General features: G+C 73.0%; 51 protein-coding genes, 2 tRNA genes and 1 pseudogene. 35 read left to right on the forward strand and 19 right to left on the reverse strand.

Translation table 11 applies throughout. The features are described from left to right. Positions 1–316, reverse strand: a pseudogene (locus ACFSBI_RS13250) (hypothetical protein); the annotation flags it as partial. 70 nt (positions 317–386) lie between these two features. On the opposite strand from ACFSBI_RS13250, the gene msrA reads away from it, so the two are divergent. The 6 genes from msrA (at position 387) to pdxA (ending at position 5,923) form a co-directional block, all read left to right on the forward strand. Further along, positions 387–914: a peptide-methionine (S)-S-oxide reductase MsrA gene (gene msrA / locus ACFSBI_RS13255; RefSeq protein ID WP_377935690.1), complete on the forward strand. Its 528-nt coding sequence runs from the start codon at positions 387–389 to the stop codon at positions 912–914. Positions 915–1,084: 170 nt separating this feature from the next. Next, the gene (locus tag ACFSBI_RS13260) at positions 1,085–1,585 is read left to right on the forward strand and encodes a single-stranded DNA-binding protein (protein WP_377935692.1); all 501 of its coding nucleotides are present in this window, start codon (positions 1,085–1,087) and stop codon (positions 1,583–1,585) included. Between the two features lie 59 nt (positions 1,586–1,644). Continuing rightward, positions 1,645–3,327 carry an energy-dependent translational throttle protein EttA gene (gene ettA / locus ACFSBI_RS13265; RefSeq protein ID WP_377935694.1) on the forward strand — a complete coding sequence of 561 codons (1,683 nt, stop codon included), beginning with the start codon at positions 1,645–1,647 and terminating at the stop codon, positions 3,325–3,327. A gap of 19 nt (positions 3,328–3,346) precedes the next feature. Next, positions 3,347–3,844: an acyl-CoA thioesterase gene (locus tag ACFSBI_RS13270; RefSeq protein ID WP_377935696.1), complete on the forward strand. Its 498-nt coding sequence runs from the start codon at positions 3,347–3,349 to the stop codon at positions 3,842–3,844. Between the two features lie 4 nt (positions 3,845–3,848). Then, positions 3,849–4,904 (forward strand): four-carbon acid sugar kinase family protein, encoded by a 1,056-nt coding sequence (locus ACFSBI_RS13275; RefSeq protein WP_377935698.1) that lies wholly within the window; start codon positions 3,849–3,851, stop codon positions 4,902–4,904. Beyond that, positions 4,901–5,923 (forward strand): 4-hydroxythreonine-4-phosphate dehydrogenase PdxA, encoded by a 1,023-nt coding sequence (gene pdxA / locus ACFSBI_RS13280; RefSeq protein ID WP_377935700.1) that lies wholly within the window; start codon positions 4,901–4,903, stop codon positions 5,921–5,923. Before ACFSBI_RS13275 ends, pdxA begins: the two co-directional genes overlap by 4 nt. 7 nt (positions 5,924–5,930) lie before the next feature. Here pdxA and ACFSBI_RS13285 read toward each other — a convergent pair whose 3' ends face one another. Further along, positions 5,931–6,779 (reverse strand): acyl-CoA thioesterase, encoded by an 849-nt coding sequence (locus tag ACFSBI_RS13285; protein WP_377935783.1) that lies wholly within the window; start codon positions 6,777–6,779, stop codon positions 5,931–5,933. 62 nt (positions 6,780–6,841) lie between these two features. On the opposite strand from ACFSBI_RS13285, the gene ACFSBI_RS13290 reads away from it, so the two are divergent. The 3 genes from ACFSBI_RS13290 to ACFSBI_RS13300 are packed head-to-tail and all read left to right on the forward strand — an operon-like array spanning position 6,842 to position 8,179. Then, the gene (locus ACFSBI_RS13290; RefSeq protein WP_377935702.1) at positions 6,842–7,516 is read left to right on the forward strand and encodes a DUF8185 domain-containing protein; all 675 of its coding nucleotides are present in this window, start codon (positions 6,842–6,844) and stop codon (positions 7,514–7,516) included. 44 nt (positions 7,517–7,560) lie between these two features. Then, complete coding sequence (locus tag ACFSBI_RS13295) at positions 7,561–7,737, forward strand: hypothetical protein (protein ID WP_377935704.1); 177 nt, start codon at positions 7,561–7,563, stop codon at positions 7,735–7,737. Between the two features lie 34 nt (positions 7,738–7,771). Further along, entirely contained in the window at positions 7,772–8,179 is a 408-nt protein-coding gene (locus ACFSBI_RS13300; RefSeq protein ID WP_377935705.1) for a hypothetical protein, read from the forward strand. A gap of 8 nt (positions 8,180–8,187) precedes the next feature. On the opposite strand, the gene ACFSBI_RS13305 is transcribed toward ACFSBI_RS13300, so the two are convergent. The 3 genes from ACFSBI_RS13305 to pepN are packed head-to-tail and all read right to left on the reverse strand — an operon-like array spanning position 8,188 to position 12,269. Continuing rightward, the gene (locus ACFSBI_RS13305; RefSeq protein WP_377935707.1) at positions 8,188–8,580 is read right to left on the reverse strand and encodes a globin; all 393 of its coding nucleotides are present in this window, start codon (positions 8,578–8,580) and stop codon (positions 8,188–8,190) included. Then, positions 8,570–9,733: a mechanosensitive ion channel family protein gene (locus ACFSBI_RS13310; protein WP_377935709.1), complete on the reverse strand. Its 1,164-nt coding sequence runs from the start codon at positions 9,731–9,733 to the stop codon at positions 8,570–8,572. The genes ACFSBI_RS13305 and ACFSBI_RS13310 overlap by 11 nt, the downstream gene beginning before the upstream one ends. After that, complete coding sequence (pepN, locus tag ACFSBI_RS13315) at positions 9,720–12,269, reverse strand: aminopeptidase N (RefSeq protein ID WP_377935710.1); 2,550 nt, start codon at positions 12,267–12,269, stop codon at positions 9,720–9,722. The genes ACFSBI_RS13310 and pepN overlap by 14 nt, the downstream gene beginning before the upstream one ends. Before the next feature lie 94 nt (positions 12,270–12,363). Between pepN and ACFSBI_RS13320 the strand changes: the two genes are divergently transcribed. The 6 genes from ACFSBI_RS13320 to ACFSBI_RS13345 all read left to right on the forward strand — a co-directional run bounded on the left by ACFSBI_RS13320 (position 12,364) and on the right by ACFSBI_RS13345 (position 17,600). Next, complete coding sequence (locus ACFSBI_RS13320; protein WP_377935712.1) at positions 12,364–12,861, forward strand: ribose-5-phosphate isomerase; 498 nt, start codon at positions 12,364–12,366, stop codon at positions 12,859–12,861. Between the two features lie 3 nt (positions 12,862–12,864). Next, positions 12,865–13,953 (forward strand): Fpg/Nei family DNA glycosylase, encoded by a 1,089-nt coding sequence (locus tag ACFSBI_RS13325; RefSeq protein WP_377935714.1) that lies wholly within the window; start codon positions 12,865–12,867, stop codon positions 13,951–13,953. A 113-nt stretch (positions 13,954–14,066) separates the two neighbouring features. Further along, positions 14,067–15,377, forward strand: coding sequence for an amidohydrolase (locus ACFSBI_RS13330; RefSeq protein WP_377935716.1), 1,311 nt, complete (start codon positions 14,067–14,069; stop codon positions 15,375–15,377). A 73-nt stretch (positions 15,378–15,450) separates the two neighbouring features. Continuing rightward, positions 15,451–15,777, forward strand: coding sequence for a hypothetical protein (locus ACFSBI_RS13335; protein WP_377935718.1), 327 nt, complete (start codon positions 15,451–15,453; stop codon positions 15,775–15,777). A 181-nt stretch (positions 15,778–15,958) separates the two neighbouring features. After that, positions 15,959–16,029 (forward strand) — tRNA-Gly (locus ACFSBI_RS13340). A gap of 110 nt (positions 16,030–16,139) precedes the next feature. Next, positions 16,140–17,600, forward strand: a complete 1,461-nt coding sequence (locus tag ACFSBI_RS13345; protein ID WP_377935720.1) for an AlbA family DNA-binding domain-containing protein — start codon at positions 16,140–16,142, stop codon at positions 17,598–17,600. On the opposite strand, the gene ACFSBI_RS13350 is transcribed toward ACFSBI_RS13345, so the two are convergent. Continuing rightward, positions 17,597–18,733, reverse strand: coding sequence for a tyrosine-type recombinase/integrase (locus tag ACFSBI_RS13350; protein WP_377935721.1), 1,137 nt, complete (start codon positions 18,731–18,733; stop codon positions 17,597–17,599). The two genes, ACFSBI_RS13345 and ACFSBI_RS13350, sit on opposite strands and share 4 nt — an antisense overlap. Then, entirely contained in the window at positions 18,734–19,009 is a 276-nt protein-coding gene (locus tag ACFSBI_RS13355; RefSeq protein WP_377935723.1) for a hypothetical protein, read from the reverse strand. A 62-nt stretch (positions 19,010–19,071) separates the two neighbouring features. Between ACFSBI_RS13355 and ACFSBI_RS13360 the strand changes: the two genes are divergently transcribed. Further along, positions 19,072–19,245: a hypothetical protein gene (locus ACFSBI_RS13360; protein ID WP_377935725.1), complete on the forward strand. Its 174-nt coding sequence runs from the start codon at positions 19,072–19,074 to the stop codon at positions 19,243–19,245. A 27-nt stretch (positions 19,246–19,272) separates the two neighbouring features. Continuing rightward, a complete protein-coding gene (locus ACFSBI_RS13365) occupies positions 19,273–19,473 on the forward strand; it encodes a hypothetical protein (protein ID WP_377935727.1) in 201 nt (66 codons plus the stop codon). A 654-nt stretch (positions 19,474–20,127) separates the two neighbouring features. On the opposite strand, the gene ACFSBI_RS13370 is transcribed toward ACFSBI_RS13365, so the two are convergent. After that, the gene (locus ACFSBI_RS13370; protein WP_377935729.1) at positions 20,128–20,748 is read right to left on the reverse strand and encodes a cation efflux transmembrane domain-containing protein; all 621 of its coding nucleotides are present in this window, start codon (positions 20,746–20,748) and stop codon (positions 20,128–20,130) included. Positions 20,749–20,869: 121 nt separating this feature from the next. On the opposite strand from ACFSBI_RS13370, the gene ACFSBI_RS13375 reads away from it, so the two are divergent. Further along, entirely contained in the window at positions 20,870–21,163 is a 294-nt protein-coding gene (locus tag ACFSBI_RS13375; RefSeq protein ID WP_377935731.1) for an excalibur calcium-binding domain-containing protein, read from the forward strand. Positions 21,164–21,182: 19 nt separating this feature from the next. Here ACFSBI_RS13375 and ACFSBI_RS13380 read toward each other — a convergent pair whose 3' ends face one another. Further along, a complete protein-coding gene (locus ACFSBI_RS13380; RefSeq protein WP_377935733.1) occupies positions 21,183–21,578 on the reverse strand; it encodes an arsenate reductase ArsC in 396 nt (131 codons plus the stop codon). A 68-nt stretch (positions 21,579–21,646) separates the two neighbouring features. Here ACFSBI_RS13380 and ACFSBI_RS13385 point away from each other — a divergent pair, with 68 nt between their 5' ends. The 6 genes from ACFSBI_RS13385 (at position 21,647) to tig (ending at position 25,970) form a co-directional block, all read left to right on the forward strand. Continuing rightward, positions 21,647–22,240 (forward strand): PepSY domain-containing protein, encoded by a 594-nt coding sequence (locus ACFSBI_RS13385; RefSeq protein WP_377935735.1) that lies wholly within the window; start codon positions 21,647–21,649, stop codon positions 22,238–22,240. 13 nt (positions 22,241–22,253) lie between these two features. Then, positions 22,254–23,126 carry an LLM class flavin-dependent oxidoreductase gene (locus tag ACFSBI_RS13390; RefSeq protein WP_377935737.1) on the forward strand — a complete coding sequence of 291 codons (873 nt, stop codon included), beginning with the start codon at positions 22,254–22,256 and terminating at the stop codon, positions 23,124–23,126. 75 nt (positions 23,127–23,201) lie between these two features. Continuing rightward, positions 23,202–23,723 carry a DoxX family protein gene (locus ACFSBI_RS13395; protein ID WP_377935739.1) on the forward strand — a complete coding sequence of 174 codons (522 nt, stop codon included), beginning with the start codon at positions 23,202–23,204 and terminating at the stop codon, positions 23,721–23,723. 82 nt (positions 23,724–23,805) lie between these two features. Then, positions 23,806–24,318 carry a Dps family protein gene (locus ACFSBI_RS13400; RefSeq protein ID WP_377935741.1) on the forward strand — a complete coding sequence of 171 codons (513 nt, stop codon included), beginning with the start codon at positions 23,806–23,808 and terminating at the stop codon, positions 24,316–24,318. A gap of 138 nt (positions 24,319–24,456) precedes the next feature. Then, positions 24,457–24,530: transfer RNA gene (locus ACFSBI_RS13405), tRNA-Pro, on the forward strand. Between the two features lie 57 nt (positions 24,531–24,587). Then, positions 24,588–25,970: a trigger factor gene (gene tig / locus ACFSBI_RS13410; protein ID WP_377935742.1), complete on the forward strand. Its 1,383-nt coding sequence runs from the start codon at positions 24,588–24,590 to the stop codon at positions 25,968–25,970. Between the two features lie 103 nt (positions 25,971–26,073). On the opposite strand, the gene mnhG is transcribed toward tig, so the two are convergent. Genes mnhG through ACFSBI_RS13440 form a run of 6 tightly spaced genes read right to left on the reverse strand, consistent with a single transcriptional unit; the run spans position 26,074 to position 32,302 of the window. Next, positions 26,074–26,481, reverse strand: coding sequence for a monovalent cation/H(+) antiporter subunit G (gene mnhG / locus ACFSBI_RS13415; RefSeq protein WP_377935744.1), 408 nt, complete (start codon positions 26,479–26,481; stop codon positions 26,074–26,076). Continuing rightward, positions 26,478–26,891 (reverse strand): MrpF/PhaF family protein, encoded by a 414-nt coding sequence (locus ACFSBI_RS13420; RefSeq protein WP_377935746.1) that lies wholly within the window; start codon positions 26,889–26,891, stop codon positions 26,478–26,480. The genes mnhG and ACFSBI_RS13420 overlap by 4 nt, the downstream gene beginning before the upstream one ends. After that, a complete protein-coding gene (locus ACFSBI_RS13425) occupies positions 26,888–27,439 on the reverse strand; it encodes a Na+/H+ antiporter subunit E (protein ID WP_377935748.1) in 552 nt (183 codons plus the stop codon). The genes ACFSBI_RS13420 and ACFSBI_RS13425 overlap by 4 nt, the downstream gene beginning before the upstream one ends. Beyond that, entirely contained in the window at positions 27,436–28,986 is a 1,551-nt protein-coding gene (locus ACFSBI_RS13430; protein WP_377935750.1) for a Na+/H+ antiporter subunit D, read from the reverse strand. The genes ACFSBI_RS13425 and ACFSBI_RS13430 overlap by 4 nt, the downstream gene beginning before the upstream one ends. Continuing rightward, complete coding sequence (locus ACFSBI_RS13435; protein WP_377935752.1) at positions 28,983–29,429, reverse strand: Na(+)/H(+) antiporter subunit C; 447 nt, start codon at positions 29,427–29,429, stop codon at positions 28,983–28,985. Before ACFSBI_RS13435 ends, ACFSBI_RS13430 begins: the two co-directional genes overlap by 4 nt. Beyond that, entirely contained in the window at positions 29,426–32,302 is a 2,877-nt protein-coding gene (locus ACFSBI_RS13440) for a Na+/H+ antiporter subunit A (protein WP_377935754.1), read from the reverse strand. The genes ACFSBI_RS13435 and ACFSBI_RS13440 overlap by 4 nt, the downstream gene beginning before the upstream one ends. A gap of 246 nt (positions 32,303–32,548) precedes the next feature. On the opposite strand from ACFSBI_RS13440, the gene ACFSBI_RS13445 reads away from it, so the two are divergent. From ACFSBI_RS13445 to ACFSBI_RS13465, 5 genes are all read left to right on the forward strand, one after another. Next, positions 32,549–33,145 carry an ATP-dependent Clp protease proteolytic subunit gene (locus ACFSBI_RS13445; protein ID WP_377935756.1) on the forward strand — a complete coding sequence of 199 codons (597 nt, stop codon included), beginning with the start codon at positions 32,549–32,551 and terminating at the stop codon, positions 33,143–33,145. A gap of 28 nt (positions 33,146–33,173) precedes the next feature. After that, on the forward strand, positions 33,174–33,842 hold the full coding sequence (locus tag ACFSBI_RS13450; RefSeq protein WP_377935785.1) for an ATP-dependent Clp protease proteolytic subunit: 669 nt from the start codon (positions 33,174–33,176) through the stop codon (positions 33,840–33,842). A gap of 168 nt (positions 33,843–34,010) precedes the next feature. Then, the gene (clpX, locus tag ACFSBI_RS13455) at positions 34,011–35,291 is read left to right on the forward strand and encodes an ATP-dependent Clp protease ATP-binding subunit ClpX (protein WP_377935758.1); all 1,281 of its coding nucleotides are present in this window, start codon (positions 34,011–34,013) and stop codon (positions 35,289–35,291) included. Positions 35,292–35,430: 139 nt separating this feature from the next. Further along, a complete protein-coding gene (locus tag ACFSBI_RS13460) occupies positions 35,431–36,000 on the forward strand; it encodes an ArsR/SmtB family transcription factor (protein WP_377935760.1) in 570 nt (189 codons plus the stop codon). Positions 36,001–36,322: 322 nt separating this feature from the next. Then, entirely contained in the window at positions 36,323–36,574 is a 252-nt protein-coding gene (locus ACFSBI_RS13465) for a hypothetical protein (RefSeq protein WP_377935762.1), read from the forward strand. A 75-nt stretch (positions 36,575–36,649) separates the two neighbouring features. Here ACFSBI_RS13465 and ACFSBI_RS13470 read toward each other — a convergent pair whose 3' ends face one another. Genes ACFSBI_RS13470 through valS form a run of 3 tightly spaced genes read right to left on the reverse strand, consistent with a single transcriptional unit; the run spans position 36,650 to position 39,950 of the window. Beyond that, positions 36,650–36,904: a hypothetical protein gene (locus tag ACFSBI_RS13470; protein WP_377935764.1), complete on the reverse strand. Its 255-nt coding sequence runs from the start codon at positions 36,902–36,904 to the stop codon at positions 36,650–36,652. Further along, positions 36,904–37,350: a GNAT family N-acetyltransferase gene (locus ACFSBI_RS13475; protein WP_377935766.1), complete on the reverse strand. Its 447-nt coding sequence runs from the start codon at positions 37,348–37,350 to the stop codon at positions 36,904–36,906. The genes ACFSBI_RS13470 and ACFSBI_RS13475 overlap by 1 nt, the downstream gene beginning before the upstream one ends. Further along, positions 37,347–39,950: a valine--tRNA ligase gene (gene valS / locus ACFSBI_RS13480; protein ID WP_377935768.1), complete on the reverse strand. Its 2,604-nt coding sequence runs from the start codon at positions 39,948–39,950 to the stop codon at positions 37,347–37,349. The genes ACFSBI_RS13475 and valS overlap by 4 nt, the downstream gene beginning before the upstream one ends. Before the next feature lie 133 nt (positions 39,951–40,083). Here valS and ACFSBI_RS13485 point away from each other — a divergent pair, with 133 nt between their 5' ends. The 5 genes from ACFSBI_RS13485 (at position 40,084) to ndk (ending at position 47,165) form a co-directional block, all read left to right on the forward strand. After that, positions 40,084–41,271, forward strand: a complete 1,188-nt coding sequence (locus ACFSBI_RS13485; protein ID WP_377935770.1) for an MFS transporter — start codon at positions 40,084–40,086, stop codon at positions 41,269–41,271. 390 nt (positions 41,272–41,661) lie between these two features. Next, positions 41,662–45,006: an isoleucine--tRNA ligase gene (ileS, locus tag ACFSBI_RS13490; protein WP_377935772.1), complete on the forward strand. Its 3,345-nt coding sequence runs from the start codon at positions 41,662–41,664 to the stop codon at positions 45,004–45,006. Beyond that, positions 44,999–46,351 (forward strand): bifunctional folylpolyglutamate synthase/dihydrofolate synthase, encoded by a 1,353-nt coding sequence (locus ACFSBI_RS13495; RefSeq protein ID WP_377935774.1) that lies wholly within the window; start codon positions 44,999–45,001, stop codon positions 46,349–46,351. Before ileS ends, ACFSBI_RS13495 begins: the two co-directional genes overlap by 8 nt. Then, positions 46,348–46,719: a DUF4233 domain-containing protein gene (locus ACFSBI_RS13500; protein WP_377935776.1), complete on the forward strand. Its 372-nt coding sequence runs from the start codon at positions 46,348–46,350 to the stop codon at positions 46,717–46,719. The genes ACFSBI_RS13495 and ACFSBI_RS13500 overlap by 4 nt, the downstream gene beginning before the upstream one ends. Before the next feature lie 29 nt (positions 46,720–46,748). Beyond that, entirely contained in the window at positions 46,749–47,165 is a 417-nt protein-coding gene (ndk, locus tag ACFSBI_RS13505; protein WP_377935778.1) for a nucleoside-diphosphate kinase, read from the forward strand. A 250-nt stretch (positions 47,166–47,415) separates the two neighbouring features. Here ndk and ACFSBI_RS13510 read toward each other — a convergent pair whose 3' ends face one another. Next, entirely contained in the window at positions 47,416–48,015 is a 600-nt protein-coding gene (locus ACFSBI_RS13510; protein WP_377935780.1) for a vitamin K epoxide reductase family protein, read from the reverse strand. A 281-nt stretch (positions 48,016–48,296) separates the two neighbouring features. Between ACFSBI_RS13510 and ACFSBI_RS13515 the strand changes: the two genes are divergently transcribed. Continuing rightward, a partial coding sequence (locus ACFSBI_RS13515; protein WP_377935782.1) for an Rne/Rng family ribonuclease occupies positions 48,297–50,367 on the forward strand: 2,071 nt, incomplete at its 3' end.

The following is a 50,367-nucleotide window of genomic DNA, read 5'->3' on the forward strand; positions in this document are numbered from 1 at the left end:
CCGCGGCGCGGGTCCCACCCGGCAGCGGCAGCAGCCGGACGCGCACGTCGGCCTCGCTGCGGAGACGCGAGGCCCGCCGGCGGTCGCCGCGCGAGCCGTCGCCGTCAACGGTCGCCCGCGCGGCCTCGACCAGGCCGGCGACCGCGGTCGCCGCCTGCTCGCGATCCGCCTGCCGGATCGCCGCACCCACCGCGCGGCGCCCGATCAGCGCCGCCAGCACGCCCGCGACCAGGATCGCGAGCGCCGGCACGATCGCCGTCTGCAGCACCCGGGCGCCGCCGGGGGACTGGAACCACGCCGCGATGTCGGCCCACATGCGCGGCACAGTAACGCCCTCGGGCGACAGGCTCCGGAATGCGACCCGCCCGCGGGCGGTTGGGCCCGGCATGGAGACCTACACCCTCGCCGGCGGCTGCTTCTGGTGCCTGGACGCCGTGTACCGCTCCCTCGACGGCGTCGAGGACGTGGTGTCCGGCTACATCGGCGGCAGCCTCGGCCACCCGAGCTACGAGGCGGTCTGCACCGGGATGACCGGGCACGCGGAGGCCGTGCAGGTGACGTTCGACCCGGACGTGATCCCGCGCGACGTGATCCTCGACGTGTTCTTCACGCTGCACGACCCGCGCCAGCTGAACCGGCAGGGCAACGACGTCGGCACCCAGTACCGCAGCGCGATGTTCCCGGCGGACGACGAGCAGCGCTCGCGCTTCGAGGCCGCGATCGAGCGGGCCGCCGACGTGTGGGACGGGCGCGTCGTGACGACGATCGAGCCCCTCGGCCGCTTCTGGGTCGCCGAGGACTACCACCAGGACTTCTTCGCGAAGAACCCGAACCAGGGCTACTGCATGGCCGTCGCCCTGCCGAAGGTGAACAAGGTGCGCCGCTCGTACGCCCAGTACGTCAAGGCGGCCTGACTCCGCTCCTCCCCAGGCGCCGATCCGGCCCGATCCACGCATCCGAGCGGATCGGTGCTCTCGCGGACGCCTCGCCGGTCCACGCTCGTCGCAGCGGGGCCCGGAATCTTCATCCCCGGCACGGGTGACCGGGTCCCGCTCCCATGACGGCGAGCGACGAGGAGCGGGACATGGCGGAGACGATCACGATCACCGGACGGCTAGGCCGGGACCCGGCGGCGAAGTCGACGTCGAAGGGCGAGGTGGTCGAGTTCACCGTCGCCCGCACGAGCCGGGTGCTCGGCCCGGACGGGCGCTGGGGCGACGGGGGCACCACCTGGTACGAGGTGAGCGCCTGGGACCGGCTCGGCCGCAACGCGATGGCGTCCCTGCGCCGCGGTCAGCCGGTGATCGTGCAGGGGGTCGTGCGCCCCCACGAGTGGACGGGGCAGGACGGCGAGACGCACCGCGTGCTGCAGCTGCGCGCCTCGGCGATCGGGCACGACCTCAGCAGCGGCACCTCGTCGTTCCTGAAGGCCCCGCCGGCCGCGGCCTCGCGGCCGGCGCCGCCGCAGGAGCCGGCCGAGCCGATCAGGGAGCAGCGAGCAGCGGTGCCGGAGCCGTCCCCGGCCGGCACCGGCGAGACCGGGTGGTCGACGCTCGCGCAGGCGGAGGCCGACACCCCCTTCTGAACACCACGACGGCGGCCGCCGGAGAACCCGGCCGGGCCGCGGAAAGTAGGATCCACGGCATGGCGGAGTACATCTACCAGATGGTCCGCGCCCGCAAGGCGCACGGCGACAAGCTGATCCTCGACGACGTGACGATGTCGTTCTACCCCGGCGCGAAGATCGGCGTCGTCGGTCCGAACGGCGCCGGGAAGTCGACGATCCTCAAGATCATGGCCGGGCTCGACACCCCGTCCAACGGGGAGGCGAAGCTCACCCCGGGCTTCACAGTCGGCATCCTGATGCAGGAGCCCGAGCTCGACGAGTCGAAGACCGTGCTCGAGAACGTGCAGGACGGCGTCGCCGAGCTGCGGGCCAAGCTCGCGCGCTTCGACGCGATCGGCCTCGAGATGGGCGAGCCCGACGCCGACTACGAAAAGCTCGGCGACGAGATGGCGAAGCTGCAGGACGAGATCGACGCCGCGAACGGCTGGGACCTCGACGCGCAGCTGGAGCAGGCGATGGACGCGCTGCGCACCCCGCCGGGCGACGCGATGGTCGAGCACCTCTCCGGCGGCGAGAAGCGCCGCGTCGCGCTCTGCAAGCTGCTGCTCCAGGCGCCCGACCTGCTGCTGCTCGACGAGCCCACCAACCACCTCGACGCCGAGAGCGTGCTCTGGCTCGAGCAGCACCTGTCGAAGTACCCCGGCGCCGTGCTCGCCGTCACGCACGACCGGTACTTCCTCGACAACGTCGCGCAGTGGATCGCCGAGGTCGACCGCGGCCGCCTCTATCCCTACGAGGGCAACTACTCGACCTACCTCGAGAAGAAGCGCGAGCGCCTCACGGTGCAGGGCAAGAAGGACCAGAAGCTCGCGAAGCGGCTCTCCGACGAGCTCGAGTGGGTGCGCTCGAACACCAAGGGCCGGCAGGCGAAGTCGAAGGCGCGCCTCGCCCGCTACGAGGAGATGGTGGCGGAGGCGGAGCGCACGCGGAAGCTCGACTTCGAGGAGATCCAGATCCCGGTCGGCCCGCGCCTCGGGTCGCAGGTGATCGACGCGTCGAAGCTGCAGAAGGGCTTCGACGGCCGCGTGCTGATCGACGGGCTGTCCTTCACGCTGCCCCGCAACGGCATCGTCGGCGTCATCGGCCCGAACGGCGTCGGCAAGACGACGCTGTTCAAGTCGATCGTCGGCCTCGAGCCGCTCGACGGCGGCGACCTCACCGTCGGCTCGACCGTCGACATCTCCTACGTCGACCAGAACCGCGGCGGGATCGACCCGAAGAAGACCCTCTGGCAGGTCGTCTCCGACGGGCTCGACTACATCCACGTCGGCAACCAGGAGATCCCGTCCCGCGCCTACGTCTCGACGTTCGGGTTCAAGGGCCCGGACCAGCAGAAGCCCGCGGGCGTGCTGTCGGGCGGTGAGCGGAACCGGCTGAACCTCGCGCTGACGCTGAAGCAGGGCGGCAACCTGCTGCTGCTCGACGAGCCGACGAACGACCTGGACACCGAGACGCTCGGCAGCCTCGAGAACGCGCTGCTCGAGTTCCCCGGCTGCGCCGTGGTCATCACCCACGACCGCTGGTTCCTCGACCGCATCGCGACGCACATCCTCGCCTACGAGGGCACGCCGGAGCAGCCGGGCAACTGGTACTGGTTCGAGGGCAACTTCGAGGCGTACGAGCAGAACAAGGCCGAGCGGCTCGGGCCGGAGGCGCTGCGCACCGGCCGGGGCGTCTACCGCAAGCTGACCCGCGCCTAGTGGCCGGGCACGGCGCCTCATGAGACTGCACGTGCCGCTCCGGCTGCGCTGGAGCGACATCGACGCGTACGCGCACGTCAACAACGCGGCGATGCTCGGGCTGCTCGAGGAGGCGCGGATCCAGGCGTTCTGGGCGACCGCCGACACCGCGACGGGCTCGGAGGGTTCCGGCGCGGCGGGGGAGTCGTCCTCCGCCGTGCTGGACGGCCGGCCCGGTGCGGACACCCTGACCCTCGTCGCGCACCAGGAGGTCGAGTACCTGCGCCCGATCCCGTACGGCCGGCAGCCGCTCGACTGCGAGCTCTGGGTGCCGCGGGTCGGCGGCTCGAGCCTCGACGTGCACTACGAGGTGTGGTCGCCCAAGGGGCTCGAGCCGCGGGTGCTGACCACCCGGGCGGCGACGACCATCGTGCTGGTCGACGCGGCGACCCAGCGCCCGCGTCGGGTGACCGACGCCGAGCGGGCCGCCTGGGCGCCGTTCGCCGAGCCGCCCACCGCGTTCTCGCGCCGCCGCTGATCCCGTGCGCGACTGGCTGCTCGTCGCCGACTACGTGTCGGGCGCGCTCGACGGCGCGGTCGGGTTCGCCGGCCGCGGCGCGGTCGCCTACGCCGCCGGCCGCGACCCCGCGGTCGCCGACGTGCTCGCCGTGTCCACGGGGTCCCGGGCCGGCGCCGCGCCGCCGGCGACGGCGGACGAGGCGATCCGGCCCGCCGACGTCGAGCGGCTCTTCGTCAAGATCGACTCGACGCTGCGCGGCTGGCCCGTCGCCCACGTGCGGACCGCGCTGTCCGCCTGGCACCCCGGCGCCACCGCGGTGGTGTGCCCGGCCGCGCCGGCCCTTGGGCGGACCGTCCGGGGCGGACGGCTGCTCGTGCACGGGCAGCCTGCGGTCGCCTCGGCCGCCGGCGCCGACCCGGTGGCGCCCGCGACGGAGGACCGGCTGCCGGTGCTCTTCGACGCCCCGCTCGTCGCCGTGGACGACGTGCCCGGGCTGGTCGGCACCGGCCCCGCGCTGGTCGTCGATGCGGTCGACGAGGCCGACCTCGACCGGCTCGCGGCCGTCGTCGAGTCGTGCGGACCGCGGGCGGTGCCCGTCGGGGCGGTCGGCCTCGCCGCCGCCCTCGGTGCGCGGCGGGGCGCCCGTGCGCAGGAGCGCCCGCGCGCCACCGCGCCGGTCGTGCTGGTGACGTCCCTCCACCCCGTCGCGACGGCGCAGCTGGCGACGCTCGGCTACCTCGTGCCGGTCGTCCGGCCGCCCGCGACCCCGGACACCCGGCTCGACCACGCCGCCGCGACGGCCGCGGCGCGCGCCGCCGCCCGCGTCGCCGCCTCGCTCGTGACCACGCACGGCGCGGACGCGGTCGTCGTCATCGGCGGCGACGGCACCGACGCGCTGCTCGGCGCGCTCGGCGCCGACGGGGTCGAGGTGCGCGGGTCCGTGCTGCCCGGCACGCCCTGGGGGCGCGTCCGAGGCGGGGACGCCGACGGGCTGCTGCTCGTCAGCCGCTCCGGCGGCTTCGGCGGGCCCGACGACCTCCGGCGCCTCATCCGCATCCTGACCGAGGAGATCCGATGACCCGACCCACCCTGGCGCTCACCCTCGGCGACGTCGCCGGCATCGGCCCCGAGATCACCGCCAAGACGCTGCTCGACCACCCCGAGCTGCGCGAGCACGCGGTGCCCGTCGTCGTGGGCGATGCGGGCGCCATGCGCCGCGGCATGGCCGCGGTCGGCCACGACCCGGCCGCGCTCGTCGTCCTCGACGACCCGAGGGACGCGGAGAACGACCCCCGCACGATCGAGCTCGTGCAGGCCGGTCCCGCGCTGCCCGAGCTGCCCTGGGGGCGGCTCGACCCGGTCGCCGGCGACGGCGCCTACCGCTTCGTCGTGGAGGCGTGCTCGCTCGTCAAGCGCGGCCGGGCGGACGCGATCGTCACCGCGCCCCTCAACAAGGCCGCGATGCACGCCGCCGGCCATGGCTTCGCCGGCCACACCGAGCTGCTCGCCCACGAGTTCGGGGTGGAGGACTACAGCCTCGTGCTGTCGGCGGGCGACCTCTACGTCTTCCACCTGACCACCCACGTCTCGCTGCGGCAGGCCGTCGAGGACGTGACCCCCGACCGCACCCGCCAGGTGATCCGCCTCGCGCACGCGTTCGCGCGGGCGCTCGGCCGGCCGGACGAGCGGATCGGCCTCGCCGGCCTCAACCCGCACGCCGGCGAGCACCGCAGCTTCGGGGACGAGGACGCGGACGTGCTCGAGCCGGTGGTCGCCGAGTCGGTGGCGGCGGGCCTCCCGGTCGACGGGCCGATCCCGGCCGACGCGCTCTTCCCCGCCGCGATGCGGCGCGGGCGGTGGAAGATCCTGATCGCCTGCTACCACGACCAGGGCCACGCGCCGTTCAAGTCGGTCTACGGCGACGACGGCGTGAACATCACCGTCGGCCTGCCGGCCGTGCGCGTGTCGGTCGACCACGGCACGGCCTTCGACATCGCGGGCACCGGAGCCGCCGGCGAGGCGAGCATGCTGCTCGCCTGCGTCCGCGCCGCAGAGCTCGCACCCGGCTGGGGCGCGGTGACCGAGGCGCTGCGCTGAGCCCGCGTCAGCCCTCTGCGGGCACGCGGAGCATCCCCTCCTGCGCCACCGAGGCCACGAGCACGCCCTCCCGGGTGAAGATCCGGCCGTGGGAGAGGCCGCGGCCGCCGGTGGCGCTCGGGGAGTCCTGCACGTAGACGAGCCACTCGTCGACCCGCGCGGGGCGGTGCCACCACATCGCGTGGTCGAGGCTCGCCGCCCGCAGGCCCGGGGTCGACCAGGCGGCCCCGTGCCGCCGCAGCACGGGCTCGAGGATCGTGTAGTCGCTCGCGTAGGCGAGCGCGGCGCGGTGCACGACCGGGTCCTCCGGCAGCCGCCCGCGGGCGCGCAGCCAGACGGCCTGCTGCGCCGATCGCGACTCGGCCGGTCCGACGTACACGGGTGCCTCGACGTGCCGCAGGTCGAAGGGGCGGGCGCTCCAGAACCGGGCCATCGGATGCGGCAGGGCGCCGAGCAGCTCCCGCTCGTCCGGCAGCGACTCCGGATCGGGCAGGCCCTCCGGCATCGCCGCCTGGTGGTCGAGCCCGTCGTCCACCGTCTGGAACGACGCGATCATCGAGAAGATCGGCACGCCCCGCTGGTACGCCTGCGTGCGCCGGGTGGAGAAGGAACGGCCGTCGTGGATGCGGTCGACCGCGAAGGTGATCGGCACCTCGACGTCGCCGGCCCGCAGGAAGTACCCGTGCGTGGAGTGGATCGGCCGGTCGCGCGCGACCGTGCGGCTCGCGGCGACGACCGACTGCGCGAGGACCTGGCCGCCGAAGACGCGCCCGTTCGGGTTCCACTGCGACGGGCCGGTGAAGATGTCCTCGATTGTGCGGGCGCCGGTGTCGACCAGCCCGAGCGCCGCGAGCATCGCGGGCAGAGGTTCCACGCGGGCCTCCTCGTCGTGCGGGAACCGGTAGTTTACGAAGCCCGATGGACCGCTTCCTCACGCTGCCGGACGAGACCGCGCTGACCGATCTCGTCACCTACCTGTCCCGGGCCGACCGCGTCGACCGCGCGAGCGTGCGGCTGATCGCCGGCGGCGGCGTGCTCGCGGTGTACACCGCGGTGCTCCACCCGGGCGGGCTGCTCGACGAGACGCCGACCGTGCTCGGCCTCAGGACCGTCGGGGTGGACCCCGACCAGGTGCTCGACGCCGTCGTGCCGATCGCGTCGCTCGTCTCGCGGCTGCAGGCCGCGGCGCCCGAGGCGGACGGGTCGGTCCGGGTGGGGATCCCCGCCGAGGTCGCGACCGTGACGTGGGCGGGCGTCGCGCCGCCGAGGTCCGGCTGGCAGGCGGTCGACCGCGCCGAGGCGGGCCCGCTCGCGGAGGTCGCGCGCGCGGGCATCGTCGAGGTCGCCGAGGCGCTGCCCGCGGATGCGGGGGAGGCGATCGTGCGCCGGGTCCGCGCCGAGGTGTGGGGCCGGCCCATCCCGGCCGTGGAGCACGTGCCGGCCGGTGCGGCGTTCGCGGCGCACAGCCTCGGGTTCCTCGGCGACGCGGCGGAGGAGATCCCGGTCTACGAGTCCGGGCCCTGGACGCGCCTCTCCGCGCGCCGGGGGCACGTGCTCGTCAAGCGCCGCGGCTGGTCCCTGCACGGCGCCTGAACAGGGGGCCGACCAGGCAGAACACCGGCGATTAGCCTGAAGAGGTGCCGCCCGTCGCCCGATCGCCTCTGACCGCGCTCGTCGCGGTCCTCGTCGGGCTGGGCCTCGCGAAGGGGCTGGCCCGCGTCGCGGGTCTCGGCGTGCTGCTCGTGGTGGTGCTCTCCTGCGTCGGCGCGCTGACGGTCGGCGTCGCGCTGCTGCGCCTCCTCGTCCTCACCTGAGGCGCGATCGGGGCCCGAGTCGTACCGTGAGGGCGTGACGACGGAGCGGCGCGCGCTGCTGCTGGCGTGGAGCGTGCCGGCCGCGATCCTGCTCGCGGCCGCGCTCTGGCTCCTGCCGCTGGCCGACGCCTCGGCGGCGGCCCGGGCCCTCGTCGACGACGAGATCGGGAACTGGGTCGTGCTCGCCATCTGGCTGCCGCTCGCCGTCGCGCTGGCGGTCGTGTCCCAGGCGGTGCGGCGCTCCGGTCGCCCGCTCGGGCCGGTCTGGCCCGTGCTGCAGGGGATCCTGCTGGTCGCCGGCCTGCTCTGGTCGCTGCCGCCGCTGCTCGTCGACGCGGGGCCGGTCGAGGCGGTAGCGTCCGCCGCGGTCCACTTCGTGCTGCCGGTGGTCGTGCTGCCGCTGTCCGCGGTGACGGGCCTCGTGGTGTTCCTGCGCGCCTGAGCGGCCGGCTACTCCTCGAAGGTGTTCACCATCGCGTGGGCGGCGCGCTCCAGGTAGCCCCAGAGCTCCGCCTCGTACAGCGGCGGCAGCTGCAGGTCGTCGACGGCGACCCGCATGTGCCGCAGCCAGCGGTCGCGCTGCGCCGGGTTCACCTTGAACGGCATGTGCCGCATCCGCAGCCGCGGGTGCCCGCGGTGCTCGCTGTAGGTCGTCGGCCCGCCCCAGTACTGCTCGAGGAACCCCGTCAGCCGCTCGGCCGCCGGCGCGAGGTCCTCCTCCGGGTACAGCGCCCGCAGCTCCGGGTCCGCCGCGACGCCCTCGTAGAAGCGCGCGACGAGCCGCTCGAACGTCGGCCGGCCGCCGACCGCGGCGTAGAACGACGCGCCGGCCTCAGCCGCCATCGGTCCGCTCCGCGGTCGCACCGGGACCGGACGCGCCGGAGGCACCCGACGCCCCGCCGGCGCCGCGAGCCCCGGTCCTCGGGCCGCTCGGGGCGGGCGGCAGCGGCTGCTCGACCGCGTGCTGCGCCTTCGGCTTCCGGCGGCGCTGCACCGGCACGGGGCTGGTGCGCGGCTGCCGGACGCCCCGCAGCGAGCCGGCGAACTCGAACTCCTGCAGCCGCGTGCTCGACATGCCCGCGGGCTCCACGCCGATGTCCTCCAGCGCCTCGCGCAGGTGGGTGCGCAGCGACCAGGCGACGTCGTCGCGGGCGTTCGCGTGCGTGCGCACCACGACCCGGATCACGATCCCGTCGCCGCTGACGCCCTCCATGCCCCACAGCTCGGGCACGTCGCTGACGACGCGGCGCCACTCGGGCCCGGCGAGCGCCGCCTTCGCCGCGTGCAGCAGCTGCTGCTGCACCGCCTCGACGTCGACGTTCTTCGGCACGGTCACGTCGACGATCGCGCGGGACCAGCCCTGCGACCGGTTCCCGACCCGGGTCAGCTCGCCGTTGCGCACGTACCAGAGCACGCCGTTCACGTCTCGGATCTGCGTGACCCGGATGCCGACGGCCTCGACGATGCCGGTCGCGAGGTCGGTGTCGACGATGTCGCCGACGCCCAGCTGGTCGTCCGCGACCATGAACAGGCCGGTCAGCACGTCCTTGACGAGGTTCTGCGCGCCGAAGCCGAGGCCGGCGCCCAGCGCGGCCGTGATCAGTGAGAACGCGCCCGTGATCTGCGGGTTGATCACCGTGACGACGCTGAGCAGCGCGATCACCACGACGACGAACGACACGATGTTGTTGAGCACCGACCCGAGCGTGCGGGTGCGCTGGACCGTCCGCGCGGCGCTGACGGGGGAGTGCAGCAGCGCCTGCGTGTCCTCGACCTTCTGCCGGCGCTTCGCCCCCGTGACGATCCGGTTGACGAGGATCCGGATCGCGGAGTGCGCGATCGCACGGACCACCAGCGCGATGATGACGATCAGCGCGATCATGATCAGCTTGCCCCACCAGGCGGTGGTCCAGTCGCCGTCGTTGCCGAGCGAGAAGACCTCCTGCCAGAAGTCGTTCAGCGCGTTCCGCGCGTGCAGCACCTCACCCACGGGCATCGCGCTCCTGCGCGGCGAGCGCACGCTCGACGCCGGCCGTGCTCTCGACGACGACGCGGCGCAGCGCGGGGGCCGCGTCCGGGTGCTCGTCGAGCCAGGCGCGGGACGCGGCGACGAGGTCGCGGTCCGCGAGCGGCGACGGGTACAGCCCCTCGACCAGCGCCTCGGCGATCGCGTAGCTGCGCTCGCGCCACAGCCGCTCGATCACCGCGAAGTACCGGTCGACGTACGGGCGCAGCAGGTCGGTGTCGATCGCCCGGCGGAAGCCGCGAGCGGTGGCGCGCACGGTCGCGTTCGGCAGCGCGGCCGAATCCACGACGGACGCCCAGGCGGCCGCCTTGCCCGCCTCGGTCGGGATCGCGGCACGCGCGTGCGCGGCGGACTCGCGGCCGGTCGCGGTGTCGTCCGCGGCGAGCGTCGCCGTGATCTCCGGGTCGCCCGCCTGGCCGCCCGCGACGAGCGCGATCAGCAGCTCCCAGCGCAGGTCGGTGTCGACGTCGAGCCCGGGCAGGGGCGAGGACCCGGCGAGCAGGCCGCGGAGGAAGTCGAGCTGACCGGGCGTGCGGGCGATGCCGGCGAGCGCGCGGACGAACTGGAACTGCGCGTCGGAGCCGCCCTCGGCCGCGGCCGCGAGCGCCTGGATGCCGTCGCCGAGCTCCGTCAGCGTCGCCTCGCGCACCTCCGGCGCGGTGTACGCGGACGCGGCGAGCCCCGCCTGCGCGAGCACCTGGCGCAGCGTCGTCGACTCGGTCTCGGTGCCGATGTTGTTCAGCACGAGGCGCACGAAGTCGCGCGGGCGCGCCTCGGCGTCGCGCGTCGCGTCCCACACCGCGCTCCAGATCAGCGAGCGGGCCAGCGGGTCCTCGATCGCGGCGAGGTACCCGATCGCGCTCTCCAGGCTCTCCTCGTCCAGGCGGATCTTCGCGTACGCGAGGTCGTCGTCGTTCACGAGCACCAGCGCGGGCCGGCGCTTGCCGACCAGCTCGGGCACGTCCGTGCGGTCGCCCGCGACGTCGAGCTCGAGGCGCTCCGTCCGGACGAGGTGCTCGCCCTCGAGCTCGTAGAACCCGACCGCGAGGCGGTGCGGGCGGATCGTCGGCTGCGCCTCGATCGCGGTCTGCCGGATCGCGAAGCCGGTGATCCAGCCGTCGGCGTCCGTGTCGATCTCCGGCGTCAGCGTGTTCACGCCGGCGGTCTCGAGCCACGACGCGCTCCACAGCGACAGGTCGCGGCCGCTCGTGACCTCCAGCTCGACCAGCAGGTCCTTCAGCGTCGTGTTGCCGAACGCGTGCTTGCGGAAGTAGGCGCCGACCCCCTGGAGGAAGGGCTCGCGACCGACGTAGGCGACCAGCTGCTTCAGCACGGAGGCGCCCTTGGCGTAGGTGATGCCGTCGAAGTTGACCTGCACGTCCTCCAGGTCGCGGATCTCGGCGACGATCGGGTGCGTCGACGGCAGCTGGTCCTGCGCGTACGCCCAGTTCTTCTCGAGGATGTTGAAGGTCGTCCAGGCGCCCTCCCACTCCGTCGCCTCCGCCGTGGCGAGGGTGGAGATGTACTCGGCGAACGACTCGTTCAGCCAGAGGTCGTTCCACCACTTCATCGTCACGAGGTCGCCGAACCACATGTGGGCGAGCTCGTGGAGGATCGTGACGACGCGTCGCTCGCGGGTCGCCTCGGTGACCTTCGAGCGGAAGACGTAGGTCTCGGTGAAGGTGACCGCGCCCGCGTTCTCCATCGCGCCGGCGTTGTACTCCGGCACGAACAGCTGGTCGTACTTGTCGAACGGGTACGGCACGCCGAAGATCCGCTCGTAGAACGCGAAGCCCTCCTTCGTCTTCGCGAAGACGTAGTCCGCGTCGAGGTGGTCGAACAGGCTGGCGCGGGCGTACGCGCCGAGCGCGATGGTGCGGCCGTCGGCGGAGGTCAGCTCGTCGTGCACGCTGCGGTACGGCCCCGCGATCAGCGCGGTGATGTACGAGGAGATGCGCGGCGTCGGCTCGAACGCCCACGTCGCGACGCCCTCGCCGTCCTGCCGCGGCTCCGGCGTCGGCTGGTTGGACACGACCGCCCAGCGCGACGGCGCCGTGACGGTGAAGCGGAACTCGGCCTTCAGGTCCGGCTGCTCGAAGACCGCGTACATGCGGCGGCTGTCCGGCACCTCGAACTGCGTGTACAGGTACACCTCGCCGTCGACGGGGTCGACGAAGCGGTGCAGGCCCTCGCCCGTGTTCGTGTACATGGCGTCCGCGACGACGACCAGCTCGTTCTCGGCCTGCAGCTCGGGCAGGCGGATCCGCACGCCGTCGTTCACGTCGGCGGGCTCGAGCGCCGTGCCGTTCAGGGTCACCGAGTGCACCTGGCGGGTGATCGCGTCGATGAAGGTGGAGGCGCCGGGCGTGCCGGTGAAGCGCACGCGGGTCGTCGAGCCGAACACCTCCGATCCGCGGGTCAGGTCGAGCTCGACCTCGTAGGAGGTCGGCTGCACGACCGCGGCGCGCTCCTCGGCCTCGACTCGCGTCAGGTTCTCTCCGGGCATGGGTCCTCCTCGCAGGCGTCGGCGGACGAGCCTAAACGCCGCTCGATGGGACCGCCGAGGGGGCCTCGGCGGCGCCGCCCTAGACTGCGGAGCCATGCGGGTGCACCTCGGCACGGACCACGCCGGCCTCGACTTCTCGAAGCATCTGAAGGGGCACCTGGAGTCCCGGGGGCACGAGGTCGTCGACCACGGGCCGACGTCGTACGAGCCCCTCGACGACTACCCCTCGTTCTGCATCGACGCCGCCGTCGGGGTCGTGAACGACCAGGCCGCGGGCGTCGTCGCGCTCGGCGTCGTCTTCGGCGGCAGCGGCAACGGCGAGCAGATCGCGGCGAACAAGGTGCGGGGCGTGCGCGCGGCGCTGATCTGGAACGAGGCGACCGCCCTGCTCGCCCGCCAGCACAACGACGCGAACGTCTGCGCGATCGGCGCCCGCCAGCACACCCTCGAGGAGGCGGTGCGGCTGATCGACCTGTTCCTCGCCGAGCCGTTCTCGGGCGAGGAGCGGCACGCCCGCCGCATCGCGCAGCTGGCGGAGTACGAGTCGACGGGCACGATCGCGGCCCACCCCACAGACGAGCTGACGGCCTGACCGATGCCCGAGGGCCACTCGATCCATCGGATCGCGCTGCAGTTCCGTCGGAACCTCGTCGGGCACCGGGTCGCCGCCTCGAGCCCGCAGGGCCGCTTCGCCGCCGGCGCCGCCGAGCTGGACGGGCGCGAGCTCGTGGCCTCCAGCGCGGTCGGCAAGCACCTGCTGCTCGGGTTCGAGGGCGACCGCACGCTGCACGTCCACCTCGGCCTCTACGGCGCGTGGGACTTCGCGGGCGAGGTGTCGCCGGACCCGGTCTTCACGACCGCCGACGTGCCGGACTCGAGCGGCCGGGTCGAGCAGGTCGCGGGCCTGCGGCCGGGCGCCCTCGAGGAGGCGACGCCGGAGCAGCTCGCCGCCGCCCGCGCGCTGCCGGGGGAGCGCAACCTCAAGGTCGAGAACAACGAGGACTCCACCGCCTCCATCGGCGCGCCCCGCCGCACCCGGGTCCGGATGGCGGAGTCCGAGGTCGAGCGCACCGACGAGCTGACCGAGTTCCCGCCGCCGCCCGTCGGCCAGGTGCGGCTGCGGCTGCTGACCGACACGGCCGTCGCCGACCTGCGCGGCCCGACCGCCTGCGAGGTGTTCACCCCCGAGCAGGTCGAGCGGCTGCTCGGCAAGATCGGGCCCGATCCCATGCACGACGCGGGCAAGCGCGCCGAGGACCGGTTCGTGCAGCGGGTCATGCGCTCGGCGACGCCGATCGGCCTGCAGCTGATGGATCAGTCCGTCGTGGCCGGGATCGGCAACATCTACCGCGCCGAGCTGCTGTTCCGCGCCCGGCTGAACCCGCACGCGCCGGGCAAGGCGATCCCGGAGCGCGCGCTGCGGCGCCTCTGGAAGGACTGGGCGCACCTGCTCGCCATCGGCGTTGAGACCGGGCAGATGATGACCCGCGACGACCTCTCCAGCGAGGACGACTACCGCCGGGCGATGGCGGACCGCAACGAGCGGCACTACGTCTACAAGCGCACGGGGCTGAAGAGCCCCCGCGGCCGCGGGACGGTCGTCATGGAGGACATGGGCGGGCGCAATCTGTACTGGGCCCCGGGCTGGCAGACGCGGCCCGAGCCCGCCGGGGAGCAGGGCTGAGCGCGCTGCTGCTGCGGCGCGCCCGCGTCCGCGGCGCGCTCGTCGACCTGCGGCTCGGCGGCGGCGTCGTCGCGGCGGTCGGCCCGTCGCTCGAGGCCGGCGGCGCCGAGGTCGTGGACCTCGACGGGCGCGAGGTGATCCGCGGCCTCTGGGACGAGCACGTCCACGTCGTGCAGGCGGCGCTCGCCGCGGTGCGGGTGCCGCTCGGCGGCACGGAGTCGGCGGCCGAGACGCTCGCGCGGATGGCGCCGGCGCTCGCTGGGGCGACGGACGACGAACCGGTCGTGGGCCTCGGGTTCCAGGACGGCCTGTGGCCGGACGCGCCGACCCTCGCGGCGATCGACGCCGTCGCCGGGGAGCGGACGGTGGTGCTGATCAGCCACGACGTGCACGCCGTCTGGCTGTCGTCGGCGGCCGCGCGCCGCTTCGGCGCGGAGCCGGGGGAGGACGGGCTGCTGCGCGAGGGGCCCGCCTTCGCCGTCAGCCGCGAGACCAGCGTGCTCGAGCAGCGGCGCGTGGGGCCGGCGGTCGCGGCCCTGCTGGCCGCGGCCTCCGCCCGGGGCGTGACCGGCATCGTCGACTTCGAGATGGCCTGGAGCCGCGACGCCTGGCGCGAGCGGATGAGCGGGGAGTGGGCCGGCCCGCGGATCGAGGCGGCCGTGTACCCGCCCGACCTCGCGCGCGCCGAGGCGTCCGGGCTCGCGACCGGCGACGACGTCGAGGGCACGGGCGGGCTGCTGCGCGTCGGGCCGCTGAAGACCCTGATCGACGGGGCGCTGAACACCCGCACCGCCTACTGCGTCGACCCCTACCCCGACGGCTCGCACGGCCTGCTCACCGTGCCGCGGGACGAGCTCGGGGCGCTGCTCGCCCGCGCGCGTGCCGCCCGCCTCGTGCCCGCGGTGCACGCGATCGGGGACGCGGCGGTGACCGCCGCGCTCGACGGGTTCGAGGCCGCGGGCATCGGCGGCCGGATGGAGCACGCGCAGCTGGTCGCAGACGGCGACCTCCCGCGCTTCGCGGCCCTCGGGGTGACGGCGAGCGTGCAGCCGGCGCACCTGCTCGACGACCGCGAGGTCGCGGCGGAGCACTGGGCCGGCCGGACCGCGCGGGCCTACCCGCTCCGCAGCCTGCTCGACGCGGGCGCGACCCTCGCCTTCGGCTCCGACGCCCCGGTCGCGCCCCTCGACCCGCTGCTCGCGATGCGGGCCGCGGTCGACCGGGCCCAGCCGGGGGAGGACCCGTGGCATCCGGAGCAGCGGATCGGGCTCGACGAGGCGCTCCGCGCCGCCACCCGCGGCCGCGCCGAGCCCCGGGCCGGCGACCCGGCGGACCTCGTCGTGCTGGACGCGCCCGTCGACCGGCTCGAGGAGGGCTCGGTGGCGATGACCCTGGTGGCGGGCCGGTTCACCCACCGCCGGTAGGCGCGCGCCCCGTTCACCCGACGTTCGTCCGGGCGTCACGCCGCTGTCGACCCGCCCGCGCATCGTCGAGGGCATGACCCTCATCACCGCGGCGGAGACCCGCTTCCGCCCCGCCGGCCTCGCGCTCGAGACGGGCCTCCTCGACGAAGACGGCGGCTCCGCGATCCACACCGACCTCGACCGCCTGGCCGAGGAGCAGCAGCGCGTCCGCGAGGCGACCGCCTCGCTGGTCGCGCGCATGAACCACCCGTCGGCAGGCCCGGACGAGCAGGACCGGCTCGCCCTCGACGTGGCGCGGATGCTCGTGCTCGCGGAGGACCTGCGCCAGGCCCGCGCGAAGGCGGCCTCCCGCCGCACCGCCGCGGGCCGCCCGTGGCGCACCCGCCTCGACCTCGACTGAGCTCGCCGGCGGGCGCCGCGCGGTACCCGCACCACCTCGCGCGGTACCCGCACCACCTCGCGCGGTAGCCGCGCCCTCGCGCGGTAGGTCGACCCACCGCGCGACGGCACGGCTACCGCGCGAGGGTCCGGGGCGCGGCCCGCGTGCCCGGTACGATCGACCCGGCGCCTCAAGGCGCTGCGGGGATGTAGCTCAATGGCAGAGCTCCAGTCTTCCAAACTGGTGGTGCGGGTTCGATTCCCGTCATCCCCTCCGATAGAAGCCCTGGTCAGGACCAAGTTCCGACCGGGGCTTCTTTCGTCACAACGGGTAGATCCCCGCCAAAACCCCGCGGTGTCGGAGAGGGTCCTTATGGTTCTTCCGTGGATGTAGACCTGAACCGACTGCGGAGTTTGCTTGCGCAGGGCGTAGAGACTCCGGAACTCGACTACAAGGCCACGTGGAGCGTCGACGAGCGGCACGATCTCGTGGAGCTGGCGAAGGATGTTGCTGCTATAGAGGCTCTTCCGTCAGGTGGATACATCCTGATTGGCGCCAATGACGATGGCGCGCCGAGCGGTCTATTCAACGAGCCTGCGCCCGGCGCTTTCGATGAGCAAAAGGTCCGCAGCCGTCTCATCTCCGTACTAGGTGAGCCGCTTGACCTCACTGTGGGCCTCCATGTATTGAATGATCACTGGTTCCTATTGCTCGGTGTCGGAGCCCATGTAAGCGGGTTTCGCATCATGGATCGAGATGGTCAGTACCAGGACCGTCTGGATAAGCAAAAGACATTATGGAGAGCAGGCGACGTATTCGTTCGTCGTGGTACGTCAAGCGAGCGTTGGAATTATCACGAGGCCCGGGATTTGGTAGAGCGAGTGATCGAGCAACGAAAGGAGCAGTGGCGCGCCGACGTTTTCGCTACGATCCGCGGCCAGTCGCCAATCTTCGAATCTGGTGGCTACGTCAACGTGTCAGTAGACATTCCTCTGGAGGCGCTGGAGCAGTCTGTGCTTCAGCTAATTCGCCGTGAAGACCGCGTGGGCTTGGACGTACTCCTTCGTCGAGTGCGCGCAAGTGCTCTCCGAGCTGTTGAGGGAGCCCACAGATCAGAAACGGCGGTCGTACAGCTGTCAGATCAGCTTCTTAGGCTGGGAGTCATCGCGGTACTTTCCGCTCGGTACGACATGCGCTCGATCTTGAGTTCATCGCTTTCGTCCTTCCAGGCAATCTACAATGCGATCGACCGGTTACAAGTGCGCTTCATCGAAGGCAGCGATGCGGTCCTCCTTTACCTGTACGGCGTCGGCGGCGCCCTCGTTCTTGACGAGAAGTGGGGAGAGATCCGCGCCCTTGTGCAACTCGTTCCCGAGAAGAGTGATCTGTCCTACTGGAAGACAATTCTGCGGAAGGCAGAAGTCATGTCTGCCCGGGCGCGCCTCGGGGATTCCCAGGAGACAGGTCAGCGGCTCGGCTTGATCGAGCGTGCTAAAGGAATGGCGGTGCAGCTCTTCGACTTAACGGGTCTTCCTTCCGACGACGAGACCGCTACCAGTTCCCTCGTGCAATTCGACGTCTACCGCGGTATTGTCGTCAATAAGCGTGGGCAGTCGAACTCCTATGTCAACTTTGCTTTCTACTGGACCGACAAGGCAGAGCCTGCGTTCGTTAATGTCGTTACAAATCCGGGTGTTCGACACGCATTGACGGATCTAGACGACTCGGATTTGCGGGCCGTGATTCGGGAAATGGATCAGCTGGCTCACAACGAGGCTTTTATGTACAACGCTTGGTTCGGTCTGCAGGACCGACGACTAGTCCAGTTTCTCGAGCAGAGCTAGCTGGAGGCGGTGACGTAGGCCTCGAACCGGTCGACCTGCTGCGCATAGTCGGTCGGGTACAAGTGGCCGTAGACGGTGTCTGTCGTGGTGACGGAGGCGTGCCCCATCCATCGGCTCACGACGACCGGCTGGAAGCCCGCGGCGAGCGCCAGCGACGCGAAGGTGTGCCGCAGGTCGTGGAACCGCAGGTGGGGGAGCCCCGCTCGCTCGGCGGCAGGCAGCAGGTAGTACCGGCGCAGCCCGCCGACGTCCATCGGCCGCGACCAGTCGAGGCGCCGCGACCCGTTCGCGCGGCCGGGCCAGAACAGCGCGTCGGGGTCGCCGGACGCCGGGTGGGTCAGCAGGTAGCGCCGCAGCTCGGCGGTCAGCGCCCGCGACAGGATCGGCACGTTGCGGGTGCTGCGGGCGGACTTGGGCGTGTCCGTGGTCCAGGCGCCGTTCACCTTCCGGACGGTCTGCCGCACTTCGATGTGGCCGGCGGACAGGTTCACGTCCCGCACCCGCAGCCCAGCCACCTCCGCGGCCCTGAGCCCGGTTCCGGCAGCGAACCGCACCACGAGTCCGTAGGGCGGATGCGCGTCGAGGTCGGCCGCGATCGCCTCCACCTGTGTCGGGGTGAGGAAGACGGCCGCGAAGTCCTCGCGCGTGCCGGGGCGGGGCACGTCCACCCCAGCGCACGGGTCGTGCGCGACGAGCCGGTGGCGCAGGGCGTACCGGAACACCTTGTGCAGCGCGACGTAGTGGTTCCGCACCGTGTTCGCCTCCCGCCCGGCCGCAATGAGGCTCGCGAGCCACGCCTCCACGTCCTGCCCGGTGATGGCCGACAGCCGCCGCGCGCCGAAGGTGGGGTAGACCGCGGCGGCGTACAGCTGCTCGTACCCGGCGTAGGTGCTCGCCTTGAGCCGCGGTCGGCTGGCCGCGAGCGACGCCTCGGCCACCTCGCGGAAGATCTGCTGTCGCCGCAGGAGCGGCGCCGTGCTTACGCCCTCTGCTAGCTCGTTCTCGATCCGCAGGGCGAAGCGGTCGGCGGCCCTGCGCTGGGCGAAGGTGCGCTGCCGGTCGCGGCCCGCGTCCTTCCAGCGGACCTCGTAGGCCCGGCCGCCCTTGCGGGCCACCTCGCGGACGTGCGCCATCTACAGCACCACCCGCTTCACGGCCTGGACCGTGCCGTCCCAGGTGCCGACGGACCGCGTCGTCGTGCGGTGCAGGAGCGCGCCGGGCGTCGCGTGCACGTTGACGAAGCCGCCCGGGAAGCGGTCGAGGTACCGGACGCGCCAAGGCTCCGGGCCGGAGGTGTCGTCGAGGACGTAGATCAAGTCGCCGGGAGCGAGGTCGCCCACCAGGACGGTCTCGGTGGTGAGGGCGGGGTTGGCGAGGATCTTGCGGGAGTCGAAGTGGTCGACGGACATGGGTAGTGCCTTTCAGTCGTGGGTGGGTGGGTGGTAGCTGCGGAACCGGTACCGTCGGGCCGGTGACGAGGGAGCGGATGCGCATGCTCGTCCTGGTCGGTGTCGGTCTCGTCGTCCTCGGGGTGCTGCTGTCCGTCACGGTCAACTTCCGCGGCGGGCTGCTCGTCGCCGGTGGCGTGGCAGTCCTGGCCGGCGTCGGGGTGACCTGGTTGCAGCAGCGCCGCGGAGGCGACTGAGGGGACCTGGGTACGGTGCCAGGTGTGGTGAGCCAGCGGGACCCGACGCTCTATGCGGCGATGGCCGTTCTCGGCGGGTTGCAAGTCGTCTCCGGCGTGCTGAACGGGCTGGCTCATCTTGATGAGCCGTGGGGTGTGGCGCTCGGGGCGGCGACCACCGCGATCGGCATCGCCCTGCTCGTTCTCGGTATCCGCCGCTACCGCCGCGAGAAAGCACGCACGGACTGACGCGCGCACCGCTGTACCGCCGCTCCCAGGTGCGGACCTCGACCGCGCTCGCCAGCGCGTCGGTCAACGCTGGGCGGTCGGCGACCTCGATCGGTAGACGGGGCCAGGAGCCGCCGTCCGCGGTCGTGGCGACCATCGCGACCCAGGCGAGCCTCGCCTCGTCGGCGATGTCGCGCATGCCACGCTCGGTCAGGCGAGCCGGGACCGCGTCGAGGATTCCTAGGTCCGCTCCGCGGTCCGCGTCGCGGCCGCGCAGGCACGGCGCACGGTGGACTCTTGCCACCTCGGCAAGCCGGTGGGTGACAGAACCGGCTCAGCGGTGCGCGTGCCGGCGGTGGTGGTGCGAAGCTAGTCGCCTGTCTCGCGGACCAGCACGACGCGTTGGAGGACGCCCGCGAGTTCATCTCGCCGTAGGCGTCGCGAGCAGCAGGGCGACTTCTTTGCGAGCACTGATCGGCGCCTGTTCGAGCTTGGTGAACGTGGCCAGCACGCGCGCCATGGCCCGGCACTCCGCAGTGATCCGCACTGAAGACCCCGTCCACATGACGAAGTCCGGGTGAGAACCGGCTCCCGTCCGGGCGTGGCGAGCTGTGGGATCAGCAGTCGCGAAAGGTTCGATTCGCGTCATCCCCTGAGCGACGAGCCCGAGCGCGTCTAGTCGTCCTCGACCAGCTCGCCCTCCCAGGCCTCCCGGCCTTCCATCACCGCGAACGCCGCGATCACGAAGCCGGCGACCGGGTCGAGCCACGTCCAGCCGAGCAGCAGGTACAGCAGCAGCGACAGGAATGTGGTCACCGACAGCACGGCGCACAGGCGCGTCTCGGCTGCGTCCGCGACGACCAGCGCCGAGCCCATCGCGAGCCCGACCCGGCGCTTGAGCGCGGCGAGCACGGGCATGACGACGATCGAGACGGCGGTGAGCGCGATGCCGAGGACGCTGGTGTCCGGCCGCTCGGCGACGACCAGGTCGCGGACGCCCCCGACCACCAGGTAGGCCGCCAGGAGGAAGAAGGTGACGGCGACCACGCGGAGCGCGACCTTCTCACGGCGCTCGTCCGGCTCGGCGCCGCGGACCTCGGCCGCCAGGCGGACGACGACCACCGTCGCCGACACCACCTCGATCGCGGAGTCGAAACCGAAGCCGACGAGCGCGATGGCGCCCGCGGCCAGCCCGGCGATCACCGCGACGACGCCCTCGGCGACGTTGTAGGCGATCGTGAACGCGCCGAGCCCGAGGGCGCGGCGGGCGAGCGGCGCTGCGGGGAGCGTGGTCACCGCGCCACGCTACGGGGTGGGCGGGATCCGGTCGGAGGCGGTGCGAGCGACCGCGGGGGTCGCGGGCGCGGGCCCGATCGGTCCATGATGCGAGCGGATCCCCTCACCGAAGGAGCCGCCCGTGCCCCGTCCCCGCTCGCTCGTCGTCGCCGTCGCCCTCGCGGCCGGGATGACGCTCGCGCCCGCGTTCCCCGCGACGGCCGCGCCGGCGCACGCCTCCGCCAAGGTCTACGCGAACTGCACCGCGATCCACCGCGTCTACTCGGGCGGCATCGCGAAGGAGGGGGTGAAGTGGAACAGGACCACCCACGGCAAGCGTGCCCTCAAGGGCCACGTCAAGTTTTCCACCGCGCTCTACCTCGCGAACAGGAGGAGCGACCGGGACAAGGACGGCATCGCCTGCGAGAAGTCGTAGGCGGGCGCCCCTCCCGGGCTCAGCGGAGCGACTCGATCAGCCCCCGTACCCGGCCCTCGATCTCGTCGCGGATCGGGCGCACCTGCTCCAGCGGAAGCCCGGCCGGGTCGGTCAGCTCCCAGTCCTCGTAGCGCTTGCCGGGGAAGATCGGGCAGGCGTCGCCGCAGCCCATCGTGATCACCACGTCGGAGGCGCGGACGTCCTCGCGGTCCAGCAGCCGCGGCGGGTTCCCGGCGACGTCGACGCCGACCTCGGCCATCGCGGCCACCGCGACCGGGTTCACCCGGTCCGCGGGCTCGCTGCCGGCGGACAGCACCTCGACGTCGGGGGCGAGCGTGCGCAGGAAGCCGGCGGCCATCTGCGACCGGCCGGCGTTGTGGACGCAGACGAAGAGCACGGAGGTCACGCGCGCCATCCTGCCGTGCGCGCAGCGATTCCGCGGCTGGACGCGGTTCGATGGGCGCACCCCACCAGGAGGACCCCATGCGCCCACCCGCCCGCATCGCCCTCGCCGCGGTCCTCCCCGCGGCGGTGCTCGCCCTCTCGGCCTGCACGACACCGTCGCCGCTGCCCGTGCTCACCCCGAGCGCGACCGCGACGCCCACGCCCACCCCGACGACCTCGACCCGCTCCGTGACCTCGATCGCCGGCCTCGCGCTCCGCGCCGTCGGCGGCACGGGCACCGTCACCGCCGTGGACGACGAGTCCTTCGGCACCGTCTGGGACGTGCGGGTGGTGGAGGAGGACGGGTCGACGCAGGAGCTGCACCTCGGCGGCGCGGGCCGCCTGCTCGCCGGGCCGTCCGAGGTGCCCACCAGTGCCGACACGATGTCGGCGAACCGCGCGCAGGTCGCGGCCGCGTCGATCTCGCTCGCCGACGCCGCGGACCGCATGCGCGCCGCGGTGCCGAAGGGCCGGGTCACCGCGATCGAGCTGACCCAGTACCGCGACCGGGTGGTCTGGCAGGGCGACGTCACCAACGCGGACGGCGTCCGGCAGGACGTGCGGATCGACGCGGTGAACGGGTCCGTGCTGCTGAACCTGATCGACGGGCAGCGTTCTTCCGGCGGCTCCTGATCGGATCGGGGGCATGACGAGCGTCGGCGCGATCTTCCTGCCCTCCTTCCCGCCCGAACGGCTCCGCCCGGTCGCTGAGGCGGCCGACGCGGCGGGCCTCGAGCAGCTGTGGCTCTGGGAGGACTGCTTCAAGGAGTCCGCCGTCGCGACCATGGCCGCGGCGCTGGCGTGGACGGAGCGCCTGCGCGTCGGCATCGGCCTGATGCCGACGCCGATGCGCAACGCGGCGACGGTCGCAATGGAGGCTGCCACGCTCGAGCGGCTGTTCCCGGGCCGGCCGATCATCGGCGTCGGCCACGGCGTCCTCGACTGGATGGGCCAGATCGGCGCCCGCGCCGCCTCCCCGCTCACGCTGCTCGGGGAGCACCTCGACGCCGTCCGCGCGCTGCTCCGCGGCGAGGAGGTCACGGCCGACGGCCGCTACGTCCGCCTCGACCGCGTGCGGCTGGACTGGCCGCCCGAGCGCCCACCGGCCGTGCTCGCCGGCGCGGAGGGGCCGAAGACGCTGGCGCTCGTCGGCGCGCGGGCCGACGGGCTGATCCTGCCCGGCGGCACCACGCCGGAGCGCACCCGTGAGGCCATCGGGATCGCGCAGCAGGCGCGGGACGCCGCCGGCGTGACCGGCCCGATGGAGGTCGTCGTCTTCGTGCCCGCCGCGTTCGGGCCGGGCGCGGGGGAGCGGCTCGCGGCGAACGCCCGCCGCTGGCGCTTCCCCGAGGACCGGCTGCTCGGCGCCGCCGGCACGCCCGCCGAGGTCGCCGACGGCGTGCGCCCGTGGATCGAGGCCGGTGCGGGCACCGTCGTCCTGCAGCCGATGGACGACGAGCCCGACCCGGAGGCCTACGTCGGCACGGTCGGCCGGGAGATCGCGCCGCTGCTGCGCTGAGCCGCCCTCGGACGACCCCGAGCAGCACCGCACTAGCGTGCTCGCGACCTCGTCCCACAACGGAAGGACGCCCCCATGGCGCTCGGCACCCTCGCACTCCGGCTCACCGTCGGCGGCCTGCTCACCGCCCACGGCCTGCAGAAGCTGCGCGGCACCTTCGACGGGCCCGGCATCGAGGGCACGACCGGCATGATGCAGTCGCTCGGCCTCCACCCGGCCCGCCGGAACGCGCTCGCCGCTGCGTGGAGCGAGACCGCGGGCGGGGCGGCGCTGGCGCTCGGCGCCGCGACGCCGGCCGCTGCGGCCGCGGTCATCGGCGCGATGACGACCGCCATCCGCACCGTCCACGCGAAGAACGGCGTCTGGAACGCCAAGGGCGGCTACGAGTTCAACGCCGTGCTGATCGCGGCGGCGGTCGCGATCGCCGCCGACGGCCCCGGTCGCGCCTCGCTCGACGCGCTCGTCGGCCGCAGCCGGTGGGGAGCGGGTGCCGGCCTGCTCGCCCTCCTCGCGGGCGTCGGCGGGTCCTTCGCGATCACCGAGCTCGCGAAGCGGGAGGCCGAGGAGCACCAGGCCGCGGGAGGCGCCGAGGCCTGACCGCGCGTGCAGCGTTCGTCCGGGCGATGTCCAGACGGGCCGCCGACACTGGATGAGACGTCGACGGAAGGGATTCAACGACATGACCGACCTCAAGGCTGCCGCTCCGGCCGAGCCCGTGATCGACCAGACCCAGGCCAGCGCCGAGGACATCAACGGCTCGCAGCAGTACCTGGCGCCGATCGTGTGGGACCTGCAGGCCCTGCAGCTCGCCACCAAGCAGGCGCACTGGCACGTGCGCGGCGACAACTTCATCGCGGTGCACAAGCTGCTCGACAAGATCACCGACCACGTCCGCGAGTTCGCCGACCTCGCCGCGGAGCGCACCGTCGCCCTCGGTCTGCCGGTCGACGCGCGCCCGCAGACGGTCGCCGCGAAGACCACGCTGCCGGTGATGCAGGACGGCTTCCAGAACTACGGCCCGATGATCGAGCAGGTCGTCGCCCAGATGGACGCCGCGGTCGTGACCGTCCGCAAGGCGGTCAAGGGCCTGGACGACATCGACCTGAACAGCCAGGACGTCGCGATCGAGATCGAGCGCGGGCTCGTCGAGGACCGCTGGTTCCTCGCCGCGCACCTCGCCACCGACAACTGATCGCTTCGGTGTTCGAAGGGGCCGCTCCGGATCCGGGGCGGCCCCTTCGCCGTGCCAGGGGGAACCCCCAGCCGACTCGCTAGACTTCCCGCCGGTCGTTCCGGCCCCGGCGCGTGCAGCGAGGCGGGGCCGAGCCGGCGGGGCGTAGCTCAGCTTGGTAGAGCACCCGCTTTGGGAGCGGGAGGCCGCAGGTTCGAATCCTGTCGCCCCGACCGCCCGCACAGCGGGTGCCGGACGGCCCCCGACAGCCACCAGACGAGGAGTTCCCCATGGTCGAGACGACCGTCGAGAAGCTGAGCCCGACCCGGGTGAAGCTCGCCATCACCGTGCCGCCGGAGGACCTGCGGCCGAGCATCACGTCGGCGTACGGCGAGATCGCCGAGCAGGTGACGATCCCCGGCTTCCGGAAGGGCAAGGTGCCGCCGCCCATCATCGACCAGCGCGTCGGGCGCGGCGCGGTGCTCGAGCAGGCCGTCAACAGCGGCCTCGACGGCTTCTTCCGCCAGGCGGTGCAGGACAACGACATCCGCCCGCTCGGGCGGCCCGAGGCCGACATCACGGCGTGGCCGGACGCCAAGGACTTCTCCGGCGACCTGCAGGTGACCGTCGAGGTCGACGTGCGCCCCGAGATCACCCTGCCGCCGCTCGACAGCCTGACGGTCTCGGTCGACCCGCTGGAGGTCACCGACGACGACGTCGCCCAGCAGCTGGACGAGCTCCGCGGGCGCTTCGGCACGCTGTCCACCGTCGACCGTCCCGCGACGACCGGCGACTTCGTGCAGATCGACCTCGTCGCCACCATCGGCGACGAGCAGGTCGACACCGCGAACGCGATCTCGTACGAGATGGGCTCGGGTGAGCTGATCGAGGGCATCGATGAGGCCCTCGAGTCGCTGACCGCGGGCGAGTCGACCACCTTCTCCTCGACGCTGCTCGGCGGCGACCACGAGGGCGAGGAGGCGGAGATCAACGTCACCGTGCTCGCGGTGAAGGAGCGGGACCTGCCCGAGCTCGACGACGACTTCGCGCAGATGGCGAGCGAGTTCGACTCGCTCGACGAGCTGAAGGACGACGTCCGGGGCCAGGTCGAGCGCCAGAAGAAGTTCGCGCAGGTGTCGCAGGCCCGCGACAAGATCGCGGACGCCCTGCTCGCGGAGGTCGACGTGCCGGTGCCGGCGTCGTTGATCGAGGACGAGGTGCACCGCCACCTCGAGAGCGAGTCGCGCCTCGAGGACGACGAGCACCGCGCCGAGGTGACCGAGGCCAGCGAGAAGGCGTTCCGCTCGCAGCTGCTCTTCGACACCGTCGCCGAGCAGGAGGACATCCGCGTCTCGCAGGACGAGTTCGCGCAGTACGTCGTCCAGTCCGCGCAGCAGTACGGCATGCAGCCGCAGGAGTTCATCGAGGCCCTGCAGGCGAACAACGGCGTGCAGGCGCTGCTCGGCGAGGTCGCGCGCAGCAAGGCGATCAGCGTGCTGCTCGGTCGCGTGAAGGTCGTCGACACGAACGGCGAGGCCGTCGACCTGTCCGACTTCGTGGTCGCCGACTCGCCCGAGGACGTCGCGGACGAGGAGACCGACGAGCCGGTCGAGGTCGTCGACGAGGGCGACGCGGCCGCCGCGAGCGAGGACGAGGCCGCGGCCAAGGCCTGACGACGGAGCTGCGGAGGGCGGGCGCGGAGGACGCGCCCGCCCTCGCGCGCATCCTGCCAGCCGCGCGCGCCGCGGCCGACCGTCCGGAGGACGCGGAAAACGCCTAGTCCTGCGCGGCGGCCGCCGCCTCCGGGCCCTCGCGGTCCTCGCGGCGCTCGCGGTCCTCCGCGTCGCGGCGGCTCGCCTCCTCGATCGCGGGTGCCAGCTCGTCCTCGCTCAGCCGGTCCTCGCGGAAGTTGCCCGTCCGGTACGCCGCCCTCGCGATCATGTGGCCCGACACCGGGATCGTGATCATCTGCAGCACGAGCACCGGCACGAGCGCCGGGACCAGGTCCCACCGGTCGTTGCCGATCGCGATGGCGGCGAGGACGCAGACCAGGCCCAGCACCTGGGGCTTCGTCCCGGCGTGGAGCCGGGCGAGGGCGTCGCGGAAGCGCAGCAGGCCGACGCCGGACGCCAGCGCGAAGAGCGCGCCCGCGAGCAGCAGCAGCTGGGCGATCAGGTCGCTCACGGCTCCTCCCTCCTCGTGGGCCGCAGGTCGTCGGCGTCGAGGCGCTCGTCGTTCATCTGCTCGGCGTCCCGCAGCGCCTGGCGCAGGACGGCGGGCGCCTGCTCGACGGTCCCGAGCGGGTCCACGGCCACCTCGTCCGGCTCCCGCCGGTCGTGCTTCGAGACGGACCGGGCGACCGCGACCGTGGCGAACGCCGCCGTGCAGGCGAGCACGAGCAGGACCGGCACCAGGTCGTCGCGGTCCTCGATCACCATCTCGGTGCCGACCGAGAGCATCATCGCCGTGAGCAGCACGTCGCTCGCGATCATCCGGTCGAGGATCGTGGGGCCGCGCACGACGCGGTAGACCGCGAGCGCCGCGCTGGCGGTCAGCAGCACGCCGACGGCCCAGAGGATCGGGGAGCCGCTCATCCGGCGGCCTCCTGCTCGCCCGGGGAGCCGATCGCGCGGACCAGGCGGCGCTCGCTCTCGATCACCTCCTGCCGGCACCGCTCCCGGGCCTCCGGGGTGCCGCCGTCGAGCAGGTGCAGGTAGAGGACCGAGTCGGCGCGGTCCAGCTCCACCACGACCGTGCCCGGGATCAGGGCCATGATGACCGCGGTCAGCGAGAGCAGCAGGTCGTCCCTGGTGCGCAGCTGCACCCGCACGATCGCGGAGGTCGGCCCCCGCGACGGCCCGAGCGCGGCGAAGGCCTGCGCCGCCACCTGCACCGAGGCGATGGCGACCTGGCCCGCGAACCACACGAGCAGGCTGAGCGCCGCGATCGGCCGGAACCGCCCGACGTGGGGCACCGGCGGCAGCTCGAAGACCCGCACGACCACGACCGCGGTGATAATCCCGGTCACGATCGTGAGCGGCGCGATCGAGCGCCAGAGCAGCAGCCAGAGCACGACGAGCCCGATGACGAGCGGGGGCCCGGTCGTCCAGCGGTTCGTCACGCGGCGCGGCGCGTCGCTCATCGGCCGAGCACCCCCTCCACGTACACCGACCAGTTCTGCAGCGTGGCGCCCGCGTTGCTGCTGTAGTCGTACAGCGGGCCCGCGAGCACGGTGAGCAGCAGGCCGAGGGCGACCATCCCGCCGGTCGCCCAGACCATCGGTCGGGCGAGCGCCCGGGTGGCGACCTCCGCGGGCCGATAGGGGTCCTCGTGCAGCTGGTCGGTCAGGCGGGACCCCTGCGCCACCTGCTCGGCCGGTCGCCAGAACGACAGGTTCCAGACCCGCACCAGCGGGTAGAGGGTCAGCAGGCTGGTGCCGACCGCGACCCCGACGACGGTGAACGCCAGGGGATCGTTGCGGGAGACGCCCGCCTCGAGCAGCCCGAGCTTGCCGAGGAAGCCGGAGAAGGGTGGGATGCCGCCGAGGTTCAACGCGGGGAGCAGGAACAGCACGGCGATCGCCGGCGACGTCCACAGCAGGCCGCCGAGCCGGGTGATCGTCGTCGTCCCGGCCCGGCGCTCGATCAGGCCGGTGGTGAGGAACAGCGTCGTCTGCACGACGATGTGGTGCACGGCGTAGAAGATCGTCGCCGCCGTGCCCGCGGCCGTGCCGAGCCCGACCCCCATGATCAGGTACCCGATGTGGCTGACCAGGGTGAAGGAGAGCATCCGCTTGATGTCGGCCTGCGCGATCGCGCCGAGCACGCCGACCACCATGGTCAGGATCGCGATGACGAGCAGCACCGGGTTCAGCTCCGGCCCCGGGAAGAGCGTCGTCTCGGTGCGGATGATCGCGTACACGCCGACCTTGGTGAGCAGGCCGGCGAAGACCGCGGTGACCGGCGCCGGTGCCGTCGGATAGCTGTCCGGCAGCCAGAACGACAGCGGGAACACGGCGGCCTTGATGCCGAAGGCCGTGAGCAGCATGACGTGCAGCAGGATCTGCACGCCCTGCGGCAGGTCCTGTGCGCGCTGCGCGATCTGCGCGATGTTCACCGTGCCGACCGCCGCGTAGACGGCGCCGACGGCGGCGAGGAACAGCGCGGAGCTGACGAGGCTGACCACGATGTAGGTGGTGCCGGCGCGGATGCGGGGCTCGGTGCCGCCGACCGTGATCAGCACGTAGCTGGCGACCAGCAGGATCTCGAAGCCGACGTAGAGGTTGAACAGGTCGCCCGCCACGAAGGCGTCGAAGACGCCGGTCGCGAGCACGAGGTAGGTCGGGTAGAAGATCGAGACCGGCGCCTCCCGGTCGTCGCCGTCCGCGATGCCCTGGCCGATCGAGAACACGAGCACGGCGAGCAGCACGGCCGCGGACACGGTGAGCAGCAGCGCCGAGACCCGGTCGACGACGAGCACGATCCCGAACGGGATCGGCCAGCCGCCGACGGGCAGCACGAGCATCGCGCCGTCGGCGACCGCGACCATCAGCACGATCCCGATGCCGAGCACGGCCGTCAGCGCGATCGCCGCGATGGTGCGCTGCAGGCGGGGCCGACCCGTGGCGAGCAGCGCGAGACCCGCGCCGAGCACCGGGATCAGCACGACCAGGGGGACGAGCGCGGTCATCGGATCCCGCCCTCGTCGGCGCCGGTGCGCAGCTCGTCGTCGTCCACGCGGTCGAACTCGCTCTCCTCGTCGACGTCCGCCGTCTCGGTCGCGGGCTGGTCGCTGCGGCCGAGCTGCGCGTCCGCCTCGTCGCGCACGACGACGTCCTCCTGCGCCAGCCGCCACGACCGGTAGACGAGCGCCATGAGGAACGCGGAGACGGCGAAGGTGATCACGATCGCGGTGAGGATCAGCGCCTGGGGCAGCGGGTCGGACGACTGCCCGCTGCCGGCGATCGGCGGGGCGCCGGGGGGCCCCGAGATGCTGAGCAGCAGCAGGTTCGTCGCGTTGCCGATCAGCAGGAAGCCGAGGATGATCCGCGTGACGCTGCGCTCGAGCAGCAGGTAGACGCCGGCGATGTACAGCGCGCACATGGCGCCGAGCAGCGCGACCGAGACGGTCACCGGACCACCTCCTGGGGATCTTCCGCGTCCTCGCGGCCCTGGGACTCCTCGTACTGCCGGTCGACCTCGCCGCCGAGGCTGCGGAGCACGTCGAGCACCACGCCGACGACGATCAGGTAGACGCCGATGTCGAAGATGGTGGACGTGCTGAAGGACAGGTACCCGAACCAGCCGAGGTCGGCCGAGAAGTAGGCCGAGGTGAGCGCTGCGTCACCGATCAGCACCGGGGCGAGCGCGGTGCCGCCCGCGAGCAGCAGGCCGAGCCCGAGCAGCACGCCGGCGTTGAGCGGCGCCGCGAGCCCCAGCTCGTACCGGCCGGCGGCGAGGTAGCGGCCGGTCAGCGCGAGCCCGGCGACCAGCCCGCCCGCGAAGCCGCCGCCCGGCAGGTTGTGCCCCGCGAAGAGCAGGTAGACCGACAGCACGATGCCGGCGTGGAAGGTGAGCCGGACGACGACCTCGAGCAGGATCGAGCGGAACTGCGGCTGCAGGGTGCGTCCGGCGAGCAGCCAGGTGCCGCTCGTCACCTCGGGGTCGACCGCGGCGGGGGAGCGGCGGAACAGCCGGCGCCGCTGGTGCCCCCGCAGCGCGGGCATCCGGTCGAGCCGGCCGCCGACGAACACCAGGCTCGCGACCCCGGTCGCGGCGGCGACGACGACCGTGATCTCGCCGAACGTGTCCCAGCCGCGGATGTCGACGAGCGCGACGTTCACGACGTTCGCGCCGTGACCGAGCTCGACGGCGAGGCGCTCGTAGGCGACGGAGACCGGCGTCGCGGTGCGTGCGGCGAGGGTCGTGAGCACGATCGTGGTCATGGTGACGGCCACCCCGATGCCGAGGGCGAGCCGGATCACCGGCCGCGTGCGGCCGTGGGCGACGCCGAGCCGCGCGGGCAGCCGTCGCAGCACGAGCACGAAGGCGATCAGGGTGACGAGGTCGACGAGCACCTGGGTGAGGGCCAGGTCGGGGGCGCCCTGCAGCGCGAAGAGCACGGCCATGCCGAACCCGGTGACGCCGACGAGCACCACGGCCTGGAACCGCTTCGACGCGGCCGCCGCGGCCACCGCCGCGACCGCCATGACGACCGCCGTCACCACCTGCGCGGGGGTGGCGAAGAGCCCGGGCACCGCGGCGGAGTCCGTGACGATCAGGACGGTCGAGGTGCCGGCGATGAAGACGCCGAGGATCACGGCGAGGTAGAACGGCAGCGACCCGCGCTGGATGGTCGCGGTGACGCGGGTGGCGGCGGTGTCGATCGCGCGGACCACGGCGCGGTACACGCTCTCCGCGCTCCACGAGGGGTGCAGCGCCCGCTGCACCCGGGTGAGCGGCTCGCGCAGCAGGAACAGGGCGACGCCGCCCGCGATCGTGGCCGCGGACAGCAGCAGCTCCGGGGTGAACCCGTGCCAGAGCTCGAGGTGGCCGGCCTCGCCCGGCAGCCCCTCGGCGGCCGCGGCGGCGGCGGGGTCCACGACGACGGTGGCGAGCGGGCCGAGCACGAGGCAGGCGAGCGCGAGCAGGGCGGGCGGCGCGAGGAACGCGGGACGCTCGGGATCGACCTCCGTCTGCAGCACGCCGCGCTTGGTCGCGAAGGCGCCCCAGACGAAGCGGAGCGCGTAGGCGACGGTCAGCACGGAGCCGAGCAGCACGCCGACGAGCGCGATCGGGCCCCACGGCCCGGGCGTCTCGGCCAGCGCGATGAGCACCGACTCCTTGGCGACGAAGCCGAGCAGCGGGGGCACGCCGGCCATGGAGGCGGCGGCGAGCGCCCCCGTGACCGCGAGCAGCGGCAGGCGCCGCCCGAGCCCGGAGATGCGGCGCAGGTCGCGGGTGCCGACCGCGTGGTCGACGATGCCGGTCACGAGGAACAGGGTCGACTTGAACAGCGCGTGCCCGACGAGCAGCCCGACGCCGGCGAGCTGGCTCGCCGCCGAGCCGATCGAGCTGATGATCATCAGGAAGCCGAGCTGGGCGACCGTGCCGCCCGCCAGCACGAGCTTGAGGTCGTGCTCGCGGAGCGCCCGCCAGCCGCCGAGGAGCATCGTCACGACGCCCAGCGCGACGAGCGTCTCCCGCCAGCCCGGGGCGAGGGCGAACGCCGGGGAGAGGCGGAGCACGAGGTAGACGCCCGCCTTCACCATCGCGGCGGCGTGCAGGTACGCCGACACCGGCGTCGGCGCCGCCATCGCGCCCGGGAGCCAGAAGTGGAAGGGCCAGTTCGCCGACTTCGACACCGCGCCGACCAGCACGAGCGCGACGCCGGTGATCGCCATCGGGTCGTCGAGCGCCGGCGGGTTCGCGATCAGCCCCGAGAGCGTGGACTCGTTCGCCGCCGCCTCGAGCAGCACCAGGCCGACGAGCATGACGAGGCCGCCGAAGGTGGTGACGAGCAGAGCCTGCAGCGCCGCGCCCCGGGAGGCCCGCCGGTCCGCGTAGTGCCCGATCAGCAGGTAGGACAGGACGCTGGTGAGCTCCCAGAAGGTGAAGAGCAGGAAGACGTCGTCCGAGACGACCAGCCCGTACATCGCGCCGGCGAAGGCGGTGAGGGTCGCGGCGAAGCGGCCGAGCCCGGGCTCGTCGTCCTTGAAGTAGGAGACGCAGTAGAGCAGGACGAGCGCGCCGACCCCGGTGACGACGAGCGCCACGGCCCAGGACAGCGCGTCGAGGCGCAGGGCGATCGCGAAGTCGAGCTGCGGCAGGTACTCGACGCGCTCGGTCACCGAGCCGGCGAGCGCGGTCCGGCCCTGCAGCAGCGTGGTGACGAAGGCCGCCGTCGGCGGGACCGCCGCGACCAGGAAGGCGCGGGTCCCGAGCACGCGGGTGAGCCGCGGCAGCACGAGGGCGGTGACGCCGAACAGCACGAGCAGCACGAGCATGCGGGCTCCCGTCTGTGACTGGCGGGCGTCGAGAACCGCGGGTCGCGCCCCGCGGTCCGACGAGGGTACCGGGGCGCGCCGACAGCGGCGCGCGGCACCGCGTCGAGCGCTCGCGGCCCGCGTCGCCCGCCCGCCGTCACGGGCCACCACGCCCACGGCGAACAGGACCGGGTCGTCCGGGTCCGCCTCACTACCGTGGTCATCACGCTTCGAACGACACGAATGGAAGTGCTGCGAATGGCCGACATGAGCCCGAACCCCAGCGTCTTCGACCGCCTGCTCCGCGACCGCATCATCTGGCTCGGCAGCGAGGTGCGCGACGAGAACGCGAACGAGATCGCCGCCAAGCTGCTGCTGCTGGCCGCCGAGGACAGCGAGCGCGACATCTACCTCTACATCAACTCGCCCGGCGGCTCGATCACGGCCGGCATGGCGATCTACGACACGATGCAGTTCGTCCCGAACGACATCGTCACCGTCGGCATCGGCATGGCCGCCTCGATGGGGCAGCTGCTGCTGACGGCCGGCACGAAGGGCAAGCGCTACATCACGCCGAACGCCCGCGTGCTGCTGCACCAGCCGCACGGCGGCTTCGGCGGCACCTCGTCCGACATCCAGACGCAGGCGCAGCTGATCATCGACATGAAGAACCGCCTCGCCCAGATCACGGCGGAGGCGACCGGCAAGACGGTCGAGCAGGTGAACGCCGACGGCGACCGCGACCGCTGGTTCGACGCGGAGGCGGCGCTGGAGTACGGCTTCGTCGACCACATCCGCGCCTCGGCGGCGGACGTCGCGGGCGGCGGCGGCACGGACAGCAAGCAGACCGTCGGCACCCTCTGAGCACGCAGGAGACGAACGAATGAACTGGATGAACACCGACCGCCCGGGATCGGCGGCGCAGAGCCCGTCGAGCCGCTACATCCTGCCGAGCTTCGAGGAGCGCACCGCCTACGGCTACAAGCGGCAGGACCCCTACGCGAAGCTGTTCGAGGACCGCGTGGTCTTCCTCGGCGTCCAGGTGGACGACGCCTCGGCGGACGACATCATGGCCCAGCTGCTGGTGCTCGAGTCCCAGGACCCGGACCGCGACATCATGATGTACATCAACTCGCCCGGCGGCTCGTTCACGGCCATGACCGCCATCTACGACACGATGCAGTACATCCGCCCGCAGATCTCGACGGTGGTGCTCGGCCAGGCGGCGTCCGCGGCCGCGGTCATCGCCGCCGCCGGCACCCCGGGCAAGCGCCTCGCGCTGCCGAACGCCCGCATCCTTATCCACCAGCCCGCCACCTCCGGCGGCTCGGGCGGTCAGGCGAGCGACATCGAGATCCAGGCCGCCGAGGTGCTGCGCATGCGCACCTGGCTGGAGGAGACCCTGGCGAAGCACTCGAAGCGGTCGATCGAGGAGGTCAACCGCGACATCGAGCGCGACAAGATCCTGAACGGCCAGGACGCCCTCGAGTACGGGCTGATCGACCAGGTCCTGTCGACGCGCAAGCAGCAGTCGGCGACCCCGGCGCTCGCCCCGGCCTGATCGGATCGAGCGCGACGACGCCCCGGACCGCCCCGGTCCGGGGCGTCGTCGCGTCCCGGCCCCCGAACCGGTCGCGCGACACCCTCTGCACATGCCCCCCGTGTCCGCCCGGTCCCGGGTTAGGCTCGTCCGAACCGCGTTCACCGACTCTTAGGGGAGAGACGCTCGATGGCTCGAATGGGTGAAAGCGCCGACCTGCTGAAATGCTCGTTCTGCGGCAAGAGTCAGAAGCAGGTCCAGCAGCTGATCGCCGGCCCCGGGGTCTACATCTGCGACGAGTGCGTGGAGCTCTGCAACGAGATCATCGAGGAGCGCCTCGCGGAGGCGGCCGACGAGACGACGAGCGACTTCGACCTGCCGAAGCCGAAGGAGATCTTCGGCTTCCTCGAGGAGTACGTGATCGGCCAGGAGGCGGCGAAGCGCGCCCTGTCGGTCGCGGTCTACAACCACTACAAGCGCGTCCGCGCGAAGGGCGCGCTCACCAGCGCGGACTCGCTGAAGGACGACATCGAGATCGCGAAGTCGAACATCCTGCTGATCGGCCCGACCGGCTGCGGCAAGACCTACCTCGCGCAGACGCTCGCGAAGCGCCTCAACGTGCCGTTCGCCGTCGCGGATGCGACCGCGCTGACCGAGGCGGGCTACGTCGGCGAGGACGTCGAGAACATCCTGCTGAAGCTGATCCAGGCCGCGGACTACGACGTCAAGCGGGCCGAGACCGGCATCGTCTACATCGACGAGGTCGACAAGATCGCGCGGAAGGCGGAGAACCCGTCCATCACCCGCGACGTCTCCGGCGAGGGCGTGCAGCAGGCGCTGCTGAAGATCCTGGAGGGCACGACCGCGTCGGTGCCGCCGCAGGGCGGCCGCAAGCACCCGCACCAGGAGTTCATCCAGATCGACACCACGAACGTGCTGTTCATCGTCGCGGGCGCCTTCGCGGGCCTCGAGCAGATCATCAGCCAGCGGGTCGGCAAGAAGGGCATCGGCTTCGGCGCGCAGCTGCACAGCAAGGTCGACGAGAAGACGCTCTTCGGCGAGGTGCTGCCGGAGGACCTGCACAAGTTCGGGCTGATCCCGGAGTTCATCGGCCGTCTGCCGGTCGTCACCACGGTGCTGCCGCTCGACCGCGACGCGCTCATGGAGATCCTCACCGAGCCGAAGAACGCGCTGGTGAAGCAGTACCAGCGCATGTTCGAGCTGGACGGCGTCGACCTCGAGTTCGACCACGGCGCCCTCGAGGCGATCGCGGACCTCGCCGTGCTGCGGCAGACCGGCGCCCGCGGCCTCCGCGCGATCCTCGAGGAGGTGCTCGGGCCCGTGATGTTCGAGGTGCCGTCCTCCAACGAGGTCGCCCGGGTCGTGATCACGCGCGACGCGGTCGAGAAGAACGCCGCGCCGACGATCGTGCCGCGCGGCCGCATCCGCCCGGCCGAGAAGTCGGCCTGATCCGTCCTCGTCCGCGAGAGGCCCCGCCCGGTCCGCCGGTCGGGGCCTCTCGCCGTCTGCGGCCCCGCGCACCGCGGGGTCGTCGCAGACTGCAAAGACCTGCTTGCAAAGATATCTCTGCAAAGCTATCCTTGCGTTCATGACCGATGAGGAGCCGCGCCGGCTCGAGGTGGACGCGCTGAAGGCGCTCGCCCACCCGCTGCGCGTGCGGATCTTCAGCGAGCTCAGCACCTTCGGGCCCGCCACGGCCTCGGCGCTGGGGGAGCGGTTCGGCGAGTCGAGCGGTTCGACCAGCTACCACCTGCGGCAGCTCGAGAAGCACGGCTTCGTCCGCGAGGACGAGTCGCTCGGCAACGGCCGCGAGCGCTGGTGGGAGCGGGTGCCCGGGCCCGTCGAGCTCACCGCCGGGCAGGGGAGCGCGCGGGACGCGGAGAACCTGGTCGAGATGGAGTTCGCCAGGCTCGAGGACCAGCGGTTCGCGGACTACTGGCTGCAGCGCGAGCAGCTCGGGGAGGCGTGGCTCGCGGCCGCGCAGGCGAACTCGTCCAACGTGCTGCTCGACCCGGCCGAGCTCGAGCAGCTGGGCCGAGAGGTGGCGGCCGTGATGCAGCGCTACCGCGGTCGGCCCGACGACGGCACCCGGCGCCGCGTCGAGCTCGTCTTCCGCGGGTTCCCGGTCGTGCGCCCGGACGACGACGGCCCGACATGATCCGGCGCGCCTCTTGCCCCGCCGGGGGGCCGGGCGCTACGGTGACCGGACGCCGACACCAGGAAGGAGCGTGATCCCCATGCAGCCGATGATCTCCATCGCCGCGCCGGTGCACGCCCTCCTCGGCCGTCAGTGCTCCTGACCGCTGGTTGAGACCGGGGCCTCCGCCCCCTCCCGCGCAGCAGCACCCGTCCGTCACGACGCCCGCTCGTGACGCCGCGCCGACTCCGGCGCCCATCGCCCGATCCCGGGCACCCGTCCGTGCGCGCCCGCGCCGGAACGCGAAGGACCGACCGGTCCGAAGAGAACAGAAGGAACCACCATGCCCACGATGCATGCACTGCAGGACGAGCGGGCGCAGGGCACCGCTCAGCGGTTCGGCGAGCTGCCGGCCCTGAGCACCGTCGACCGCGTCGCGCTCCGGCTCGGCCTGGCACTGATCCTGTGGGGTCAGCAGCACGCCGAGCGCCAGGAGCTCGCCGCCACGGCGCAGCGGAACCGGGCGGCGGAGCGCGCCTCCGCCGACGTGCGGGACGCCCTCGAGCGTCGCGCCTGGTCCGGCCCCACCTGGTGAACCCGCCCGAGCACGAAGGCCCCGTCGCGATCGCGACGGGGCCTTCGTCCGTTCCGGGCTCGGACCCGCCGGGGCTCAGTCCTCGTCGGCGGTGTCGAGGTCGACCGAGGTGACGAGCGCGACGTCCTCCGCGGTCAGCCGGATGCGCGTCCCGTCGTCGAGGTCGACGATCGGCGAGCCCTCGAGGTAGGTCAGGGTCCAGCCCCAGCCGTCCGTGTCCTGACCCGCCTCGGCCAGCTCCGTCTCGACGGAGCGGACCGCGGCGCGCACCGGCTCGGGCAGCCGCTCGGGGGCGCTCGCCCCGAGCGCCCAGCGCGTGCCGAGCTGCATCAGGCGACCGGCAGGCTCTGCAGCACCCAGCCGCCGGCCGAGGCGGCGAACTTCTCCTGCAGCGCCTTGGCGGCCGGGTCGTCCTGCTTCGCGACCCAGCGCAGCCGGCCGAGCCCGTCGCTCTCGGCCCGCGTCCGCACGTGCTCGATCAGCGCGGTCGCGACGCCCTGCCGCCGCGCGTCCTGCGACACGAAGAGGTCCTCGACCTCGTAGGCCGCCTCCTCCGTCAGCAGGCGCTCGACGCGGCGCACGTGCACCAGGCCGACCACCGAGCCGCCCTCGTCGTGGGCCACCAGCCCGAAGGACCCGGGCGCCTGCACCGCCGTGAACACGCGCATCACGTGCTCGTCCGACAGCGTCACGTCGTTGCTCGCGGCGTACTCCGCGAGCAGGGAGTACCAGGCGAAGAACTCCCGCTCGCCCAGCGCGCTGATGGTCACCGTCATGCGTCCTGCACCTCATCCGACTCGTCCGCGGCGAACACGACGTCGGAGACCTCCACGTCGTCCCCGCGTGTCCTGAAAGACATCGATCGGATGCGACCCGCCGCCCCCACGTCGCCGGCCACGAGCTCGATCCGCTGGACGAGGGCCTCGGGGCCGCTGATCGTGATGGATGCTACCGGGGTCTTCTGCGATGCCTTCATCTCCGTCTTCGCGCGCCGGATCCCGATCAGCGCGGATCCTGCGGCGTCGAGCAGCGCGGCGTCGCCGCCGAGGTCCGACGGCACGGGCCAGGCGGTCGTGTGCAGCGAGCCCTCGTGCGACCAGCTCCACGCCTCCTCCGTCGCGAAGGGCAGGTACGGCGCGAGCAGCCCGAGCAGCGTGTCGAGCGCGATCCGGAGCGCGGCGGCGGCGGAGTCGCGGCCGGGGCCCTCGCCGTAGGCCCGCTCCTTGACGAGCTCGAGGTGGTCGTCGCAGAAGGTCCAGAAGAACGGCTCGACGACCTCGAGCGCCCGCGCGTGGTCGGCCGCGTCGAAGGCGCGGGTCGCCTGGCGCACCACGTCGTCGAGCGCGGCGAGCATGCCGAGGTCGAGCGGCTCGACCACGAGGCCGGCGTCCGGCTCGCTGTCGAAGCCGAGCACGAACTTCGCCGCGTTCAGCACCTTGATCGCGAGCCGGCGGCCCTTCCGCATCTGCGTGGGGTTCTGCACGTCGAGCGCCGCGTCGGTGCCGAGGCGGCTGGAGGCCGCCCAGTAGCGCACCGCGTCCGACCCGTGCTGCTCGAGGATGTCCGCCGGCGTCACGACGTTGCCCTTCGACTTCGACATCTTCTTGCGGTCGGGGTCGACGATGAAGCCGCTGATGTTCGTGCTCCGCCACGGCAGCTCGCCGTGCGCCAGCTCGCTGCGCAGCAGGGTCGAGAACAGCCAGGTGCGGATGATGTCCTGCCCCTGCGGGCGGAGGTCGAAGGGGAACACCGTCTCCCACAGCGCGGGGTCGTCGAGCCAGCCGCCCGCGAGCTGGGGCGTCAGCGACGAGGTCGCCCAGGTGTCGAGCACGTCCGGCTCGCCCGTGAAGCCCCCCGGCTGCCCGCGCTGCGCCTCCTCGAAGCCGGGCGGCACGTCGGTGTACGGGTCGAGCGGCAGCTGCGCCGCCTCGGGCAGCAGCACCTCGTCGAACAGCGGGTTCCCGTCCTCGTCGAGCCGGTACCAGACCGGGATCGGCACGCCGAAGAAGCGCTGACGGCTGACCAGCCAGTCGCCGGTCAGCCCGCCGACCCAGTTCTCGTAGCGGACGCGCATGAAGTCGGGCACGAACTCGAGCCGCTTCCCGGCGGCCTGCAGCCGCTCGCGCAGCGCCTCGTCCCGGCCGCCGTTCGTCAGGTACCACTGCCGCGTCGTGACGATCTCGAGGGGGCGGTCGCCCTTCTCGTAGAACTTCACCGGGTGGGTGATCCTCCGCGGCTCCCCGAGCAGGGCGCCGCGCTCCCGTAGCAGCTCCACGACCGCGGTGCGGGCGGAGAACACGGTCTTGCCGGCGAGCTCGGCGTACGCCTCCCGGCCGGCCGACGACTCGATCGCGGCGGGCGCCTCGGGCAGGAAGCGGCCGTCGAACCCGATCACCGCGCGGGTGGGCAGGGAGAGGTCGCGCCACCAGGTCACGTCGGTCAGGTCGCCGAAGGTGCAGATCATGGCGATGCCGGTGCCCTTGTCGGGCTGCGCCAGCGGGTGCTGCAGCACCGGCACCTCGACGCCGAAGACGGGGCTCGTCACCGTGCGGCCCGCGAGCGCGGCGTACCGCTCGTCGTCGGGGTGCGCGACGAGCGCCACGCAGGCGGGCAGCAGCTCGGGGCGCGTCGACTCGATGACCACCTGGCCGTCCGGGCCCTCGAACGCGATCGTGTGGTACGCGCCGGGCTGCTCCCGGTCCTCCAGCTCGGCCTGCGCCACGGCGGAGCGGAAGGTCGTGTCCCAGAGGCTCGGCGCCTCGGCCTGGTAGGCCTCGCCGCGCTCGAGGTTGTCGAGGAACGCGCGCTGGCTCGCGGCGCGCGAGCGGTCGTCGATGGTGCGGTAGGTCTGGCGCCAGTCGATCGAGAGGCCGGCGAGGCGGAAGACCTCCTCGAACTTCTGCTCGTCCTCGACGGTGAGCCGCTCGCACAGCTCGATGAAGTTCCGGCGGCTGATCGGCACCTGGTCGCCGGGCCGGGTCGACTTCGCGTCCCCCTCGGCGGGCGGCGTGAAGCCCGGGTCGTAGGGCAGGTTCGGGTCGCAGCGGACGCCGTAGTAGTTCTGCACCCGCCGCTCGGTCGGCAGGCCGTTGTCGTCCCAGCCCATCGGGTAGAACACCCGGTCGCCCCGCATGCGGCGGTAGCGGGCGAGCAGGTCGGTGTGCGTGTAGGAGAACACGTGCCCGATGTGCAGCGAGCCGCTCGCCGTCGGCGGCGGGGTGTCGATCGAGAAGACCCCCGCGCGACCGCCCTCGGTGCCGGGGAACAGGTAGACGCCCTGCTCCTCCCACGCCGCGGACCACTTGGCCTCCAGCCCCTCCAGGGAGGGCTTGTCCGGCACCCCGAAGGCGTTCCGGGCGGGTGCGGTCGTCGACATGGAGGGACCTCGTCTCACGGTGTGGGCGGCACCGCGTGGCTGGTGCCTCAGATGTCCGCCTTCCTCAGGCGGTGCGGCAAGCCTACGGCCGGGTTCGCGGATCCGCATTTCCTGAGGGGCCTAGCGTGAGGCCGTGGGGGAGCGCGGCTGGTGGCGGGTCGCGCCCGCGCTGCTGATGGTGGCGTGGGGCGGCAACCACTTCTCGCCCCTGCTGCTGCTGTACCGGCAGCAGCAGGGCTACACGCAGGTCGAGGTCGACCTGCTCTTCGCCGTGTACATCGTCGGGATCATCCCCGGCTTCCTCGTCGTCGGCCCGCTGTCGGACCGCTTCGGCCGCAAGCCGGTCGTCGGGGCGGGGCTCGTCCTCGGCTGCCTCGGCAGCGTCGTCCTGGCGCTCGGCGCGACCGCCCTCCCGGTCCTCGCGGTCGGCCGCTTCGTCAGCGGCGTCAGCGTCGCCGCCGCGATGGTGGCCGGCAGCTCGTGGATCAAGGAGCTGTCCGCCGGCGTCGCCGCCCCGGCGGCCGCGCGGCGGGCGTCGCTGACCCTCACCGCCGGGTTCGGGCTGGGACCCGCGGTGTCCGGCTCGATCGCGCAGTGGGGGCCTGCGCCGACCGTGCTGCCGTACGTCGTCCACGCGGTGCTGTCGGTCGCCGCCGCCGTGCCGTTCGTGCTCGCCCGCGAGACCCGCGCGCCCCGGGAGCCCGGCGCGCTCCGTCGTCCCGGGCCCGTGCCGCGGGCGGTGCGGCAGCGCTTCACCCGGGTGGTCGCACCGGCGGCGCCCTGGGTGTTCGGGTGCGCCGCCGTCGCCTTCGCGACGATCCCCTCCCTCGTCGCCTCGAGGACGGGCGGCGGCGCGATCGCCTACGCGACGCTGCTGGCGGTCGTGGGGCTCGCCGCGGGTGCTGCGGTGCAGCCGTTCGCCGCGCGCATCGGTGCGGCGACCGGCGGCCGGCAGCTCGTCGTCGGGCTCTCGGTCGCCGTCGTCGGCATGCTGCTCGCGGCGCTGGTCGCCCTCAACGGGTCACCGCTGCTCGGCGTGCCCGCGGCGCTGGTGCTCGGCGCGGGCTACGGCGTCTGCATCGTGTCCGGGCTGACGGAGGTTCAGCGGATGGCGCCGGCCGAGCACCTCGCCGCGCTCACCGCCGTCTACTACGCCCTCACCTACCTCGGCTTCCTGCTGCCCGTGCTGCTCGCAGCGCTCGCCGCGGTCGTGCCGGAGCCCGTGCTGCTGATCCTCCTTGCCGTGGTCGTCGCGGCCTGCCTGGCAGCGGTCGCCCGCGGCCTGCGCGGCGGGTCGCGTCCGGCGGATGCACGCGCCTGATCGGCTCCGCTCGTGCCGGCCCGCGATGCCGCCTTCGTCCGCGGCGTTCCCCGTCGGAAGCGGTGCGCTGCTGTCGGATCCGGTGCACCTGGAGCCACCGAGCGGGCACCGTTCCCGCCGTGCATGCACCGTTGCCGACACCTTGCCGCGCCTCGGTTCGGAGCGGCGTCGAAAGGGCCCGCGCCCGGCGGTACGATCTCCGCCAGCGACTGCGATCCGGCCATCACCGGGGAGTCCCCGGAAGAACGCCGCGAGGCAAGTAGAACCGGGCGGGGGCGGCCCGTCACAGCCGAGTGAGAGCGGGCGGCGCGAGCCGTCAAGCGGGGTGGTACCGCGTCGAGGAGGCGTCCCCGTGCACAGCGTTGATCGAAGACGTGCACGGAGGACCAGATGACCTACCCGAAGGACGGCGGCGACCGCGTCAGCCCGAGCCCGGCCTTCCCCACGATCGAGCAGGAGGTGCTGGCCCACTGGGCGGCCGACGACACCTTCCGGGCGTCGATCGCGCAGCGCGAGGGCGCGCCCGAGTGGGTCTTCTACGACGGCCCGCCCTTCGCGAACGGGCTGCCGCACTACGGGCACCTGCTCACCGGCTACGCGAAGGACGCCTTTCCCCGCTACCAGACCATGCGCGGCAAGCAGGTGCACCGCCGCTTCGGCTGGGACACGCACGGCCTGCCGGCCGAGCTCGAGGCGATGCGCCAGCTCGGCATCACGACCAAGGACGAGATCGAGGCGATGGGCGTCGGCGTCTTCAACGCCGCGGCCCGAGCGAGCGTGCTCAAGTACACCGACGAGTGGCGCGCCTACGTCACCCGCCAGGCGCGCTGGGTCGACTTCGACGACGACTACAAGACGCTCGACCCGTCCTTCATGGAGAGCGTGCTCTGGGCGTTCAAGACCCTGCACGACCGCGGCCTCGCCTACGAGGGCTTCCGCGTGCTCCCGTACTGCTGGAACGACGAGACGCCGCTGTCCACCCACGAGCTGCGGATGGACGACGACGTCTACCAGCGCCGCCAGGACCCGTCCGTGACGGTGACCTTCCCGCTGGTGGGGGAGCGGGCGGAGGCGCTCGGGCTGACCGCCGTGCGGGCCCTCGCCTGGACGACCACGCCCTGGACGCTGCCCACGAACCTCGCGCTCGCGGTCGGCCCCGAGATCGAGTACGCCGTCGTGCCCGGCGGCCCGGCCGGCACCGCGGACAGCGAGACCGCGCCCGGTGCCGAGGTGCTGGGCGCCGACTACCTGATCGCGCTCGCCCGCGTCGGCGACTACGCGAAGGAGCTCGGCTACGACTCCGCCGACGCCGCCCGCGCCGCCGTGCGCCGGACCGTGCGCGGCGCCGAGCTGGCGGACGTGCAGTACGTGCGGCTCTGGGACGTCTACGCCGACACGGAGGTCTGGGGCACGGGCGCCGCGTGGCGGCTGCTCGTCGCCGACTACGTGTCGACCGAGGAGGGCACGGGCGTCGTGCACCAGGCGCCCGCCTACGGCGAGGACGACCAGCTGGTCTGCACCGCGGCCGGCATCCCGACGATCATCTCCGTCGACGAGAAGGCACGCTTCCTGCCGATGTTCACGGGCACGGAGCTGGAGGCCGTCGCCGGCCTGCAGGTGTTCGAGGCGAACCGGCCGCTGATCCGCGCGCTCCGGGCGAAGGGCCGCCTGCTGCAGGAGCGCTCCTACGAGCACAGCTACCCGCACTGCTGGCGCTGCCGCCGCCCGCTGATCTACAAGGCGGTCAGCAGCTGGTTCGTGCGCGTCACCGCCTACCGCGACCGCATGGTGGAGCTGAACCAGCGGATCACCTGGGTGCCGGACAACGTCAAGGACGGCCAGTTCGGCAAGTGGCTCGCCGGCGCCCGCGACTGGTCCGTCAGCCGCAACCGGTACTGGGGCAGCCCGATCCCGGTGTGGCGCAGCGACGACCCGGAGCACCCCCGCACCGACGTCTACGGGTCGCTCGAGGAGCTGGAGCGCGACTTCGGGCGCCTGCCGGTGAACGAGGACGGCGAGGTCGACCTGCACCGTCCCTACATCGACGCGCTGACCCGCCCGAACCCCGACGACCCGACGGGGCGCAGCACGATGCGGCGCATCGAGGACGTGCTCGACGTCTGGTTCGACAGCGGTTCGATGCCGTACGGCCAGGTGCACCACCCGTTCGAGCACGCGGACTGGTTCGACTCCCACACGCCCGCCGACTTCATCGTCGAGTACATCGGCCAGACCCGCGGGTGGTTCTACACGCTGCACGCGCTGTCGTCCGCGCTGTTCGACCGGCCCGCGTTCAAGACCGTGGTCAGCCACGGCATCGTGCTCGGCGACGACGGGCAGAAGATGTCGAAGTCCCTGCGGAACTACCCGGACGTCGCCGAGGTCTTCGACCGCGACGGGTCCGACGCGATGCGCTGGTTCCTGCTGTCCAGCCCGGTGCTGCGCGGCGGCAATCTCATCGTCACCGAGGAGGGGATCCGCGAGGGCGTGCGGCAGGTGCTGCTGCCGCTCTGGAGCACCTGGTACTTCTTCACGCTCTACGCGGGCGCGGAGGGGATCGAGGGGCGCTGGCGCACCGACTCCACGCACCGCCTCGACCGCCACGTCCTGGCCGCCACCCGGCGCCTCGTCGAGCGCGTCGGCGAGCAGCTCGACGCCTTCGACACCGCGGGCGCCGCGCAGACGCTGCGCGAGTTCATGGACCTCGTGACGAACGGGTACGTGCGCCGCAACCGGGACCGCTTCTGGGCCGCCCGCGAGGCCGGCGCACCGCTGCCGGCGGACTCCGTCGACGCCTTCGACACCCTGTTCACGGTGCTCGAGACCGTCTGCCGCGTCGCGGCGCCGCTGCTCCCGCTCGTCGCCGAGAAGGTGTGGCGCGGGCTCACCGGCGGCCGCAGCGTCCACCTGACGGACTGGCCCGAGGCCGCCGCGTTCCCGGACGACCCGGACCTGCTGGAGCGCCTCGCCCGTGTGGACGAGGTCGTCTCCACCGGCCTCGCGCTCCGCAAGCAGGCCGGCCGCCGCGTGCGGCTGCCGCTCGACCGGCTCGTCGTCGTCGCCGCCGACGCGGACCGGCTCGCCGAGGACGGCGCGGACCTGCTGCGCGAGGAGCTGAACGTCAAGCGCGTCGAGGTGCGGCCGGAGGACGCCGGCGCCGCCGAGCGGTACGGCATCAGCCGCCGGCTGACCGTGAACGCCCGCGCGCTCGGTCCCCGCATCGGCCGCGAGGTGCAGGCCGTGATCAAGGCCGCGAAGGCGGGCGACTGGGTCGCTGAAGGGGAGGGCGTCGCCGTCGGCGGCGTGCCGCTGCTGCCCGGGGAGTACGAGCTGGTGCTCGAGCGCTCCGAGGGCGCCTCGGACGAGGCGCTCGGGCTGCTGCCCTCCGGCGGCTTCGTGCTGCTCGACACGGCGGTGACCGCCGAGCTCGAGCGGGAGGGGCGCGCCCGCGACCTCATCCGGGACGTCCAGCAGGCGCGGCGGGCGGCCGGGCTCGACGTCGGCGACCGCATCGACCTCGCCGTGCAGGGCGACGAGGGGCTGCGCGCGGTGCTGGCCGAGCACGGCGACCTGATCGCGGGGGAGGTGCTGGCGACCTCCCTCGACGTCTCGCCGGCGGACCCGGGCACGGGCGACCGCGTGCTGCGCTGGCCGGACGGGCACCTCGTGGTGCTCGACGGCGGCGCCGCGCGCTTCGAGCTGCGCCGCGCGGGAGGGAGCGTCCTCGATGCCTGAGACCGACCTCGACCGCATGCTCGACGAGATCTACGGCCGCGTCGGCGAGGTCGCGCCGCAGCCGCGGCTCGACGCGACCAGGCGGGCCCTCGAGCTGCTCGGCGACCCGCAGCGGACCTTCCCGATCGTGCACATCACGGGCACGAACGGGAAGACCTCCACCGCCCGCATCACGGAGAGCCTGCTGCGCGCCCACGGCCTGCGCACCGGGCTCTTCACGAGCCCGGACCTCGGCTACCTCGGCGAGCGGATCGTGGTCGACGGCGAGCCGATCGCGCCGGAGGCGCTCGTCGCCGCGTGGGACGACGTGCAGCAGGTGCTGCGGCTCGCGGACGGCGAGCTGGCCGGCCGGGGCGAGCCGCCGCTCACGTTCTTCGAGGCGCTGACGGTCCTCGCGTTCGCGGTCTTCGCGGACGCCCCGATCGACGTCGGCGTCATCGAGGTCGGCATGGGCGGCGAGTGGGACTCCACCAACGTCGCGGACGGGCAGGTCGCGGTGCTGACCCCGGTCGACCTCGACCACACCAAGCGGCTCGGCGACACCGTCGCCGAGATCGCCCGCACCAAGAGCGGCATCGTGAAGCCGGGCGCCGCGGTCGTCGCGGCCGCGCAGGCGCCCGAGGCGCTCGCCGAGATCGAGCGCGCCGTCGAGCTGAGCGAGGGGACGCTGAGCCTCGAGGGCCGCGACTTCCGCGTGCTTCGGCGCACCCCCGCCGTCGGCGGCCAGCTGATCGACGTGCAGGGGCGTGCGGGCCGCTACGACGGCCTGCTGGTCCCGCTGCTCGGGGCGCACCAGGCCCAGAACGCGGACGTCGCCATCGCCGCGGTGGAGACGTTCCTCGGCGACGGCGCCCGCCCGATCGTCGGCGACGTGCTGCAGGAGGGCCTCGCCGCGGCGACCTCGCCCGGCCGGCTGCAGGTCGCCGCCTCCGACCCCGTGGTCGTCGTCGACGCCGCGCACAACCCGCACGGCGTGCGCGCCATGGTCGCCGGGCTCGCCGAGGCCTTCCCGTTCTCGCGCCTCGTCGCCGTCGTCGCGGTGCTCGACGACAAGGACGCGCCCGGCATGATCCGCGCCGCCGCCGACGCGGTCGACGAGTTCGTCGTCACCACCGCGCCCTCCGACCGGGCGACCGATCCGGACGCGCTCGCGGCGACGGTGGTCGACGTCGTCGGGGCCGACCGGGTCGTCGTCGAACCGGAGCTGGAGCGGGCCCTGGAGGCCGCGCGCGAGCTCGCCGACGACGCGGAGCCCGGCGAGGAGGGGCAGCGCGGCGGCGTCGTCGTGTTCGGCTCCATCACCCTCGTCGCACGCGCGCTCGAGCTGCTGCGGGCGGAGCGATGAGCGACCGCCCGGGGCGACCGGGGCGACCGCGGCGGCCGCGCAGCGTCACGGCCAGCCTCGCCCAGATCGTGCTCGCCTTCGAGTTCGTCGTCGTCGCCCTGTCCACGCTCGTCGTCTTCGGGCTCCGCGCGCTGCCCGCCGGCCTCAGCCTCGTCGGCGGCGGCGTCCTGCTGGTGCTGATCGTGATCGCCGCCGGCCTCGCGACCCGCCGGGCCGGCATCGCGCTCGGCTGGGCCGTCCAGGTGCTGTTCGTCGCCGGCGTCGTGCTCAACCTCGGCGTCGGCATCGTCGGCCTCATCTTCGGCGCGCTCTGGACCTACAGCATGATTGTCGGCGGGCGGATCGACCGGCGGAACGCCGCCGCCTGACCCGCAGCAGCCTGAACGAAGGAGAGCCCGTGCCCGAGATCGAGGAGACCCTGGTGCTGGTGAAGCCGGACGGCGTCGCCCGCAACCTGACCGGCGAGGTCCTGCGCCGCATCGAGGCGAAGGGCTACAGCATCACCGACCTGAAGATGGTCCAGGCGCAGCGCGCCCTGCTCGAGCAGCACTACGCCGAGCACGAGGGCAAGCCGTTCTACGAGCCCCTCGTCGAGTTCATGCAGTCCGGCCCCATCGTCGCCGTCCGCGTCGCCGGCCAGCGCGTCATCGAGGGCTTCCGCTCCCTCGCCGGCGCCACCGACCCCACCGCCGCCGCGCCCGGCACCATCCGCGGCGACCTCGGCCGCGACTGGGGCCTCAAGGTGCAGCAGAACCTCGTCCACGGCAGCGACTCCCCGGAGTCCGCCGCCCGCGAGCTCGCGCTCTGGTTCTGAGCCCATAGGGAGCGGCCGTGGCGCGACCGGCTTCGCCGGCCCCGCCACGGCCGCTTCGTCGACTCCGTCGCCGAGCTTCGGCGCCATGAGGCGCCGGGGCGCTGTGCGCCCTCCGCGGGTGATGTGCGCCGCGGACGCGACCTGCTCCGCAGGCCCCGTCCGCGGCGAGCGCTTCGCGCCGCCCACCGCTGGTCGAGGTGCGGAGCGCAGCGAAGCCTCGAGACCACCTCGACCCGCTGGTGGAGCGACGTCAGAAGATGTTGTTGAGGGCGTCCAGGCGGACCTGCGCGATCACCACGAAGATCACGTAGACCACGATCGTGACGATCGTCAGCCAGCCGAACAGCGCGCCGGCGACCCGGGACGCGGTGCGGCCGAGCGGGAGGTTGCCCTCCCTGACGTTGTACAGCGTGACGCCGAGCGACATCGGGATCACGACCGCCCACACCACCATGCACCACGGGCAGAGCGTCTTCAGGTTGAAGACGCTCTGCGTCATCAACCAGGCGACGAAGCCGATGGCGAAGGCCATGCCGAGGTTGAAGACCGCCCAGAACCAGCGCGGGAACCGGGCGCCGGCGAGCGACGCGACCCCGACGAAGATGGGCGCGGGGAACATCATCAGCCCGAGCAGAGGGTTCGGGAAGCCGAAGACCGAGCCCTCCGGGGACTTGAGGTTCACGCCGCACTGCACGAGCACCGACACGTTGCAGCCCGGCTGGAAGTTCGGGTCCTCGAGGATCGCGATCTTGTCGAGCGTCAGCGCGAAGGCGGCGACGAGGCCGATCGCGCCGCCGACCACGAGCAGGATCGACAGGGGGATCGAAGGCCGTCGCATCCGCTCGATCACGCCGTCGAGTATCACACCGGTCCTGGACTCCGGGCGCTCGACCCGGCGCGTGCGATACTGCCTCTTAGGTTCCCGGCGCAGCCCGCATCGGGGGTCGAACGCTTCGACAGGTCCGCGATGGAAAGCGGGCCGACGCCCGGCACGGGCACGGCGCTTGTCCCGCCACCGGTCACCGACAGGTGCCCGACACGGAGAACGAGGATTCGGCACGGTGGAGACGCCGTCGCCGCGCAGATGCCCGGAGGCGGCCTCGCCGCATCCGCGTGAGGAGTGCACCAGCGATGGTGGAGTACCGCGAGAACGACCAGGAGCACGAGGACGTCGAGGGGGAGGCCGCGCCGCGACGGCGCAGCACCTACCGGGCGATGCCGACGACGGACGAGGTGACCCCGCCCGCGCCGCTGCCCGCACCGAGCGACGCCGACGGCGACGGGGCGCCCGACGCCGCCGACGAGCAGTCCGAGGGCGACGTGATCGTCCCGGCAGACGCGTCGTCGACCGAGCCCTCGGGCGACGACGCCGAGGCGTCGCAGGAGCCGCAGCAGCCCGCGCGGCCGGCCCTCGCCGTGCTCTTCCAGGCGCCGCCGCCGGTGCCGCGCTCCGCCGGAGGCGGCCGTCCGGCCCCGCAGCGGGAGCGCGAGCCGGAGCCCGAGGACGAGCAGGACGAGGAGGAGCAGGGCGGTTCCGCCAGGCGCCGCCGCCGCTCCCGCCGCCGGGGCGCGCAGGAGGAGCAGGGCGACGGCGCCGCCGAGGTGGTCGCGAAGGCCAAGCCGCAGCGCGAGCCGATCACCGAGCCGCAGAAGGTCAAGGGCTCCACGCGCCTCGAGGCGAAGCGGCAGCGCCGGCGCGACGGCCGGGACGCCGGCCGGCGCCGCACCGTGGTCACCGAGGCCGAGTTCCTCGCCCGCCGCGAGGCCGTCGACCGCGTGATGCTCGTGCGCACGAACGACGACCGGGTCGAGATCGGCGTGCTCGAGGACGGGGTGCTCGCCGAGCACTACGTCGCGAAGCACCAGAACGTCTCCCTGATCGGCAACGTCTACCTCGGCCGGGTGCAGAACGTGCTGCCCTCGATGGAGGCCGCGTTCGTCGACATCGGCCGCGGCCGCAACGCCGTGCTGTACTCCGGCGAGGTCGACTGGGAGGCCGCGAGCGAGCGCCTCGGCGAGAAGGGCTCGCAGGCCCGCAAGATCGAGGTCGCGCTGAAGTCCGGCGACCAGGTGCTCGTCCAGGTGACGAAGGACCCGATCGGCCACAAGGGCGCCCGCCTCACCTCGGCGATCTCGCTGCCCGGCCGCTACCTCGTCTACGTGCCGAACGGCTCGATGTCGGGGATCAGCCGCAAGCTGCCGGACACCGAGCGCGCCCGGCTGAAGAAGATCCTGAAGGACGCGCTGCCCGACTCGGCCGGCGTCATCGTCCGCACCGCGGCCGAGGGCGCGACGGAGGAGCAGCTCACCATCGACGTGCAGCGGCTCGCGAACCAGTGGGCCGAGATCGAGCACCTCGTCGAGACGGCGCAGGCCCCGACGATGCTGCACGGCGAGCCGGACCTGCTCGTCAAGATCGTCCGCGACGTCTTCAACGAGGACTTCTCCAAGCTGATCGTCGAGGGCGAGCAGCCCCGCGCGACGATCGAGCGCTACCTGCAGCAGGTCGCGCCCGACCTGCTCGACCGGCTCGAGTCGTGGGAGGGCGAGGCCGACGTCTTCTCCGCCCACCGGGTCGTGGAGCAGATCGAGAAGGCGCTCGACCGCAAGGTGTGGCTGCCGTCCGGCGGCTCGCTCGTCATCGACCGCACCGAGGCGATGACCGTCATCGACGTCAACACGGGCAAGTTCGTCGGCTCCGGCGGCAACCTCGAGGAGACCGTCACCAAGAACAACCTCGAGGCGGCCGAGGAGATCGTGCGGCAGCTGCGGCTCCGCGACCTCGGCGGCATCATCGTCGTCGACTTCATCGACATGGTGCTCGAGTCGAACCGCGACCTGGTCCTGCGGCGGCTGGTGGAGTGCCTGTCCCGCGACCGCACCAAGCACCAGGTCGCCGAGGTCACCTCGCTCGGCCTCGTGCAGATGACCCGCAAGCGGCTCGGCATCGGGCTGGCGGAGTCGATCGGGGACGCCCCGGCGCCGGACGCGCGGGGCGAGTCGCGCCGCCGCCGCGGCGGCGGGCAGCAGCAGACGCCCCCGCCGCCGAAGCCCGCCTCGACGCACACGATCACGGACGGCGCGAAGACGGCGCTCGCGCAGATCGCGGCCTCCACGCTCGCGGGACGCCCGATCGACCAGGCGATCGCGGATGCCGAGCAGGACGCGCAGCAGGATGGCGCCGCGGCTCCCGAGCCGCAGG

Origin of the sequence: Amnibacterium endophyticum (assembly GCF_042680685.1) — a bacterium.
In the GTDB taxonomy this organism is placed as follows: Bacteria; Actinomycetota; Actinomycetes; order Actinomycetales; family Microbacteriaceae; genus Amnibacterium; species Amnibacterium endophyticum.

Bases quoted from the DNA above. Each gene is read 5' to 3' on its own strand.
- msrA (WP_377935690.1), top strand. From the start codon at position 387: ATGGAGACCTACACCCTCGCCGGCGGCTGCTTCTGGTGCCTGGACGCC.
- ACFSBI_RS13260 (WP_377935692.1), top strand. From the start codon at position 1,085: ATGGCGGAGACGATCACGATCACCGGACGGCTAGGCCGGGACCCGGCG.
- ettA (WP_377935694.1), top strand. From the start codon at position 1,645: ATGGCGGAGTACATCTACCAGATGGTCCGCGCCCGCAAGGCGCACGGC.
- ACFSBI_RS13270 (WP_377935696.1), top strand. From the start codon at position 3,347: ATGAGACTGCACGTGCCGCTCCGGCTGCGCTGGAGCGACATCGACGCG.
- pdxA (WP_377935700.1), top strand. From the start codon at position 4,901: ATGACCCGACCCACCCTGGCGCTCACCCTCGGCGACGTCGCCGGCATC.
- ACFSBI_RS13285 (WP_377935783.1), bottom strand. From the start codon at position 6,779: ATGCTCGCGGCGCTCGGGCTGGTCGACACCGGCGCCCGCACAATCGAG.
- ACFSBI_RS13290 (WP_377935702.1), top strand. From the start codon at position 6,842: ATGGACCGCTTCCTCACGCTGCCGGACGAGACCGCGCTGACCGATCTC.
- ACFSBI_RS13305 (WP_377935707.1), bottom strand. From the start codon at position 8,580: ATGGCGGCTGAGGCCGGCGCGTCGTTCTACGCCGCGGTCGGCGGCCGG.
- ACFSBI_RS13310 (WP_377935709.1), bottom strand. From the start codon at position 9,733: ATGCCCGTGGGTGAGGTGCTGCACGCGCGGAACGCGCTGAACGACTTC.
- pepN (WP_377935710.1), bottom strand. From the start codon at position 12,269: ATGCCCGGAGAGAACCTGACGCGAGTCGAGGCCGAGGAGCGCGCCGCG.
- ACFSBI_RS13320 (WP_377935712.1), top strand. From the start codon at position 12,364: ATGCGGGTGCACCTCGGCACGGACCACGCCGGCCTCGACTTCTCGAAG.
- ACFSBI_RS13325 (WP_377935714.1), top strand. From the start codon at position 12,865: ATGCCCGAGGGCCACTCGATCCATCGGATCGCGCTGCAGTTCCGTCGG.
- ACFSBI_RS13335 (WP_377935718.1), top strand. From the start codon at position 15,451: ATGACCCTCATCACCGCGGCGGAGACCCGCTTCCGCCCCGCCGGCCTC.
- ACFSBI_RS13350 (WP_377935721.1), bottom strand. From the start codon at position 18,733: ATGGCGCACGTCCGCGAGGTGGCCCGCAAGGGCGGCCGGGCCTACGAG.
- ACFSBI_RS13355 (WP_377935723.1), bottom strand. From the start codon at position 19,009: ATGTCCGTCGACCACTTCGACTCCCGCAAGATCCTCGCCAACCCCGCC.
- ACFSBI_RS13380 (WP_377935733.1), bottom strand. From the start codon at position 21,578: ATGGCGCGCGTGACCTCCGTGCTCTTCGTCTGCGTCCACAACGCCGGC.
- ACFSBI_RS13385 (WP_377935735.1), top strand. From the start codon at position 21,647: ATGCGCCCACCCGCCCGCATCGCCCTCGCCGCGGTCCTCCCCGCGGCG.
- ACFSBI_RS13390 (WP_377935737.1), top strand. From the start codon at position 22,254: ATGACGAGCGTCGGCGCGATCTTCCTGCCCTCCTTCCCGCCCGAACGG.
- ACFSBI_RS13395 (WP_377935739.1), top strand. From the start codon at position 23,202: ATGGCGCTCGGCACCCTCGCACTCCGGCTCACCGTCGGCGGCCTGCTC.
- ACFSBI_RS13400 (WP_377935741.1), top strand. From the start codon at position 23,806: ATGACCGACCTCAAGGCTGCCGCTCCGGCCGAGCCCGTGATCGACCAG.
- tig (WP_377935742.1), top strand. From the start codon at position 24,588: ATGGTCGAGACGACCGTCGAGAAGCTGAGCCCGACCCGGGTGAAGCTC.
- ACFSBI_RS13420 (WP_377935746.1), bottom strand. From the start codon at position 26,891: ATGAGCGGCTCCCCGATCCTCTGGGCCGTCGGCGTGCTGCTGACCGCC.
- ACFSBI_RS13425 (WP_377935748.1), bottom strand. From the start codon at position 27,439: ATGAGCGACGCGCCGCGCCGCGTGACGAACCGCTGGACGACCGGGCCC.
- ACFSBI_RS13430 (WP_377935750.1), bottom strand. From the start codon at position 28,986: ATGACCGCGCTCGTCCCCCTGGTCGTGCTGATCCCGGTGCTCGGCGCG.
- ACFSBI_RS13440 (WP_377935754.1), bottom strand. From the start codon at position 32,302: ATGCTCGTGCTGCTCGTGCTGTTCGGCGTCACCGCCCTCGTGCTGCCG.
- ACFSBI_RS13445 (WP_377935756.1), top strand. From the start codon at position 32,549: ATGAGCCCGAACCCCAGCGTCTTCGACCGCCTGCTCCGCGACCGCATC.
- ACFSBI_RS13450 (WP_377935785.1), top strand. From the start codon at position 33,174: ATGAACACCGACCGCCCGGGATCGGCGGCGCAGAGCCCGTCGAGCCGC.
- clpX (WP_377935758.1), top strand. From the start codon at position 34,011: ATGGCTCGAATGGGTGAAAGCGCCGACCTGCTGAAATGCTCGTTCTGC.
- ACFSBI_RS13460 (WP_377935760.1), top strand. From the start codon at position 35,431: ATGACCGATGAGGAGCCGCGCCGGCTCGAGGTGGACGCGCTGAAGGCG.
- ACFSBI_RS13465 (WP_377935762.1), top strand. From the start codon at position 36,323: ATGCCCACGATGCATGCACTGCAGGACGAGCGGGCGCAGGGCACCGCT.
- ACFSBI_RS13470 (WP_377935764.1), bottom strand. From the start codon at position 36,904: ATGCAGCTCGGCACGCGCTGGGCGCTCGGGGCGAGCGCCCCCGAGCGG.
- ACFSBI_RS13475 (WP_377935766.1), bottom strand. From the start codon at position 37,350: ATGACGGTGACCATCAGCGCGCTGGGCGAGCGGGAGTTCTTCGCCTGG.
- valS (WP_377935768.1), bottom strand. From the start codon at position 39,950: ATGTCGACGACCGCACCCGCCCGGAACGCCTTCGGGGTGCCGGACAAG.
- ileS (WP_377935772.1), top strand. From the start codon at position 41,662: ATGACCTACCCGAAGGACGGCGGCGACCGCGTCAGCCCGAGCCCGGCC.
- ACFSBI_RS13495 (WP_377935774.1), top strand. From the start codon at position 44,999: ATGCCTGAGACCGACCTCGACCGCATGCTCGACGAGATCTACGGCCGC.
- ACFSBI_RS13500 (WP_377935776.1), top strand. From the start codon at position 46,348: ATGAGCGACCGCCCGGGGCGACCGGGGCGACCGCGGCGGCCGCGCAGC.